The 55,783-nt window shown below is 65.1% G+C and carries 55 protein-coding genes and 2 tRNA genes (2 of these 57 running past the window's edge); 25 read left to right on the top strand and 32 right to left on the bottom strand.

From position 1 onward, the window contains the following. A protein-coding gene (locus QX010_RS12460) for an ABC transporter permease (protein WP_315802617.1) crosses the window boundary here: on the top strand, positions 1–510 show its 3' portion. It extends 405 nt beyond the left edge of the window; 510 of the gene's 915 nt are visible here — the last part of the coding sequence; its start codon lies beyond the left edge, outside the window; the stop codon is at positions 508–510. Between the two features lie 171 nt (positions 511–681). Beyond that, complete coding sequence (locus QX010_RS12455; protein ID WP_316179765.1) at positions 682–1,494, top strand: ABC transporter permease; 813 nt, start codon at positions 682–684, stop codon at positions 1,492–1,494. Positions 1,495–1,519: 25 nt separating this feature from the next. Here QX010_RS12455 and QX010_RS12450 read toward each other — a convergent pair whose 3' ends face one another. The 5 genes from QX010_RS12450 to QX010_RS12430 form a co-directional block, all read right to left on the bottom strand. Beyond that, positions 1,520–2,509, bottom strand: a complete 990-nt coding sequence (locus tag QX010_RS12450; protein WP_316179763.1) for a signal peptidase — start codon at positions 2,507–2,509, stop codon at positions 1,520–1,522. 7 nt (positions 2,510–2,516) lie between these two features. After that, a complete protein-coding gene (locus QX010_RS12445) occupies positions 2,517–3,368 on the bottom strand; it encodes a carbohydrate ABC transporter permease (RefSeq protein WP_315802620.1) in 852 nt (283 codons plus the stop codon). Further along, positions 3,365–4,240 (bottom strand): sugar ABC transporter permease, encoded by an 876-nt coding sequence (locus QX010_RS12440; RefSeq protein WP_316179762.1) that lies wholly within the window; start codon positions 4,238–4,240, stop codon positions 3,365–3,367. The genes QX010_RS12445 and QX010_RS12440 overlap by 4 nt, the downstream gene beginning before the upstream one ends. 113 nt (positions 4,241–4,353) lie before the next feature. Then, the gene (locus tag QX010_RS12435; protein WP_315802622.1) at positions 4,354–5,733 is read right to left on the bottom strand and encodes an ABC transporter substrate-binding protein; all 1,380 of its coding nucleotides are present in this window, start codon (positions 5,731–5,733) and stop codon (positions 4,354–4,356) included. A gap of 142 nt (positions 5,734–5,875) precedes the next feature. Beyond that, entirely contained in the window at positions 5,876–7,825 is a 1,950-nt protein-coding gene (locus QX010_RS12430; protein WP_316179839.1) for an AsmA family protein, read from the bottom strand. Positions 7,826–8,135: 310 nt separating this feature from the next. Between QX010_RS12430 and QX010_RS12425 the strand changes: the two genes are divergently transcribed. Together QX010_RS12425 and QX010_RS12420 are read left to right on the top strand one after the other, a co-directional pair. Then, complete coding sequence (locus QX010_RS12425) at positions 8,136–8,864, top strand: CoA transferase subunit A (protein ID WP_315802623.1); 729 nt, start codon at positions 8,136–8,138, stop codon at positions 8,862–8,864. Beyond that, the gene (locus QX010_RS12420) at positions 8,864–9,514 is read left to right on the top strand and encodes a 3-oxoacid CoA-transferase subunit B (protein ID WP_315717539.1); all 651 of its coding nucleotides are present in this window, start codon (positions 8,864–8,866) and stop codon (positions 9,512–9,514) included. The genes QX010_RS12425 and QX010_RS12420 overlap by 1 nt, the downstream gene beginning before the upstream one ends. A gap of 8 nt (positions 9,515–9,522) precedes the next feature. On the opposite strand, the gene QX010_RS12415 is transcribed toward QX010_RS12420, so the two are convergent. From QX010_RS12415 to QX010_RS12400, 4 genes are all read right to left on the bottom strand, one after another. After that, complete coding sequence (locus QX010_RS12415; RefSeq protein WP_316179759.1) at positions 9,523–11,244, bottom strand: hypothetical protein; 1,722 nt, start codon at positions 11,242–11,244, stop codon at positions 9,523–9,525. Between the two features lie 178 nt (positions 11,245–11,422). Continuing rightward, positions 11,423–12,304 (bottom strand): formylglycine-generating enzyme family protein, encoded by an 882-nt coding sequence (locus QX010_RS12410; protein WP_315802626.1) that lies wholly within the window; start codon positions 12,302–12,304, stop codon positions 11,423–11,425. Between the two features lie 52 nt (positions 12,305–12,356). Continuing rightward, a complete protein-coding gene (gene nirK, locus QX010_RS12405) occupies positions 12,357–13,451 on the bottom strand; it encodes a copper-containing nitrite reductase (RefSeq protein WP_315802627.1) in 1,095 nt (364 codons plus the stop codon). A 343-nt stretch (positions 13,452–13,794) separates the two neighbouring features. Beyond that, the gene (locus QX010_RS12400; protein WP_316179757.1) at positions 13,795–14,004 is read right to left on the bottom strand and encodes a hypothetical protein; all 210 of its coding nucleotides are present in this window, start codon (positions 14,002–14,004) and stop codon (positions 13,795–13,797) included. A gap of 210 nt (positions 14,005–14,214) precedes the next feature. Between QX010_RS12400 and hemN the strand changes: the two genes are divergently transcribed. Both hemN and QX010_RS12390 read left to right on the top strand, forming a co-directional pair. Further along, the gene (hemN, locus tag QX010_RS12395; RefSeq protein WP_315802862.1) at positions 14,215–15,567 is read left to right on the top strand and encodes an oxygen-independent coproporphyrinogen III oxidase; all 1,353 of its coding nucleotides are present in this window, start codon (positions 14,215–14,217) and stop codon (positions 15,565–15,567) included. Between the two features lie 78 nt (positions 15,568–15,645). Further along, a complete protein-coding gene (locus QX010_RS12390) occupies positions 15,646–15,849 on the top strand; it encodes a DUF1858 domain-containing protein (RefSeq protein ID WP_409997929.1) in 204 nt (67 codons plus the stop codon). On the opposite strand, the gene QX010_RS12385 is transcribed toward QX010_RS12390, so the two are convergent. Continuing rightward, positions 15,850–16,569: a Crp/Fnr family transcriptional regulator gene (locus tag QX010_RS12385; protein ID WP_315802629.1), complete on the bottom strand. Its 720-nt coding sequence runs from the start codon at positions 16,567–16,569 to the stop codon at positions 15,850–15,852. It abuts the gene before it with no gap. Between the two features lie 165 nt (positions 16,570–16,734). Between QX010_RS12385 and QX010_RS12380 the strand changes: the two genes are divergently transcribed. Then, complete coding sequence (locus QX010_RS12380) at positions 16,735–17,946, top strand: NnrS family protein (protein WP_316179755.1); 1,212 nt, start codon at positions 16,735–16,737, stop codon at positions 17,944–17,946. Here the strand turns inward: QX010_RS12380 and QX010_RS12375 are convergent. After that, complete coding sequence (locus QX010_RS12375) at positions 17,931–21,260, bottom strand: PAS domain-containing sensor histidine kinase (RefSeq protein WP_316179754.1); 3,330 nt, start codon at positions 21,258–21,260, stop codon at positions 17,931–17,933. The two genes, QX010_RS12380 and QX010_RS12375, sit on opposite strands and share 16 nt — an antisense overlap. Positions 21,261–21,593: 333 nt before the next feature. Between QX010_RS12375 and QX010_RS12370 the strand changes: the two genes are divergently transcribed. From QX010_RS12370 to QX010_RS12350, 5 genes are all read left to right on the top strand, one after another. Further along, complete coding sequence (locus QX010_RS12370) at positions 21,594–21,974, top strand: phasin (protein ID WP_315802632.1); 381 nt, start codon at positions 21,594–21,596, stop codon at positions 21,972–21,974. 204 nt (positions 21,975–22,178) lie between these two features. Beyond that, a complete protein-coding gene (locus tag QX010_RS12365; RefSeq protein WP_315802633.1) occupies positions 22,179–22,613 on the top strand; it encodes a phasin in 435 nt (144 codons plus the stop codon). Between the two features lie 261 nt (positions 22,614–22,874). Then, positions 22,875–22,951, top strand: a tRNA-His gene (locus QX010_RS12360). Between the two features lie 299 nt (positions 22,952–23,250). Next, complete coding sequence (locus QX010_RS12355) at positions 23,251–23,604, top strand: hypothetical protein (RefSeq protein WP_316179752.1); 354 nt, start codon at positions 23,251–23,253, stop codon at positions 23,602–23,604. 275 nt (positions 23,605–23,879) lie between these two features. After that, positions 23,880–24,557, top strand: coding sequence for a ParA family protein (locus tag QX010_RS12350; RefSeq protein ID WP_231327589.1), 678 nt, complete (start codon positions 23,880–23,882; stop codon positions 24,555–24,557). A gap of 111 nt (positions 24,558–24,668) precedes the next feature. Here QX010_RS12350 and QX010_RS12345 read toward each other — a convergent pair whose 3' ends face one another. The 4 genes from QX010_RS12345 to trxB form a co-directional block, all read right to left on the bottom strand. Beyond that, positions 24,669–24,839 carry a hypothetical protein gene (locus QX010_RS12345; protein WP_315802635.1) on the bottom strand — a complete coding sequence of 57 codons (171 nt, stop codon included), beginning with the start codon at positions 24,837–24,839 and terminating at the stop codon, positions 24,669–24,671. Between the two features lie 169 nt (positions 24,840–25,008). Further along, entirely contained in the window at positions 25,009–25,932 is a 924-nt protein-coding gene (gene dapA / locus QX010_RS12340; protein ID WP_316179749.1) for a 4-hydroxy-tetrahydrodipicolinate synthase, read from the bottom strand. A 446-nt stretch (positions 25,933–26,378) separates the two neighbouring features. Beyond that, positions 26,379–27,302, bottom strand: coding sequence for a LysR family transcriptional regulator (locus QX010_RS12335; protein WP_315717522.1), 924 nt, complete (start codon positions 27,300–27,302; stop codon positions 26,379–26,381). 7 nt (positions 27,303–27,309) lie between these two features. Beyond that, positions 27,310–28,275 carry a thioredoxin-disulfide reductase gene (gene trxB, locus QX010_RS12330; protein ID WP_316179748.1) on the bottom strand — a complete coding sequence of 322 codons (966 nt, stop codon included), beginning with the start codon at positions 28,273–28,275 and terminating at the stop codon, positions 27,310–27,312. Positions 28,276–28,563: 288 nt separating this feature from the next. Here trxB and QX010_RS12325 point away from each other — a divergent pair, with 288 nt between their 5' ends. Then, positions 28,564–29,043: an Lrp/AsnC family transcriptional regulator gene (locus tag QX010_RS12325; RefSeq protein WP_015664493.1), complete on the top strand. Its 480-nt coding sequence runs from the start codon at positions 28,564–28,566 to the stop codon at positions 29,041–29,043. Between the two features lie 126 nt (positions 29,044–29,169). Here QX010_RS12325 and QX010_RS12320 read toward each other — a convergent pair whose 3' ends face one another. From QX010_RS12320 to QX010_RS12300, 5 genes are all read right to left on the bottom strand, one after another. Next, positions 29,170–29,574 carry a DoxX family protein gene (locus tag QX010_RS12320; RefSeq protein WP_315802638.1) on the bottom strand — a complete coding sequence of 135 codons (405 nt, stop codon included), beginning with the start codon at positions 29,572–29,574 and terminating at the stop codon, positions 29,170–29,172. Positions 29,575–29,822: 248 nt separating this feature from the next. Beyond that, the gene (gene greA / locus QX010_RS12315; RefSeq protein ID WP_315717519.1) at positions 29,823–30,299 is read right to left on the bottom strand and encodes a transcription elongation factor GreA; all 477 of its coding nucleotides are present in this window, start codon (positions 30,297–30,299) and stop codon (positions 29,823–29,825) included. Positions 30,300–30,509: 210 nt separating this feature from the next. Continuing rightward, the gene (carB, locus tag QX010_RS12310) at positions 30,510–33,974 is read right to left on the bottom strand and encodes a carbamoyl-phosphate synthase large subunit (RefSeq protein WP_315802639.1); all 3,465 of its coding nucleotides are present in this window, start codon (positions 33,972–33,974) and stop codon (positions 30,510–30,512) included. A gap of 234 nt (positions 33,975–34,208) precedes the next feature. Continuing rightward, positions 34,209–34,285 (bottom strand) — tRNA-OTHER (locus tag QX010_RS12305). A gap of 107 nt (positions 34,286–34,392) precedes the next feature. After that, entirely contained in the window at positions 34,393–35,097 is a 705-nt protein-coding gene (locus QX010_RS12300; protein WP_315802640.1) for a class I SAM-dependent methyltransferase, read from the bottom strand. A 108-nt stretch (positions 35,098–35,205) separates the two neighbouring features. On the opposite strand from QX010_RS12300, the gene QX010_RS12295 reads away from it, so the two are divergent. Further along, entirely contained in the window at positions 35,206–35,733 is a 528-nt protein-coding gene (locus QX010_RS12295; protein ID WP_315802641.1) for a DNA starvation/stationary phase protection protein, read from the top strand. A 72-nt stretch (positions 35,734–35,805) separates the two neighbouring features. On the opposite strand, the gene QX010_RS12290 is transcribed toward QX010_RS12295, so the two are convergent. From QX010_RS12290 to QX010_RS12275, 4 genes are all read right to left on the bottom strand, one after another. Beyond that, positions 35,806–36,597 (bottom strand): sulfite exporter TauE/SafE family protein, encoded by a 792-nt coding sequence (locus QX010_RS12290; protein ID WP_315802864.1) that lies wholly within the window; start codon positions 36,595–36,597, stop codon positions 35,806–35,808. Positions 36,598–36,704: 107 nt separating this feature from the next. Next, entirely contained in the window at positions 36,705–37,598 is an 894-nt protein-coding gene (locus QX010_RS12285) for an MBL fold metallo-hydrolase (protein WP_316179745.1), read from the bottom strand. 11 nt (positions 37,599–37,609) lie between these two features. Next, a complete protein-coding gene (locus tag QX010_RS12280) occupies positions 37,610–38,077 on the bottom strand; it encodes a DUF6691 family protein (protein WP_316179743.1) in 468 nt (155 codons plus the stop codon). 6 nt (positions 38,078–38,083) lie between these two features. After that, positions 38,084–38,632 (bottom strand): YeeE/YedE family protein, encoded by a 549-nt coding sequence (locus tag QX010_RS12275; RefSeq protein WP_316179742.1) that lies wholly within the window; start codon positions 38,630–38,632, stop codon positions 38,084–38,086. Here QX010_RS12275 and QX010_RS12270 point away from each other — a divergent pair. Continuing rightward, on the top strand, positions 38,595–38,921 hold the full coding sequence (locus QX010_RS12270) for a metalloregulator ArsR/SmtB family transcription factor (RefSeq protein ID WP_315802866.1): 327 nt from the start codon (positions 38,595–38,597) through the stop codon (positions 38,919–38,921). The two genes, QX010_RS12275 and QX010_RS12270, sit on opposite strands and share 38 nt — an antisense overlap. On the opposite strand, the gene QX010_RS12265 is transcribed toward QX010_RS12270, so the two are convergent. The 3 genes from QX010_RS12265 to carA all read right to left on the bottom strand — a co-directional run bounded on the left by QX010_RS12265 (position 38,922) and on the right by carA (position 41,363). Next, the gene (locus QX010_RS12265; RefSeq protein WP_316179740.1) at positions 38,922–39,464 is read right to left on the bottom strand and encodes a cupin domain-containing protein; all 543 of its coding nucleotides are present in this window, start codon (positions 39,462–39,464) and stop codon (positions 38,922–38,924) included. A gap of 63 nt (positions 39,465–39,527) precedes the next feature. Beyond that, the gene (locus QX010_RS12260) at positions 39,528–40,019 is read right to left on the bottom strand and encodes a PaaI family thioesterase (RefSeq protein WP_316179739.1); all 492 of its coding nucleotides are present in this window, start codon (positions 40,017–40,019) and stop codon (positions 39,528–39,530) included. 147 nt (positions 40,020–40,166) lie between these two features. Continuing rightward, positions 40,167–41,363, bottom strand: a complete 1,197-nt coding sequence (carA, locus tag QX010_RS12255; RefSeq protein WP_316179737.1) for a glutamine-hydrolyzing carbamoyl-phosphate synthase small subunit — start codon at positions 41,361–41,363, stop codon at positions 40,167–40,169. 191 nt (positions 41,364–41,554) lie between these two features. On the opposite strand from carA, the gene QX010_RS12250 reads away from it, so the two are divergent. From QX010_RS12250 to QX010_RS12235, 4 genes are all read left to right on the top strand, one after another. Beyond that, the gene (locus tag QX010_RS12250; protein ID WP_315717508.1) at positions 41,555–42,010 is read left to right on the top strand and encodes a GatB/YqeY domain-containing protein; all 456 of its coding nucleotides are present in this window, start codon (positions 41,555–41,557) and stop codon (positions 42,008–42,010) included. A 313-nt stretch (positions 42,011–42,323) separates the two neighbouring features. Then, positions 42,324–43,931, top strand: coding sequence for an acyl-CoA synthetase (locus QX010_RS12245; RefSeq protein WP_316179735.1), 1,608 nt, complete (start codon positions 42,324–42,326; stop codon positions 43,929–43,931). 355 nt (positions 43,932–44,286) lie between these two features. After that, positions 44,287–45,063, top strand: a complete 777-nt coding sequence (locus tag QX010_RS12240; RefSeq protein WP_316179733.1) for a DUF2189 domain-containing protein — start codon at positions 44,287–44,289, stop codon at positions 45,061–45,063. A gap of 112 nt (positions 45,064–45,175) precedes the next feature. Further along, entirely contained in the window at positions 45,176–45,598 is a 423-nt protein-coding gene (locus tag QX010_RS12235) for a hypothetical protein (RefSeq protein ID WP_315802649.1), read from the top strand. A 13-nt stretch (positions 45,599–45,611) separates the two neighbouring features. Here QX010_RS12235 and QX010_RS12230 read toward each other — a convergent pair whose 3' ends face one another. Then, on the bottom strand, positions 45,612–46,151 hold the full coding sequence (locus tag QX010_RS12230) for an SRPBCC family protein (RefSeq protein WP_315802650.1): 540 nt from the start codon (positions 46,149–46,151) through the stop codon (positions 45,612–45,614). Further along, positions 46,144–46,458, bottom strand: a complete 315-nt coding sequence (locus tag QX010_RS12225; RefSeq protein ID WP_316179731.1) for a metalloregulator ArsR/SmtB family transcription factor — start codon at positions 46,456–46,458, stop codon at positions 46,144–46,146. The genes QX010_RS12230 and QX010_RS12225 overlap by 8 nt, the downstream gene beginning before the upstream one ends. Positions 46,459–46,600: 142 nt before the next feature. On the opposite strand from QX010_RS12225, the gene QX010_RS12220 reads away from it, so the two are divergent. After that, positions 46,601–47,221: a LysE family translocator gene (locus QX010_RS12220; protein ID WP_316179730.1), complete on the top strand. Its 621-nt coding sequence runs from the start codon at positions 46,601–46,603 to the stop codon at positions 47,219–47,221. A 76-nt stretch (positions 47,222–47,297) separates the two neighbouring features. Here the strand turns inward: QX010_RS12220 and QX010_RS12215 are convergent, their stop codons facing one another. Together QX010_RS12215 and QX010_RS12210 are read right to left on the bottom strand one after the other, a co-directional pair. After that, complete coding sequence (locus tag QX010_RS12215) at positions 47,298–48,134, bottom strand: PhzF family phenazine biosynthesis protein (RefSeq protein ID WP_316179728.1); 837 nt, start codon at positions 48,132–48,134, stop codon at positions 47,298–47,300. 25 nt (positions 48,135–48,159) lie between these two features. Then, on the bottom strand, positions 48,160–48,363 hold the full coding sequence (locus QX010_RS12210) for a hypothetical protein (RefSeq protein WP_315802654.1): 204 nt from the start codon (positions 48,361–48,363) through the stop codon (positions 48,160–48,162). Positions 48,364–48,389: 26 nt separating this feature from the next. Between QX010_RS12210 and QX010_RS12205 the strand changes: the two genes are divergently transcribed. After that, on the top strand, positions 48,390–49,799 hold the full coding sequence (locus QX010_RS12205) for a PLP-dependent aminotransferase family protein (RefSeq protein ID WP_316179726.1): 1,410 nt from the start codon (positions 48,390–48,392) through the stop codon (positions 49,797–49,799). A gap of 4 nt (positions 49,800–49,803) precedes the next feature. On the opposite strand, the gene QX010_RS12200 is transcribed toward QX010_RS12205, so the two are convergent. Further along, positions 49,804–50,607 carry an N-formylglutamate amidohydrolase gene (locus QX010_RS12200; protein ID WP_316179724.1) on the bottom strand — a complete coding sequence of 268 codons (804 nt, stop codon included), beginning with the start codon at positions 50,605–50,607 and terminating at the stop codon, positions 49,804–49,806. Positions 50,608–50,857: 250 nt separating this feature from the next. Here QX010_RS12200 and QX010_RS12195 point away from each other — a divergent pair, with 250 nt between their 5' ends. The 4 genes from QX010_RS12195 to rpoD form a co-directional block, all read left to right on the top strand. Continuing rightward, on the top strand, positions 50,858–51,682 hold the full coding sequence (locus tag QX010_RS12195; protein WP_316179722.1) for a transglutaminase family protein: 825 nt from the start codon (positions 50,858–50,860) through the stop codon (positions 51,680–51,682). A gap of 37 nt (positions 51,683–51,719) precedes the next feature. Beyond that, complete coding sequence (locus QX010_RS12190; RefSeq protein ID WP_315802658.1) at positions 51,720–52,130, top strand: gamma-glutamylcyclotransferase family protein; 411 nt, start codon at positions 51,720–51,722, stop codon at positions 52,128–52,130. A 167-nt stretch (positions 52,131–52,297) separates the two neighbouring features. Further along, positions 52,298–54,304, top strand: coding sequence for a DNA primase (dnaG, locus tag QX010_RS12185; protein ID WP_316179721.1), 2,007 nt, complete (start codon positions 52,298–52,300; stop codon positions 54,302–54,304). Between the two features lie 428 nt (positions 54,305–54,732). After that, positions 54,733–55,783: the 5' end (the start) of an RNA polymerase sigma factor RpoD gene (gene rpoD, locus QX010_RS12180; protein WP_315802660.1), read on the top strand. It continues 1,058 nt past the right edge of the window; 1,051 of the gene's 2,109 nt are visible here — the first part of the coding sequence; it begins with the start codon at positions 54,733–54,735; its stop codon lies off the right edge, out of view.

Raw genomic sequence — 55,783 nt, 5'->3', positions numbered from 1 at the left:
ATCCGCATCTATGCCTGGGTCAACATCCTCCAGCATGACGGGCTGTTGAACCAGGTGCTGCTCGCGCTGCATCTGGTCTCGGCGCCGGTGGTGTGGTTGTCGACCGACAGCGCCATGTATGTCGGTATCGTCTATTCCTATCTGCCGTTCATGATCCTGCCGCTGTTTGCGACGCTGACGAAGCTGGAGCCGGCGCTGGAGGAGGCCGCTGCCGATCTCGGCGCCTCGCCGCGCGAGACCTTCTGGCTGGTGACGTTTCCACTGTCGCTGCCGGGAGTCGGCGCCGGCGCGCTGCTGTGCTTCATCCCGATCGTCGGCGAGTTTGTCATTCCCGACCTTCTCGCCGGTTCGAAATCGTTGATGATCGGCCAGACGCTCTGGCTCGAGTTCTTTACCAACAAGGATTGGCCGGTGGCCTCCAGCATCGCCGTGGTGCTGCTCGCCGTCCTGTTGCTCCCGCTCCTGCTCTACGACCGGCTGCAACGCCGGCAGCTGGAGGAGAGCCGGTGATGGCTGGAGTGCAGCGAGGCACGCTCTCTCGCTCCCCTCCCCCTTGCGGGGAGGGGTTGGGGGTAGGGGTCCGCATCGGCAGTCTTTGCTGGGGACCCCCCTCCCTGACCCTCCCCCACAAGGGGGGAGGGAACGGAGAAAGCTTCGCCCGGATCGACGGAGGAGGCGCTCATGCCTAAAGCCTCCCGCCTTTCTCGCTTCAATGTCGCCTCGCTGACGCTCGGGCTGGCGTTCCTGTATCTGCCCATTCTGATCCTGGTGATCTACTCGTTCAACGCCTCGCGGCTGGTGACGGTGTGGGGCGGCTGGTCGCTGCGCTGGTATCACGAGTTCTTCAACGACCGTGCCATGATCGATGCGGCCTGGATGAGCCTGCGTGTCGGCGCCACCGCGGCGACGGCGGCGACGGTGCTGGGGACGCTGGCCGCGGTGGCGCTGTCGCGCGGCCAGGGCTTTCGCGGCCGCATGCTGTTCTCCGGCATGCTGTATGCGCCGCTGGTGATGCCCGAGGTGATCACCGGCCTGTCGCTGCTGCTGCTGTTCGTGGCGCTGGAGGCCGAGCGCGGCTTCTGGACGGTGACGATCGCCCACACGACCCTCACGATGTGCTTCGTCGCTGTCGTCGTGCAGTCGCGTCTGGTGTCGCTCGACCGCAGCCTGGAGGAGGCCGCGATGGATCTCGGCTGCGATCCGCTGCGCGCGTTCGTGATGGTCACCTTGCCGCTGATCGCCCCTGCGGTGATCGCTGGCTGGATGCTCGCCTTCACGCTGTCGCTCGACGATCTCGTGATCGCGAGCTTCACCACCGGACCGGGCTCGGCGACGTTGCCGATCCGGATCTATTCGGAAGTACGGCTCGGGGTGAAGCCGGAGATCAACGCGATCTGTACCCTGGTGATCGGGCTGATTGCCGTGGTGATCGTCGTGGCGTCGTTAGCTTCAAAGCTGTCGAGTGACCGCGGCGAGAGCGCTGCGCCATTATAGACGGAGAATGCTGTGACAGCGTCGCTCAGGCGCCGAACAGCTCCAACCCGGCGGCCACAACCGCGCGGTGGATCGCTGCGCGATCGATCGACGGCGCATCGACACAGCAGGCCGGATCGGCATTTCGTCCAAGCTCGGTACTCTCAGGCAGGAACACATAGTGACCGGCGTCGTCGGCGACGATATCCAGCGCGCTGCCACTGAGCCGCTCATGCAGCCAGCGCGCGGCCGGCAGCAGGGCATCGGCACCGCCGACCATGATGCGCGTCGGCAGGCAGATCGCGGCCACGCTCGCCTCTGAAAAGCCCTGCACCGAGCGCCCCGGCGCCAGCAGCAGCGCCGCCTTGATGCGGGGATCGCGATAGGAGGCCGACATCCGCGCCCAGGAATCGCGGAAGATCTGGCTCTTCTCCATCAGCCGCGGCAGATGATCGACGAGATCGGGAAACTCGCGCGGTCCGCGGCCGAGATTGGCGCCGGGCTCGAACGGCGAGCGGAGCATGATGGCGCCGAGCAGGGCCGTCGCCGTGACGCCACCGAGCGAATAGCCGACGGCGTAGTTGCGGGCGAGGTTGATGCGGCCTTCGAAATCGGGATGAGCGACGATGTGGTCGATCAGCAAGGACACGTCGCGCGGGCGTTCCCATGAGCAGAGGAATCCCTCTGCGCGGTAGGGCTCGGCGTTGCTGTTGCCATGATGATTGACGGCGACCGCGACAAAGCCGCGGGCCGCCAGCTCGCGCGCCAGCCATTCGAACTGCAGGCCGTTGCAGCCGGTGCCATGCGAGTACACGACGAGAGGACAGGCGTCTACGCTTGCAGCGAGCGGCGAATTCAAGGCCGCTGGTCCCGCATTGAACCAGCCCTGCGGCCACGGTGCGAGCGGGAGCGCCGTCTCCTTGGCGTCGTCGGCGACCGGGTACCAGGCGAACCAGTCGATCGGTCGCGGCCCGTCGCCATCCCAGTTCGCCCGCGATGCGTCGGCGAACCGTCCCTGACGAAATCCGACCCTCATCGCTCCGTCACGACTTCACGGCGCCCGCGGTCAGCCCGCCCACCATATAGCGCTTGAAGGCATAGTAGACTGCGGCGGGCGGCAACGCGTAGATGAAGCCGGTGGTCATCAGCAGCTCCCACGGCGAATCGTCGGCGGCCAGGAAGTTGCCGAGCGCCACGGGCAGCGTGATATCCTTGTCGTTCGATAGCAGCAGGAACGCGTAGAGGTACTCGTTCCAGGCCAGCAGCACGGCGTAGGTGCCGATCGCGACCAGCGAGGGCATCATCAACGGCACATAGACGAGGCGGAAGATCTGCAGCGGGCTGGCGCCATCCATCACGGCGGCCTCGTCCAGCTCGACCGGCAGCTTGTCGGAGGCCTGTTTCAGCACCCAGATCGCATAGGGCGAGGCGATCGTCACCATCGCCAGGATCAGCGACCAGTCGTTGTTGAGGAGGCCGTATTTGCCCATGGTGCGATACATCGGCACCGCGAGGAACGCGGCCGGGATGAAATAGGTGAACAGCGCAAGGTTCATCACCACGCGGCTGCCGGGCACGCGCAGGCGCGAAATGGCGTAAGCCGCGCAGGTCGCGATCACCAGGGTCAGCGCGCCGACGGCGGCGGCAATGAGGACGGAGTTGCCGAACTGGATCCAGAAGTCGCGCAGGAAATAATGCTGCTGGTGGAACACGATCGAGAAGTTGTGCAGCGTCGGATGATCCGGCCACAGCTTGCCCGAGAACGCGTCCTCCTTCGGCGAGATCGCGAACAGGAACATGTGGTAGATCGGAATCATCGTCCAGATGAAGACGGGAATGCCGATCAGCAGCAGCCGGGCCTCGGTGCCAACCTCGCGCAGGGTGGGGAGCTTCATCGCGACAACCGCTTCATCATGAAATAGACCAGGGGGAGCACTAGCGGCATCGCGCAGACGATCGAGGCCATGGCAAGGCTGAGCTGATCGAGCCGGAGATAGCGGATGCCGAGTGTCGACAACACGTGGGTGAGATCGGCGGGACCGCCGCCGGTCAGGAGATAGACGCTGTTGAAGTCGCCGAGCGTCCAGATCATCGAGAGCAGCGTGCAGGTGATGTAGAGCGTCTGCATCGACGGCCAAGTGATGAAGCGGAACTTCTGCCACCAGGTGGCGCCATCGACCTCGGCCGCCTCGAACAGGTCCTGCGAGATCGCGAGCCGACCCGTCATCAGGATCAGCGTCCAGAACGGCAGCGACTTCCAGATGTGCATGCCGATCGCCATCGACAGCGCAACGGTCGGATCGTTCAGCCAGTTCGGGCCGTCATCGCCGGTGAACTTGAAGATCAGCTGGTTCACCACGCCCCATTCGGGATTGAGCATGAAGCGCACCGACAGGATGGTCGGGATCGAAGGCACCGCCCAGGGCAGGATGAAGATGACCGACAGCCATTTGATCCAGCCGCGCTGCTGAATGAAGAAGCCGGACAGGAACAGCGCGACCACCATCTTCAGATTGATGCCGACCAGAAGGAAGATCAGCGTGTTGACGGCGGCGCGCGCGAAGATGGGATCGTTATACAGCGCGACATAGCTGGCCGGCTCCCGGGCGAGCCACAGGCCGTAGCCGACGGGATAGACGACGAAGGCGAGGAAGACGAGCAGATAGGGGGTAAGCATGACGATGCCCCACACCTGTGACGGTGTCAGCAGCACCGGGCGCGGTGCCTCCGCGATCGCGGAATCGGAAGCTGAGAGCGTGATCGCCATGGTCGTTTTTCCCGGGTCGTCTCTTCCCGCCTATAAGCCATCCCGGCCGCATGCGCTGCGGCCGGGATTTGGTGTCTTGTCAGGATCTCGCCAGTGCCTCGCGAGGCGAGAGACTAGCCGGCGACCTCCTTGAGCCGCGCGATCAGCTCGTCGACGGCCTTCTCGACCGGCACCTTCTCGCTGACAACGCGGTTCATCGCCTTCGCCCAGACGTTCTCATTGTTGAGGATCGTGAACTTGTAGTTCTTGGTGAAGTCGAACGGCGTGGTGCCGCCGGTGAACTGGGTGTACACGGCCTTGCGATGGCGGTCGGCCTGCCAGAACGGGCTCTTCTGGCCGGCGGTCGTCACCGGGAACCAGCGGCCCAGCGCGCCCTCGACGTAGGGACCGAGGTTCTCCTCCTGCATCAGGAACTTGATGAACTCCTTGGCCTGCGCCTTGTGCGGCGCATTGGCGAAGATCAGGCCGGTCTTGACGTCGGAGCGGTACTTGATCGGCGTGCCGTCGGGCTTGTTGGGGAAGGACGCGGTGATGATGTCCTCCTCATAGGCCTTCTTGCCGGCCGCGCGCTGCTCGGGTGTCAGCGCCGGGTTGGTGGAGTCCTCGAACCACTTGGCCGCGATCGAGATCGTGAAATTGTGGGTCATCACGATCGTCTTGTTGTGGAAGGCGACGTTGTTGTCCGGATCCTTCCACGTCGTGGACGAGGGCGGCGTGCAGCCCTTGATGTAGGTGTCGGTATAATCCTTCATCGCCTTGACGAGGCCGTCGCGCACCTTGGGGTCGTCGACCAAGAGCTTGCCATCGTCATCGACCAGCTTGACGTTGTAGGCGTCCATGAAGGTGTAGAACGACTGGAACGAGTCGGTGGATTCCACGCCCATCGGCTGGCCGACGCCGTAGATGCGCTGGCCGGTCGCCTTGCGGATCGCCGGCTGCACCTTGTCGCACCAGAACGTCCAATAGTCTTCCCACTTGGTCGGGATGTCGCTCTGCTTGAAGCCGGCCTTGCCCAGCATGTCGCCCCAGATCTGGACGTGCATGCTCTGCTGCTTCAGCGGGAAGCCGTAATAGGCCTTCTTCTTGGCGACGTTGTTGTAGAGGTAGGCGGTCTCGAGCGTGTTCGGAGCGAACGCCGACTTCATCGGCTCCAGGATGTCGGTGAGATCCTCGAGCTTGCCTTCGTAGGCCCACTTACCCTGCGCCTGAACGTCGTAGGTGTCCGCATAGGCTACGTCGGGCACGGTGCCGGAATCGAGCGCGGCGACCGTCTTCGGAATCATGTCCTGGATTGCGTATTGCGACAGCTCGACCTTGATGCCGGTCTTGGCCTCGAACTTCTTGACGACGTTGAGCAGCGCATCGTCCTCGGACTTGTAGAAGCCCTTGCTCCACCAGATCGTGATGGTGTCCTGAGCGATAGCTGGTGCTGCAGCGCAAAAAAGCCCGGCGGCTACTGCGATTGAAAGCGCACCCATTCCCCTGGATTTCACATGTCTCTCCCTGATCCGCCGATCTTGCTCGATCGGTTGTGGCGGGACACTAGCCCAGGGACCCGACGTGATCCAGAAGTAATATATCAGACATAGGTCGTGGCGGCGGCCGCGTCTCGGCACGCGAAGCAAGCCGAGTTGGTCAGTTCTGCTTGGTGGGAGTGCCGCCCGTCGGCGCGTCAGCCTGCGGCGCATTGTCCGGCTGGGCCGGGCGCAATCCGCCGCCAGTGAATCGTTCCAGCACCGAGCGCACCGCATCCCTCGTCTTGCGGTCCTTGACTGCATCGAGCAGAGGGGCGGCGGCCGGGGCGCGGCGGATCAGGCTTTCCGGATCGGGAAAGATCAGTGGATCTTCCCAGGGGCCCTGGACGACGAAAGGCAGTTCGAAGCCGTTGCTGCCATTGCCTGACGACAGCAGGCTCGCGACGCCCTTGAAATCGTATTCCCGTGTCGGCACCGAGGCCGTACCGGTCATCGTGATGCGCGCGGTCGGGCTCTCGACGCGGATGTCCTCCGCGGTCGCGATGCCCTCGGAGAATTTGACCGCGATCGTCAGCGAATCGTAAGGCGTCGAACCGGAACGGAAATTGCCGCCCCGCGACAGCGGGCTGCGCTCGAGGCGCTTCAGGAGCTGCTCGACGTTGAAGCCGGAGATCGCGCCATCGCGGCCCTGCAAATTGGCGCTGCCGTCGAGCGACTGGGCGAGCCCGAACGGGCTCGAGCCCGAAGCCGTCAGCGAGACGTTGAGATTGCCGCGTCCCGACAGCGACGACACGCCGAACATCTCGTTGGCGCAGGCCTGCAGATCGACATCGTTGAATTGCAGCTCAGCCTTCACGTCGGCCACGGTGTCGGCCCGGGCGATTCCGAACGAGCCGCGCACGATGCCGCCATACATCTGAGCCTCGCCGACCGAGAGGGCGAGCACGCCGTTGCGCAGGTTGGCGCCGAAGGCCGTGCGTCCGATTTTCGAGGAGCCGACCGTGACTTTTGCGGCCGATAGCCGCATGTCGAGGTCGGTGGTGGACAAGGCCTTGAGGTCGAACAGTTGCCGGTTCCAGTCGCGCGCACCATTGGCCAGCAGCCGGACTGTCGAGATGTAGGGGGTGAAGTCGAGCGCGTCGGCCGCCAGCGTCGCCTGCAGCGTCTGCCGGCCGTTATTGGCGTAGGTCATCACGCCTTCGGCGGTGTTGCCGTCGAGCTCGACGTTGACATTGGTGAGGGCGACCGAGGCGCCGACCACGTTGGCGCGGGCACGCAAGGCGAAGCGCCCGAAGCCGCCGCCGCCGAGCGGCGTCTGCCCCGTCCAGCGCAGCGCATCGCGGAGCGACGGGCTGTCCACGGTCAACGTGCCTTCCATCAGCGCGCTGGTGCGGTTCGCGACCGTGCCATCGAAGGCGACCTTCAGTGGCGGGCTGGCGAGACGCATCTTCAAGCCCGACCGGTCCCCCGACAGCGCAGCCAGGAAGTCGCTGACGCTGATGGAGCCCTCGATGCGCTGGCCGCGCCAATCGAACTGCCCGGTCGCCGCGAACGAGCGCGAGATCGACGGCCAGGCGAGCGACAGATCAATATCGTCGAGCCGCTCGGAAGCATGGTGGTCGGTGTCCTCGTAGACCAGGATGCCGTCCTGGATGCGGATCTCGGAGAACGACATCTGGCTGTCGGGCCCCGGACGCATCGTGCGCGCGATGGTCTCGATGAAGGGAGTCCAGTTGCTGTTGCCGTCGGCCTCGCGGGTGACGTTGATCTGCGGCCGCAGCATCATGACATCGGCGATTTCGAACCGCTGCAACAGCAGCGGCAGCAATTGCAGATTGGCGGTCAGCACGTCGACGCGCAGGGCCGGATCCTCGGTGCCGCTGCCCTTCAGGCCGACATCGTGGAACGAGACGTAGCTGCCCGGAAACAAGGAGACGTCGATATGTCCGTTGACGACGAGCTCGAGCCCGGTCACGGCGCGGATCTGGTGCTCCACCGCCTGCCGCAGTGCCTCGCGATTGACCAGCCAGGAGCTCGCCAGCAGGGCCACGAACGCGATGCCCAGCAGCACCGCGATCGGTGTGCCGAGGCGCCTCATTCCTTGGGCCATGGTCACGGACATGTCCTGGGATCGTCGGATCGCTGGTTGCGCGGGATGGGCAGGGTGCGCCGAAAACCCCTGCCAACATCAACAACTTGATGCGCTTTCTTGACGCTTTCAAGGCCACGCCGCCGGTGTGGCCGGATTGCGGCGGATCCCTGATATTCCTGACTCCGGATCGCCCCGGAGGCGCAGGCTGGCGCCACAGCTAAAGCAGGATGTGCGCGTTGGGAAGGCATCATTGACGCATTGCGAAGATTTCGCCTAATAATCCGGTCGATATCCGCGCGGTCGCCGCTCTGCATCAGGTCATTTCCGTATGAACAAGGTCTATCCGGACGCCAAATCCGCCCTTGCTGGCCTCCTCAAGGACGGCATGACCATCATGTCGGGTGGGTTCGGTCTTTGTGGCATCGCAGAAACCCTGTCCGACGCCATTCGCGAGTCCGGGGTGAAGGACCTCACCGTCATCTCCAACAATGCCGGGGTGGACGGCATCGGCCTCAGCCGGCTGCTGGAGACACGGCAGATCAAGAAGATGATCTCGTCCTATGTCGGCGAGAATAAGCTGTTTGCCCAGCAATATCTGGCCGGCGAGCTGGAGCTCGAATTCTGCCCGCAGGGCACCCTGGCCGAGCGCATCCGCGCCGGTGGCGCCGGCATCCCGGCCTTCTTCACCAAGACCGGCGTCGGCACGCTGGTCGCGGAGGGCAAGGAGGTGCGGGAGTTCGACGGCGAGAAATATCTGATGGAGCGCGGCCTGTTCGCCGATCTGGCGATCGTGCACGCCTGGAAGGGCGACACCGCCGGCAACCTCGTCTACCGCAAGACCGCGCGCAACTTCAATCCGATGATGGCCACTGCGGCCAGGGTGACAGTCGCGGAGGTCGAGCATCTGCTGCCGGCCGGCCAGATAGATCCCGACCACATTCATACGCCCGGCATCTTCGTCAAGCGCATTATCCAGGTCGGAACCGAACTGAAGCGCATCGAGCAACGCACCGTGCGCAAACGTGAAGCCGCCGCTGCAGCCGGGGAGGAAGTCTGATGGCCTGGACGCGAGAGCAGATGGCGGCGCGCGCCGCCAAGGAGCTGCGGGACGGCTACTACGTCAATCTCGGCATCGGCATTCCGACGCTGGTCTCCAACTTCATTCCGCCGGGCGTCGACGTCGCGCTGCAGAGCGAGAACGGCATGCTCGGCATGGGTCCGTTCCCCTATGAGGGCGAGGAGGATCCCGACCTCATCAATGCCGGCAAGCAGACCGTCACCGAGCTGCCGATCACCAGCTATTTCTCGTCAGCTGAATCCTTCGCCATGGTCCGCGGCGGACACATCGACCTGTCGATCCTCGGCGCCATGCAGGTCGCCCAGAACGGAGATCTCGCCAACTGGATGATCCCCGGCAAGATGGTGAAGGGCATGGGCGGCGCGATGGATCTCGTCGCCGGCGTCAAGCGCGTGGTCGTGGTCATGGAGCACAGCGCCAAGGACGGCCCGAAGCTGCTCAAGCAGTGCACCTTGCCGCTGACCGGCGAGCGCGTGGTCGACATGGTGGTGACCGATCTGGCGGTGTTCACGATCGACAAGCACGGCAATGACGGCATGGCCCTGATCGAGCTCGCCGATGGCGTGACGCTCGACGAGGTCAAGGCCAAGACCGAAGCCGAGTTCCGGGTCGCGCTCAAGAATGCCTGAGGGCGCGACTACCAGCGCCGACACAGCATCTCCGCGACCTTGACGGCGAGCCGGCACGCAGCATGCCGTGGCGGGCTCGCAGCAGCGGGCGGCGCGGTCTCCGCCAGCCCCTGGATGATGAGGCACGGCACACTGCGGCTGAGGCAGATCAGCCCCATCGCATAGGCCACGTTGTCCGTCGCAAGCGCACCTGGAAACGCTGCTGATATCTCGGCATCCGTGCCGTCGCCATCGCACGTCACTGTCATTCCTTCGAAGAACACGCCGATGTCATCCAGCATGCCATCCGTGGCCTCGTGCGCGAGGCGGCAAAGCTCGGGGTCGGCCGGAATGATCATTCCGCTGTCATCGACCGAGGGCGGCTCGGCAATGCTGAGCGCGTCGCGCAGCTTGATCTGAATCCGGAATGGCGCGACCGAGGTGGCAATGACGAGGTCACCGGGGCCGGCCCCGACGAATCGCGGGCCGCGGGAGACGTGCGGGAGATTCGGTCCCAGTGCCTCGGCCCGTCCCGGCATGATCAGCCACTGCGCCCCATGCTCTTCGATCGCCACTGCGGCCGCGCTCGCCACCTCGGCCATCGATCGCCCGAGGCATACGACCGCATGGAAGCAGGAATGCCTGATGATGGCGCGCGCCGCGTTGCGCTGTTCAATCAGTGTGCCCGGGCCCATGGCCTGGACCAGGGCTTCGATATCCTCCGGCGTTTCGACCACGAAACCGATCGTGTTGGCTTTGGCATGGAGAAATCGCAGCGCGTCGAGCATCGCGTTGATGCTGGCCTTCTCCCGACCATCGAGCTGCTGCCACAGCGCTTCGAGCACATCCAGGGAGGCCTCGATGCCGGCGCCGATCACGCCCTGGCCGAGCGGGCGGCCGGGTGTCTCGCAACGGTAGAGCTCCTCCAAGGCCTGCTGGACGGTTCTGCGGTCTTTGACGGCGTAGGCTCCTTGCAGGATGCGCGCGAGAACCTGGGCGCGCTTGCCAAGTTCGAGCGGAACGGCAAGCCAGGCAAAGTCAGCCAGCTCGGCGGCCTGCTCGCTGGCGGCACGCTGAAATTCGCCGACGACCTGACCGTAGTGCCAGCTCAATTGCCACGGGGTCACCTGCCTCCCGCGATACCTGCCGCGCTCGATGCGTTCGAGCGATTGTGCCTGCAACTCGTTGCGCAGGTCGGGATCCATTCCCGATGCGCGGGAATCCAGCAGCCGATAGGCGCGTGTTGCGATCGCCGGTCCGAACCATTCGTGCTCGGGGTCGCCGACCGAGAGACCGCTGGGCATGCGGATGTGGACCGTCCTGCGAAACTGGTCGAGCTCGCGTTTTGCCACCTGGGCCGCGGTCACCGAAACCTGCTGTACCTCGAACAAGCCGTCGACGACACTGGCCCAGTCCCAGAAGTCGTCGCCATAGAACGGAATGCGATATTGGCGGCTCGCGACGATCCGTGCGCAAACCTGTTCGATGGCGGGAGCCACACGATCCAGAATATCCTTGCGCGCCAGCGCGCCGTCCGTGAGACATTGGTGCACGAGACGCGCCGCGCCCGCATTCACCACATGCCAGTCCTTGGCGGCGAACTTAGGCGATGTCCGCAGATATTCGAGCGCGTCGATGAGGCAGCGTCCAGCCAGTGCGCGAGGCGAATCGTCGTCGAACCAGCTGGTGTTGCCAATTCCGTAACCATGCAGGTCGGACGTGAAGAAGACCGGCGGATGTCGAGAATTCACACTCGCCTCCTGGTCCGCTCATCGCGTCTCTCAACGGAAATTGTCTAACGTTTGTAGCTTACATCTCGCAACCGAAAGTTGATTTTGTATGACTGTCATTTGTGCCAGTGTCAGGGCACCGCCGATCCGGCACCGGCGTCGGCTGCTGTCGAGCGTGCTTGAGGCTGAGCATGCCGCGTCATGCGCGAATGGCGCCGAGGAGCCGGCTGAGGCGCTGCGTCAGGCTGCGGCTCCATGAAGGCTGTTCGCGGACCAGGCGGAAGCCGAGATTGGCAGGTGGCGTGCCGGAGGCGCACCCGCCGGCGCGCGCGTCGCGGATGAAGTCGGTCACGTAGGCTCGATGCGCGCCTTCGGCCAGCCGCACGCCGCAATTGCTAACGGTCTTGGTGACGCGACCTGCACTATCCTGCATCTTGCGTGTGAAGCAGGTCGAGGTCCATTCCCAGACATTGCCCGCCAAGTCAGCAACGCCGTGCTCATTGATGCCGAAGCCGCCGAAGCCGCGCGTCTCGGAGTCCTCTTGCAGGGCGGCTTCCCGTTCGTAGCGGGCAATCCAGCGCCGCGAGGGATCGGCGTCGTCGATCGAGACGCCATCGTCCTTGAAGCGGCTGCCCGCCGCATAGGCCCACTCGGTATCGGTCGGCAGACGATAGCTGTGGCCGGTCCGGCGTGAGAGCCATTCAGCGTAGGCCACCGCGTCATGCCAACTCACCTGCACGGCCGGGCGATCGATGGCGATGGGAACGTTGCGATCGAGCGCGCGGCACGCATGCGCTTGGACGCAGGCGTGGTAGTCTGCGGCACTGACCTGGTTCGTCATGATCGTCAGCGGATGATCAAAGCGGACCGTCGTGATGGGAGCTTCGGCCTGCCGCCCGCTGCGGAGATGGTCACCGGAGTCGCGGTAGGCGATCGCACCGGGTGCGATCTCGGTGAGGGCAGGGCCGTCGAGGCCGGCAGCGCGGTTTGGCAGATCTGCAAGGATCGGTGCCATTGCGGTCGGGCCAGCCAATCCGACGACGCAGGCGATGGTGAGCTTGATCTTGAAAGCGAGCAGCATGGCAGCACACTCAGGAGAGTGGGGGCCGGATACGCCGGCCCCCCTGGGCCGATCAGTTCGTCGTGCCGGTCGGAATGTCCGCCGGGGCTTTGACCTGCGTCATCAGGTCGTCATTCCACTTGCCTTCGACCTTGAAATGGGCGGTCGCGCCGAGATTGGCCGCCTCGATCAGGTTGTGGGTGACGTAGGCGTAGATGCCGGGCTGCAGGAATTTGTAGAGCGCGGCGCCCGCCGAGCCGCCGCGGATGAACCAGGTCTCGAGCCCGGTCTCCGGCGCGTTCGAAAATTTTCCGGTCTCCCAGACATAGTCGCCGTGGCCGCCGATCAGATGCGGACGACTATCGCGATTCGCCTGCGAGTGCACGATCAGAACGTTCTCGCCGACATTGGCCGTGAGCGCATTCTTTCCGGTGAGCGCGCCGGCCTTGCCGTTGAACACCACATGGGTCGGCGTGAGCTTGCGCATGACCTCCTCGGTGTCGCTATAGGCTTCGCCGGGCGAGTCGTAGGACTTGAAGTTTCCCTTGTCGTCGCGCGGGACGTAGAGGTCCTGCTCGCCGATGTAGTAGATGCGATCATAGCGCAGCGCGTGTCCGCGGCCGTCATTGAGACCGTCGCGCGGCAGCACCATCACGGCGCCGTTCATGCCGGAGACGACATGCCAGGGGATCATCGGTCCGCCCGGGGCGCAGTGGTAGACGAACACGCCGGTCCGCGTCGCCTTCCAGCGTAGCACGACCTGCTCGCCCGGATTGACCAGGGTCAGCGCGCCGCCGCCCAGCGCTCCGGTCGCGGAGTGGAAGTCGATATTATGCGGCATGCTGTTGGTCGCGGGATTGACCAGGGTCACCTCGACATAGTCGCCCTCATGGACCACCATCAGCGGGCCTGGCATCGAGCCGTTGAACGTCATGGCCTGGAAGGTGGTGCCCTTCTCGTCGATCACCATCTTCTTCTCCTGGACCACGAGCTTGAACTCCATGATCTTGGGTCCCTGCTTGGTCGCCTGCTCGTGCGCATGCACGAACGGCGGAGCCACCAGATCGACCTTCTGGCGCGGCAGCTTGAGGTCCTCGGCAACAGCGGGAGCCGCAATCATCATCGCGGCGATGGCTGCACTGAACATGGCGGTGCGGCGGGTCAACATGGATCGCTCCTTCATTGGATCTGTTGTAGTGCCGCAATCAGCATGCTCCCGTTGGAACTCGGCTTGTTTGTGCTGCAACAAGCAACTTCGCAATTGCGGAATCAGACGGCGGATTTCGAGCGAGATTGGCGCGACTGTACCCGCGCAGAGCGCTAATGAGTTGCATCGGCGCGCAGTTTCTTGGGAGGCCGGATAGGGTGCGGAGCAAAGCGGGCAGGCTTTCTCGCGCGACTACGCGATAAGACGCGATCTATCCGTTTGTCCACACGGCACGAGAATCGCCGGCGCCATGATGCGCTGCTTCAGAGCAGGACTCTGGACCGACGATGTGCTTCCGAACTCATCAGCTCAGCCAGCGCACCGCCAACAACACGACGAAGGCGACTGCCGCCGCGATACAAAACACCGTGGTCATGAACATGGCGATGTTGCCGAGCAGGCCCGTTGGCCCCGACTCGTCACGGAACGATTCGAAGCCGTCGGACTGGGGGATATGGCCGCGGATGCCGGCGAGGAGAGCAAATGAACGGATCAGCAGTTGCAGAGCTTCCATTGCGGCTTCCTCGAATCGTCAACAAATCAATGATGACGTGAAATGAGCCGGCCACTTTGAGGAAGCGCAAAGTCCGCGGTGATCACCGGCGTTCTACTGCGTCAACAGGTATCTGCCGGCCGCGCCTTGAGAAAGCTCAAGGCCGTCCCTCTTGCCTTGTGTCAAGAATCTTCGAACCCCAGGTCGATACGCTCAGGTGACAGGCAGGACATGAGACCAGATCTTGCAGCATGCTACGGACAGGAGCGCCTCCCGCGCTATACCAGCTATCCTACGGCGCCTCATTTCTCCGCCGCGGTCGGCCCGTCCACCTACGCAGAATGGCTGCGCGCGATACCAGCGAGCGCGACGGCATCGTTATACCTGCATGTGCCCTTCTGTCGCTCGATGTGCTGGTATTGCGGCTGCAACACCATGGTCGCCAAACGCGACGAGCCGATTGCGGTCTACGAATCGGCCCTGCGTTGCGAGGTCGACATGGTGGCGCGCCAGATCGGCCGGCGGCTGCAGGTCGGGCACATTCATTTCGGCGGCGGCACGCCCACCATCATGGCGCCGGAGTCCTTTGTTGATCTCGTCGGATCGCTGCGCCATTCCTTTTTCGTGCTGCCGTCGGCGGAGATCGCCATCGAGATAGATCCGCGCACGCTGACGCCGGAGATGATCGCGGCGCTGGGGGTGAGCGGGGTCAATCGGGCCAGCCTGGGCGTGCAGAGCTTCGATCCGCGGGTGCAGCAGGCCATCAACCGGGTGCAGAGCTTCGAGCAGACCGCGGCGGCGACGAACGGATTGCGTCAGGCCGGCGTTGCCGGCATCAACTTCGACCTGATCTACGGACTGCCGCATCAGAGCGTTGAGTCGTGTCTCGACACCGTCCGGCGCGCCATCGACCTGCGCCCCGACCGGCTCTCCGTGTTCGGCTACGCTCATGTGCCATCGTTCAAGACGCACCAGCGCAAGATTCAGGACTCGGCGTTGCCGGACAGCCTGGAACGCTACGATCAGGCCTGCGCGATCGCTGACGCGCTGAAGGACGCAGGCTACGTGCAGATCGGGCTCGATCATTTCGCCTTGCCCACGGATCCCATGACCATCGCGTTCCGCGAAGGCCGCCTGCATCGCAATTTCCAGGGCTATACGACCGATGCAAATGATCTGCTGCTCGGCTTCGGGGCCTCGGCGATCGGGCAGCTGCCGCAAGGTTATGTCCAGAACGCGCCGCAGGTCCGGGCCTATGAGCAGAAGATCGCCTCCGGCAGCCTCGCGACCGTGAAAGGCTATGGACTGACCGATGACGACCGCCTGCGGGCCGACATCATCGAGCGCATCATGTGCGACTACGGCGTGGACCTCGATGTCATCTGCACCCGCCATGGCACGGACACCGACGACATGCTGAGATCGGCGCCGCGGCTGCAATCGTTGATCTCCGACGGTGTGGTCGAGCTCAACGGCGGTGCGCTCGCGGTGACCGAGCATTCCCGGTTCCTGGTGCGCAGTGTCGCCGCGGCGTTCGATGCGCATCTCGACGCGTCGAAGCAGCTGCACAGCCGGGCGGTCTGACCGTCGAGGTGCCGCGGTGCTTGTGCCGCGACAAAGACCGCCAACGGCATGCCCGCTACCATTCGCGCTGGACTTGGAATGGAGGCGCGCATGCCAATCTCCTTCGATGAACTGGTCGACGATGTCATGCGGCGAAGCCCGGAGACCATCGGCGTCTTTCTTGCTTTCCAGATGCGTTGCGTCGGTTGCCCGATCGCCTGCTTTCACAACGTCGCGGATGCCTGCCACGAGCATGGCGTCGATCCCGACGCGTTCCTCTCGGCGCTGTGTGCCTGCGCGTGATCAGCTACGCGATGCGGCCGCATCGCCGGCGCCCTGCTGCGCCAGCAGGACGATCTTGTGCGGCTCGCGCAGGACGATCTTCTGACGCCCGCTTTCGACCAGGCCGAGCTGCTCCCAGCCGGAGAGGATGCGGCTCACCGTGTGCAGCGTCGTCCCGGTCATCTGCGCAATGTCCTGCCGGCTGATCGGGAAATCGATCTGCACGCCATGATCGAGCTTGCGGCCGGCCTGGTTGGCGAGCCGGAGCAGCGCATGCGCGATGCGCTGCTCCACCTGCTGGGTCGACATCTCGATCACGCGCGCATGGGTTTCCTGCAGCCGCTGGCCGACCGTCTGCAGCGTGTTCGCCGCCAGCGACGGAAACCTCGCGACCAGTCTCGGCCATGCGGCGGACGGCCAGGCCAGCACGATGCTGTCGTCGACGGCGGTCGCAGTCGCCGGATAGTGCTGCAGGCCGATGGCCGGGGCGACGCCGAACGTATCCCCGGGCACGACGTAGCGCACCACGATCTGGTCGCCGGTCGGCGTCGTCTTGCTGGCGCGGACATGGCCGTGCAGCAGCAGGAAGAACGAGATCGCATCGGCGCCCTGCTCGAACACCGCGCCGTTGCGTGGAACGCGAATCGAACGGGCTTCGCGCAGCACATCCGTCAGATCCTCCGCGGACAGCCCCGCAAACAGCGGCAGATGCGCGACCAGCGAGCGGTCGATGGAAGCCATGATATTCTCCGGGCCGACGGCGGATTTTGCCCGCTCAATAGCACGTTTTTGCGATCCGTCGGAAGTTTGTGCTGGCGCAAGCCATATCGGACGACGCGCAACTACATGTTAAGCACACAGCGCCATATCGGCGCGGTTCCCGTCGCCCATCGAGCGAGCATGCACATGGCCATTCCACGCAACTATCAGGGCTGGACCGTCCTCGCCAACGGGTTCAGGCCGTTCTTTCTGCTCGGCGCGCTCCAGGCTGTGCTGGCGATCCTGATCTGGCTCCCGGCCTTTTACGGCGAGCTGAAGCTGAGCTCGGGCTTTGCCCCCCGAGACTGGCACGTGCACGAGATGCTCTACGGCTACCTGCCGGCCATCGTCACCGGCTTCCTGTTCACGGCGATCCCGAACTGGACCGGACGGCTGCCGATCCGGGGCGTGCCGCTGCTCACCCTCGTGCTGGTCTGGATGGCCGGACGACTGGCGGTGACGATGTCTGCGCTCGGTCCGTGGTGGGCCGCGATGCTGATCGATGCGAGCTTCCTGGTGCTCGTCGTGCTGGCCGCCGCCCGCGAGATCGTCGCCGGGCGGAATTGGCGGAATCTGCCGGTGGTCGCGATCGTCACGGTGCTGTGCGCCGGCAACATCGCGTTCCATGTCGAGGCTCATCTGCGCGGTTCGGCCGACTGCGCGATCCGCATCGGCGTTGCCGTGATCGTGCTGCTGCTCGCACTGATCGGCGGCCGCATCACGCCGAGCTTCACCCGCAACTGGCTGGTCAAGCACAATCCCGGCCGGCTGCCGGTGCCGTTCGGCCGCTTCGACCTTGCCGTCGTCCTGTTCAGCGCGCTGAGCCTGCTCGGCTGGATCCTGGCTCCCGAAAGTGCGGCAACGGCGCTCGCGCTCGCTGCGGCCGGCGCGCTGCACGGGGCGAGGCTCGCGCGCTGGGCCGGTGATCGCACCTTGCGCGAGCGTTTGCTGGTGATCCTGCATGTCGGCTATTTGTTCGTGCCGCTCGGCTTCCTGCTCACGGCCGCCGCCAGCCTCGGATGGATTCTGCCGAGCGCGGGGCTGCACGCCTGGATGGTCGGGGCCGCCGGCATCACGACGCTCGCCGTCATGACGCGGGCCACGCTCGGCCACACCGGCGAGGCGCTGACGGCCGCGCCCGCGACCCAGGCGATCTATCTGGCGATCATCGTCGCAGCGGTCACGCGGGTCTGCGCCGTGTTGGCGCCGACGCATGCCGAGGCGCTGCTGCACGTCGCGGCGTTGGCCTGGATCATTGCCTTCGCCGGCTTCGTGGTGGCGTTCGGTCCGCTCCTGCTCGGCCTCAAGCGTCGTTCACTGGCGGTGCGACGGGCGGGATCGGCTCAGCCGGTGCTCTGATTGCGCGCCACGGCGCGCGAGAACACCACCTCGATCAGCGTGCCGGATTTCGGCGCCGCCTTGATGTGAAACTGCGCCCGGTTGGCCTCGACCAGCGCCTTGGTGAGCGACAGGCTGAGACCGGCGCCGTCGGAGCCTTGCTCGGCCGCCGAGGGCGCACGGAACGGTTCGAGCGCGGCGGCCACCTCCTGATCGTTCAGGCCATGACCGGTGTCGCGCACGCGCAGCGCGACCTCGCCGAAATCGGTCAGCGCGGTCGAGACGATGACCTGGCCGCCGGGATTGGCCAGCGAGATCGAGGCCGAGATCAGGTTCATCGCGATCTGGCGCAGCGCCCTGACGTCGGCGATCACCGGCGGCAGCAGTTGCGACAGCGAGGTGCGGATGATGATGCGTGCGCGGTTGGCCTGCGGCTGCATCGCTGCGACGCAGCCCTCCACCAGCTCGTTCAAATTTTGGCTGGTGAAAGCGAGCTCGAGCTTACCGGTCTCGATGCGCGACAGCTCCAGGAGATCGTCGATCAGGGACACGACGCGCTCGCCCGAGGCGCGGATGTCCTTCATGTATTCGGCGTAGCGGGTGTTGCCGATCGTGCCGAAACGTTCGCCGATCATGACCTCGGCAAAGCCGATGATCGCGTTCAGCGGCGCGCGCACCTCGTGGCTGATCCGGGCGAGCATGTCGGCCTTGGCGTTGGCGGCCCGATCGGCGACGCGACGGGCCTGCAGCAATTCGCTTTCGCCGCGGCGGAGCTGCGACAGATCGCGAAACACGGCGAAGAAATTCGGACCGTCGGTCCTGGTCCGGCCAATTGCCATCGACAACGGAATGACGCCGCCCTGAGCGATCTTCCCGAGCACCTCGTGGCCCTTGTCGAGCCCGCTCGACGCGCCGGACTGCTGCGCGCTGTCGAGATAATCGAGCACGAGGCGTGCGCTCTCCGGTGCGAACAGCTCGATCAGGTTGCGGCGGACCAGCGCCGCGCCATCGTAACCGAACAGCGCCTCGGCGCTGCGGTTGCAGGCGTGGATGTTGCCGCCGGCGTCGAACATCAGGATGCCCTCGGCGGTGACGTCGAGGATCGCCGCCAGATCTTCGGCTTCGGCGTGGCCCGCAGCCGGAGGCGGGGCGACGACCAGCGCGGCGGGGGCCGGGGCCGGCATCGGTGCCACGTCGGTCGTCGGAATCGCAGCCGCAGGGCCGGGCAACGGAGCGAAGATCAGGGCATGCGCGCTATCGCCGTCCCAGGTGATCGTGAACAGGCGGGCTTCCGCCTTCACCTCCTCGCTGGAGGAGCCGTCGGCGGCCGAGATCGTGACGGGAGTGCCGGCCTCGGACTTGTTGGGTGCAGATGACACGCCCGGCTCGACATAGAGCGCATCGAGCCCGCCGGCCTGCTCCAAGGCCGCAAGGTCGGCGTAGCCCATCTGCTTGAAGAAGGCCGGGTTACCGTAGAGCAGGCGGTCGAGCCGGTAGATCAGCATGCCCGTGGGCAGCAGGTCGAGCAGGATGCGGTCGCGCTGGCTGTCGCCCTGGGCCGGCGGCTCCTCGGGTGTGAGCCATTCGGTGTGCAGCTCCGCGCCTTGATCGGGCGCCGTCTCCGTCGCCGACGGAGCCTGCTGCGGCGGCGGGACGAGCGGATCGCTCATTCGCGATCCCGGCTCGGGTACCACGCCCTGGACGTCCGCGGGCGCGTTGCGGATCTCACCTTCGAGGCGGGCCGACAGCTGGCGCGCGAGCTCATGAAACGCACTGTTCTCCACCGGCGTGAGCACAGGATGCTTGGACTCGCCCGGAGCGCGGAACGGGACCACGTTCCCGGTCGTTTCGAGCCCGATGCCCTCGATGTGGTGTACGTCCGGCGCAATGGAAGCCTCACGCGATGACGCAGTGACGTTGTCCTGCTGCGGCGGCACATCTGCGGCCCGCACATGGTCGGATTGGGCAAGCTCGGTTTCGTCGGCGTCCGGAACATCGGTCGCGGCTGCATCGGTCGATGCGGGGCGACGCAGTGCGGCCAGCCGGTCCAGGGCGTCGAGGTCGCGACAGACACCGAAGCCGCGATAGCCGGCATGGGTCCTGTCCTCCGCCAGGACGGGCAGTCCCGACAATTCGACCGCAAGCCGCTCGCCCTCGGCGGGCCAGCTGACGACGAGCCCGCTCCAGGTCTCTTTCGTTTCGATCGCGGCACCGACCCGCCCGTCGGGATCGAGGCCTAGCGATGCAGCGAGCTCATGCCAGGGACGGCCGAGCTCGGCGGCGCCGTGCCGCCCGATCAGGTGGGTGAATTCATCGGAGCCGATCGAGAACCGTCCCTCGGCATCCATCTGCCAGGAAAATCGGAGCGGATGGCGACGGCCGACTGAAGGCTCCGCCGCGCCGGATTCGGCAGGATGCGCGTGATCTTCCGTTTGCGGCGCCGGCGCCTTGAACAGATCAGCTTCGGCCGGATCGTCGATCAGCAGGAACTCGGCCGGCGCGTCGTTCGACAGCGCGGGGGATTCGTCGTCGGTTTGGCGTTCAGTCATTGCATCCATCGGAAGAGGAGGCGAAGTCACGACCGCGGGCCCAGCGGCAACATCCACGGGGGCTGATGATGCCGGGGCGGCATCTGCGGTTGGCTCAGGTATTGGCGCCGAGCCCGGCGCCTCGATCTCGTCGGCAGGGGCCGGCATCGGGACGGCCACCAGCCCGACCTGATTGCCGCTGCCGATGCGGTAGAGCGCTGCGCGCTCCGTGCCGAACGTCACCTCGGCCATGCCATCGGCCAGCGCCGCCCTGCGTATCTCGACGAAATCCGGCTCGGTCAGGTCGCGCATGCCGAACAGGCGCCGTCCGGCTGAACTAATGCCGGCGAACTGGCCGTCCTGGGTGAATGCGATCAGCGCACGCTCGCTCGTCTCCGCCAGCCGCTTCAGGCGATCCGCCAGTGGGAAGCTACGTCCACCCCCGTCAGTGCTGGTGATCAGCACCGCGCGCGTGCCATCGGGCAGGTCGATCCTGGCGCAGCCGCAGGTCGCGAGCGTGCCGAGCGGCGCGCCGAAACCACGTAGACGTTCCAGCCGCAAAGCGCCGGTCTCGGGCAGCCGCCGTCCCAATTGAGCGACCTGGCGGCGATGCGCGTCGGCGGGGCCGAACGTTTTCGCGATCAGCGCCGCTGCGCTTGTCGCACCGAGGGCGCGCGCACCGGCCGCATTGGCCCACAGCACACGGCCGCCATCGGCCGACCATAGCCAGGCCGGCAGACTGCCGGCGGCGTGGACGGCCAGCCGGGGGTCGCTGAGGGCCTGCAATTCGAGATCGGCGTGGGTCATGGGCGACGACGGCGAACGGCTCTTGTGATTGTTGATCGGCCGTGGACGACCGGCGGCCGGAACTGGAAGCGTTAAGAATTCGTTACTATCGCGCGTTTTGAGGGCCGAGGTCCACGGCGGGGCCGCACTCCTGTCCTGCTAAAGCTTGGATAACCTTAATGTGTTCCTCGTGAGCCCCCCGGGCTCGGAATCGCGGCGAAACCGGCATGGACCGTTGCAATCTCGGCTCTCGATAGCACGATGATACCCTGGACTGGTTCGGGGCCGCTCGGCAGCGGGAAAGCTGCTGAGAGACGAGGGCGCAGCCAATCGGGACTTCAGAAGGAGGAAAGCATGACCGACGATGGACGACGATTCGAGATTCCGAAAGACGTGCGGGCAATGGCGGAGGCGGGCTTCGACCAGGCACGTCAGACGTTTGAGAAGTTTCTGGCCGGAGCGGAGGCGACGGCCGGCTCGCTCGAACAGCGCGGTGCGACAGTGCGGGCCGGGGCCAAGGACATCGGCTCCAAGGTCTTGTCCTACGCGGAAAAGAACGTCCAGTCGTCGCTCGACTACGCCCAATCGCTGGTCCACGCCAAGGACCTGCCCGAGGTGCTGCGGCTGCACAGCGAATTCGTTCAGGGCCAGATGCGATCGCTCGCCGAACAGGCAAGCGAAGTCGGTCAGGCCATCGGCAAGGCAGCGATCGACGCAACCAAGCCCAAGGCCTGATCAGACATGCCTCGATCCCCCTTTTTCTGGAAGCGGGCGCGGCAACAGTTCCTGATAGTGGAATTTCCGTTGCGTTGCACAAAAGCGCCACGATATAGCTCTACGCGAGGTTGTTACCTCCCAGGGGCGGTTCCTCTGCGTGATCCGAAGTGACTTCCCGATTGCCGGGCCGGTCCAGTCTCAATGTTTCGAAGGATGCATGCCATGACCAATGCCACCGATCCTTTCTCCGCGTCGATCATTCCGTTCGAGGTTCCCGAACAGGTACGCGCGCTCGCCGAAAAAGGCGTGTCGCAGGCCCGCGAGAACTACGCCAAGTTCAAGGACGCTGCGGAAACCCACAATTCGGCCATCGAGGCCTTCTTCGCCAACGCCAGCAAGGGCGCCGGCGTCTACTCGTCGAAGGTCATGGAATTCACGAAGGCCAATACCACCGCGTCGCTCGACTTCGCCCAGGAGCTGTTCGGTGTGAAGTCGCCGTCGGAGGCGATGGAGCTGTGGACCGGTTTCGCGCGCAAGCAGTTCGAGACCTTCACCGCCCAGGCCAAGGAGCTCGGCGAGCTCGGCCAGAAGGTTGCGGCCGAGACGGTCGAGCCGATCAAGGAAAGCGCCACCAAGCTGTTCAAGACGGCGGCCTGAGGCAGCCTCAAGTCTCGCCAGGTGCGCGATGCGGCCGCGCGCCGGCATGGACGGCGGTAGATCCAGAACCCGGGCGCGTTGCGGCCGGGTTCGATACTTTCTGGGCTCCCCGCTTGAACGGGGGCTCGCTCGGGCCGAAACGGCGTCAAAAAACGCAGTCATGGCAGGGGACTTTATCCGTTCTCGGCCTTGCCAAATTCGCCCGTTGCACCTAGTTTCCGGCCCGTTCGGACGCCCCTCGCGGGCAGTCCCATGGCGGATGCAGTTGTAGCTCAGTTGGTTAGAGCGCCTGTCTGTGGAACAGGAGGTCGGTGGTTCGAGCCCACCCAACTGTACCATGGCCGGGACCATCGCTGGGCCGTTCGCAAGCTCACCTCTATCCGTGCTCCGCGTCCCATTGATCGTGCGCCGTGATTGGTCGCCCGTCGCGACCTCTCGCGCATGGCTGTGGCCGGGGCGTGGCCGCAGAGCTTTGCCCGCGGAAGCCTGAGCCCGGTCTCCGTATTTCGACGGATATATCGCCGGGCGTGCGCTCGCTTGCGGTTTGCCGCGCCGGATCGGTAGCACGGCGTGGCACTGTTGCTTGCGAATCCGGTCTCCTTCAATCACACTTTGCGGCAACGAGGGGGAGGGGACGATGAGAGGGATTGATCTCGATCCACGCATCTCTGCCGTACTGATCGTAATGGCCGCGCTGTTAGTCCCCGTAACCGCACGGGCCTATACCGCCGAGCAGGAGCAGGCATGCACAGGCGATGCGTTCCGGCTTTGTAGTTCCGACATTCCCGACGTCGATCGTGTCACCGCCTGCATGATTCGCCGCAAGGCCGAGCTGTCGCCGTCATGCCGCGCCCAATTCGGGCCGCCAGAGCGCCAGGCAGCGTCATCTGGCCGCGCGGAACGGCCGATGAGCATTCGTCCTGTCACCAGGAAGCCGGTCACTGCGCGCGCTGGCAAATCGAAGAAGTCGACGCGACCAGACGCGACCTGAGCGATGCCGATTGCCGCCTTTGGCGGCACTGCGGCATGACCGCAGTCTTCGGACGCACACCTCGATGCGCAGCCTCAACATGTAAATGCGATGGGGCATGACCGGATGTTGTCGAACATCGCCGCCTGATCTGCTGTTTTGCCTGCTTTGGTGTGACTCAAAAACCAATGGGTTTCGGCAATCAGGAGTTACGTCTTATCAATCGCTAAATTTATCTTCCGCGAATCAGTCCGCTGATTCATTTTCGCTGCCGGGGTCAATCTGGAGGCCAAGGTATGAACGTTATTGTTTTCGCATCGCGTAAGGGCGGTTCAGGCAAGAGCACCCTGGCCGCCCATCTCGCTGCGCAGATCAAGTCGAGCAAGTCTTGTCTGCTCATCGATGCCGACCCTCAGGGGTCGCTCACGCTTTGGCACAAGCTGCGCGGCACCAACGAGCCGCCGATCAAGACGGCCGTGAACTCGGTGAGCGCGATCGTGTCCGCCGCCCGCCGCGACGGCGTCGAGTGGGTGCTGATCGATACGCCGCCGACCATCTCGGCCGTCGTCGAGGATGCGATCAAGAATGCGACCATGGTGATCATCCCGGCCCGCCCCGGCGTGTTCGACGTCAACGCGGTGCAGGAGACGATCCAGACCTGCCGCGCCGCGCGCAAGCCCTATGCGGTCGTTCTCAATGGCGCGCCAGCGCGCCGCGACGATGCCGAAAGTCCGATCGTCACCATCGCCCGCGAGGCGCTGGCGAAGTTCAAGGCCCCGGTGTGGGGCGGCCAGATCACCAACCGCGCCGATCTGCTGATGGCGCTGGGCCAGGGTGAAGGCGTGCGCGAATATTATGCGGAGGGCCGTGCTGCGGCCGAGATCGCACGCCTCTGGGCTGCGATCGAGCGTTCGGTGCGGGCTATTCGCGGTACTGTGTCGGCCAACGGCGCCATGCACAAGCAGGCGGCCTGATCGCGGCATCAGATGGGGCATCGACGCGCGGTCCTCCGCGCGTTTTTTGCGTCGGGTCACAAGCTCTCGCGTGAGTGCCGAATTCGCGCCGCGCGAGAGGGCGCGGCGAGGTCAGGCAACCATCAGGAAATAGAAGGCGATTGCCGGCGTCAGGGTCAGGATCACGGACCAGATCCCGACCGCCCAGAGAATGTCTTCGACGCTGAAACCCTGATGCTCAGGGTATGGATGATCCTGCAAAGCCACGACGTCCTCGCGCTCTTTGACGTTTTCAACATCCATAGCGGAACATCTTTAAACACGAGGTTGCGGACTGCGCCGCTTTTGATCGCGTTTGTTAGCTCGGATTAACCACGGAGATTCTGCTCCGGCTCCGCAGCGGTGGCGCGGCTCTGCCTGGCCTTTCCGATCGGGAAGGCCAGGCAGAGCCGGCGAACAGGTCGGGGCGTGCTCAGGCAACGCGGTTCTGCGTGGTCGTCGGCTGGCGCCGCTCGATCTGCTGATCCAGCCGTGCGGCCAGCTCAGCGCCAACCTCCACCATTGGCAGCCGTACTTCGGGGCTCGCAATGACGCCGGTGCGCGCCAGCCAGTACTTGGCCGGTACGGGGCTCGGCTCGGTGAACAGCAGTCGCGTGAGATGCTCGACCAGCGCCCAGCACGCTGCTGCCGCGTCGTGACGGCCGGCCTTCACGTGCTGCAGGATTGCGGCAAACGTCTCGGTCTCCAGATGTGCCGAGAGCAGGATGGCGCCGTCGGCACCGGCCTGCAGCGCATCGAAGCTCTGGGCGTCTTCGCCCGTCAGGATATGAAACCCTGCGCGCCGACGCGTGATCAGGTCGCGCGTCTGCGTGCGGTTGGCGCAGCAATCCTTGAGGCCAGCGATAGCGGGATGCTCGGCGAGCTGCAGCAATGTCTCGTTGTCGAGGCCAACCGCCGAGCGATAGGGAATGTTGTAGAGCACGATCGGATGGGCGGTGCGGTCGGCCAACGCGGTGAAATGCGCCAGCAGGCCGCGCTGCGACGGACGCACGTAAGGCGGACTCGAGATCAGATAGAAGTCGATCGGCCATGACGCGGTTCGGTCGAGCGCTTCGATCACCTCGGCCGTCGCCACGCCGCCGACACCGAGACAGATCGGCAGCGGCCGGCCGATGGTGTCGAGCTCGTCCCGGACCACGCTGATCAGACGGGCGCGCTCGTCCCATGACAGCGCCAGTCCTTCGCCTGACGTGGCACCGAGCACTAGTCCATCGATCGGCTTGGCGGCGTAGTGCCGAACCAGATTGCGTAAGGATGGTTCGTCGAGCGCGCCATCGCGGAACGGCGTGATCAGGGGCAGCCAGAGGCCTCGCAGTCGGGTCGTAACGTTGGTCATGGTCCATCTCCTTGGGTGGCAGGAGCCGGAGACGGGACACGCAAAAAAGCCCCGTCCTCGCGGCGGGGCTGGTGATGCGGCGGTGAATTCGAGAGATTCTAGCGCGCGCGTCCACATGTCCCCGGGAGGGGAGCTTTTTTCGACAACAACTTGGCGTGCGAAGACGTGGACATGCGATCTAGATGCGCGGTGCAGGCGATGCTGTCAACGCCGCATCGGGCACGACACGGAAACATTCGGCAAAAAAATAGCCGGGCCCAAATGAGCCCGGCTGGAGGTATTGGCCAAAGAGGCCGACACAATCACCTTCCAAGAGGGATTTCTGAGCGCTCGCGCCACTGGAGGAGGGGGACAATGCGCAACGCCAACGCTCAGCACATGCTCACTATGGGCTCTCGCATGGCGTCGCAGCAACCATGCAAGCCGCATGTCAGACATGCACAATGTCACGCCGGCCAGCGCTGCGCTTTGCTCACGACGAAGTCACGGAACACTTGAACGCGTGCGACCGTCTTCAATTCCTCGGGATAGACGAAGTAGGTGTCGAGCTGGATCGAATCCGACTCTCCGAACAATTGCACGAGACGGCTGTTTTCCTCGACGAGGTAGTCCGGCAGCGCGGCGATGCCGAGCCCTTGCTGGCAGGCGCGGACCAGGCCGAGAATGTTGTTGACCCTGAAATAGGCCTCGCGCGGACCGGATCCGTTGCGGCCGGCATCGACCAGCCAGCTGCGGTTCTGCAGATGCGGGGCGACCTGGCCGTCGGCCAGCATGATAATGCGGTGATCATCGAGCTCGTCGAGGGTGCGCGGCGTACCGAAGCGCTTGACGTATTCCGGCGAGCAATAGGCGTGGAAGCTGATCGCGAACAGCTTGCGCTGGATCAGATCGGGCTGTGTCGGCTTGCGGGTGCGGATCGCCACGTCGGCCTCGCGCATCGACAGATCGAGCTCCTCGTCAGTGACGATCAGCGAGATCCGGATCTCCGGATAGAGCGCGGTGAATTCGCCGAGTCGCGGGATCAGCCAGTTGATGCCGACGCCCGGCGTGGTCGTGATCTTCAGGTCGCCACTCGGGCGCTCGCGGCTGTCGGTCAGCTTGGCGCGCGCCGCCTGCAGCTGCATGAAGACGTCATGCGCGGTTCGGAACAGGAGATCGCCTTGCTCCGTGAGGATCAGCCCGCGGGCGTGACGGTGAAACAGCGAGACTGCGAGTTCCTGCTCGAGCGCGCTGACCTGGCGCGACACCGCCGATTGCGACAGCCCGAGCTGCTCCCCGGCATGCGTGAAGCTGCCTGCTTCCGCCGCTGCGTGAAACACCTTCAGCTTGTCCCAATCCATATCCGTAAATCCATCCCTTGATCGTGGCATCGTCAGTTCATTCCGCCGCGGCGCGTTCGCTCGCGGTGTGGGCGAGGAAGCGTTCGGCTTCGAGGGCAGCCATGCAGCCCATGCCGGCGGCGGTGATCGCCTGCCGATAGGTTTCGTCGGCGACGTCGCCGGCGGCAAACACGCCGGGAACGGAGGTCGCGGTCGAGCCCGGCACCACCTCGACGTAACCGGACGGTTTCAATTTGAGCTGACCGGCGACCAGCTCCGTGGCCGGCGCATGGCCGATCGCGACGAACACGCCGTCGGCGGGCAGCTCGGTGAGCGCGCCGGTCTTGACGTTCTTCAGCCTGACATGCGTGACCTTGGATGGCGAGCTCGCGCCGCAGATCTCATCCAGGGCGCTGTCCCAGACGACCTTGATCTTGGGATGCTTGAACAGCCGCTCCTGCAGGATGCGCTCGGCGCGGAAATGGTCGCGCCGGTGCACGACGGTGACGGCCGACGCGAAATTGGTCAGGAACAGCGCTTCCTCGACCGCGGTGTTGCCGCCGCCGACGACGATGACCTCCTTGCCGCGATAGAAGAAGCCGTCGCAGGTCGCGCAGGCCGAGACGCCGAAGCCCTTGAACGTCTCCTCCGACGGCAGCCCGAGCCAGCGCGCCTGGGCGCCGGTCGCCAGAATGACGGTCTCGGCGAGGTAGACGTCACCGGAGTCGCAGGTCAGGCGGAACGGACGCTGACCCAGCTCGAGCTTGGTCACGAGGTCGGTCTTGATCTGGGCGCCGACATGCGTCGCCTGCTTCTCCATCTGCTCCATCAGCCAGGGACCCTGGATGACGTCGGCAAAGCCCGGATAGTTCTCGACGTCCGTGGTGATGGTGAGCTGCCCGCCGGGCTGGATGCCCTGGATCAGCACCGGCTCCAGCATAGCTCGTGCCGCGTAGATCGCCGCCGTATAGCCGGCAGGGCCGGAACCGATGATGACGACTTTGGCATGGATCGGAGCTTGCATGTGACCGAAGACTCGCTGGAAGAGGGAGAATTGACGACGCAGCGAGCGGAATGCGCAAAAGAAACGCCCCGAAGCCCCATCGAAAATGTCAAATCCAAGTCTAAGCCATCTGGCAAGCTATGCAAGAATTGCAACGCATCTCGGCGAATTTTCCCTTCACGACCCGGTCAACGGGGGAAATCTAAAGTAATAAAATTGCGCAAATTGACCAGCCTGCGCTAAGAGAGTTGCCCATCGTCCCCCGGCGCCCCTGCGCCTCCTCCTATCCCGCCAGAGCCCACAATCCCCGTGTCCAAGAATCTTGATGAGATCGATCTCAAAATCCTGAGCGAAATCCAGGCCGATGGCAGGATCACCAATGTCGAGCTCGCCAAGCGGGTCGGCATCTCGCCGCCGCCTTGCCTGCGCCGGGTCAGGACCCTGGAGGAGGAAGGCTACATCACCGGCTACCGGGGCCTGCTCGACCCGCGCAAGCTCGGCTTCGATGTGACCGTGTTCGCCTCGGTCCACCTATCCAGCCAGGCGGACGCCGACCTGAAGGCGTTCGAAGAGTTCGTGCGGTCCGAGCCGCTGGTGCGGGAATGCTGGATGCTGTCCGGTGAGGTGGACTTCATCCTGAAATGCGTGGCACCGGACATGGCAACGTTCCAGGAGTTCGTGACGCATCTGACGGCGGCGCCCCATGTGCGCAACGTCAGGACCTCGCTGGTGCTGCATAACTCCAAATACGAGGCGGCCGTGCCGCTCGAGGTCAAGGGACGGAGCTAGGCCTCGAGGGTCATTCCGGGCCAGCCCCGCAGGGGCTGAACCCGGAATCTCGAGATGGCGTCGATAAGCTCTGGATTTCGGGTTCGATGCTGTCGCATCGCCCCGGAATGACAGTGGAGCGAGTGATCAGCTCTTCTTCCGCAGCAGCGCGTCCAGGCTGATCGGGCCGCCGCCGGCCGTCGCCAGATACAGGCAGGAGAAGCAGAACGCGATCGCCGCGGTGCCGTTGTTCAGGAGCGGCAGCCATACCGGCTCACCTGTCTTGAACATGTGGCCCATGAAGTAGGCGAAGGCCATCTCGCCAGCCAGGATGAATGCGACGGGCCGCGTGAGCAGACCGACCATCAGCAACGCGCCGAGCACCAGCTCGATCATGCCGGCCGTGTAGATCAGCGGCGGAATGTTGGCGAAGTACGGGATGACAGGAAACTTGAAGATCTTGGCCACGCCGTATTGAAACAACAGCAGGCCGGTGATGAAGCGAAACAGGCTGAGTGCAGCCGGTTGCCATTTCGAGAGCATCTGCTCCATGTGTGATCGTCCCCCAACAGAAAACCATGATGCGACGATGGCCGGTTCGGTCGTTGCCGCCCCGGCTCGTCGGCCGCAGATTTAGCTGATTACCGCAACTGCGTCACCGGCATGCGTCGTGACATGCGATGAATTGGGCGTGTACTGCCGAAGTGGCGGCCTTCCGCTGCCCTGCAACCACCGGAAACGACGAAGGGCCGCGCCTTGGCGCAGCCCTTCGATTCGCTCCGGCGGGACGTTGCCCTGTCTCAGCGCCACTCGACCTTGGCGATCTCGTAGGACTTGGCGCCGCCGGGCGCCATGACCTCGACGGTGGTGCCCATCTTCTTGCCGATCAGTGCGCGCGCCAGCGGCGAGGTGATCGAGATCTTGCCCTTCTTGGCGTCCGCCTCGACCTCGCCGACGATCTGCCAGACCGTCTTCTTCTCGGTGTCCTCGTCGATCAGGGTCACCGTCGCGCCGAACTTGATCGTGTCGCCGGAGAGCTTGGTCACATCGATGATGTCGGCGCGCGCGAGCTTGTCCTCGAGCTCGGCGATGCGGCCCTCGTTGTGAGACTGCTCTTCCTTTGCGGCGTGATATTCCGCGTTCTCGGACAGGTCGCCATGCGAACGCGCTTCCGCGATATGTTCGATGATGCGCGGACGGTCCACCGATTGGCGCTGCTTGAGCTCGTTCTCCAACGCGGCGTAGCCCATCGAAGTCATGGGAACCTTTTCCACCATCTCTTCTCGTCCTTCAGTCGTGCGGGCGGGGGCGCGCACGATCAGCATCTTCAGAATAGGCCTTTGCGGCTCAAAGCAAAGCCTGAAGGCCCGGCAAGACCGTCCCGTCAAAGGCCGGTACAACATCGAACGGGGCGGCGAGTTCCTGCTGAAAGCTTCTATTGCCGATTATTGCCAACCGCTTAGCGGGCGTTCGCCCGCGCGCTGCGATTAGTTTTCGGAAAAGTAACTCTGCAGGGTGCGGACCTCAAGGTCTCCCCCGAGATAGGCACGGATGCCTTGCGCGGCCGCCACGGCACCCGAAAGAGTGGTGTAATACGGCACTTTATGCAAGAGGGCAGCGCGCCGCAGCGAGCGGCTGTCAGCCAGCGCTTGCGGGCCTTCGGTGGTGTTGAAGACCAGCTGGATGTCGCCATTGGTGATGGCGTCCACGATGTGCGGCCGTCCCTCCAGCACCTTGTTGATCTTCTCGGTCGGCACGCCCTGGTCGGTCAGGAAACGCTGGGTGCCGGACGTCGCCACCACCTTGAAGCCGAGTTCGTGGAGCATCCGCACCACCTCCGTGATGCGCGCCTTGTCGCTCTCGCGCACCGACACGAACACCGTGCCTTTGCGCGGCACGCGTGTACCGCCCCCGAGCTGGCTCTTGGCGAACGCCACGGCGAACGAGCGGTCGATGCCCATCACCTCGCCGGTGGAGCGCATCTCCGGGCCCAGCACGGTGTCGACGCCGGGGAAGCGGGCGAAAGGGAAGACCGATTCCTTGACGCCGACATGCTTCAGCGCGCGCTTTGTCAGCCCGAAATCGGCGAGCTTCTCGCCCGCCATGATCCGGGCCGCGATCTTGGCGACCGGCGTGCCGACCACCTTGGCGACGAAGGGCACCGTGCGCGAGGCGCGCGGGTTGACCTCGAGCACGTAGATCGTGCCGTCCTTGATCGCATATTGCACGTTCATCAGGCCGACGACGTCGAGCCCGAGCGCCAGCTCGCGGGTCTGCCGCTCCAGCTCGGCGATGGTCGCCTCGTCGAGCGAATGCGGCGGCAGCGAGCAGGCGGAGTCGCCGGAATGGATACCGGCCTCCTCGATGTGCTCCATGATGCCGACGATGAAGGTGTCCTTGCCGTCGGACAGGCAGTCCACATCGATCTCGGTGGCGTCGGACAGGTAGCGGTCGAACAGCAGCGGGTTCTTGCCCAGCACCGTGTTGATCTGGCCGGTCTTGTCGTTGGGATAGCGCGCCTTGACGTCGGCCGGCACCAGCTCCGGCAGGGTGCCGAGCAGGTAGTCGCTGAGCTGGTTGTCCTCGCGGATGATCTGCATCGCGCGGCCGCCGAGCACATAGGACGGACGCACCACCAGCGGCAGGCCGAGATCGGCCGCCACCAGGCGCGCCTGCTCGACCGAGTAGGCGATGCCGTTCTTCGGCTGCTTCAGATGCAGCTTGTCGAGGATGCGCTTGAAGCGGTCGCGGTCCTCGGCCAGGTCGATGGCCTCAGGCGAGGTGCCGAGGATCGGTACCTCGGCGGCTTCGAGCGCGCGCGCGAGCTTCAGCGGCGTCTGGCCGCCGAACTGCACGATGACGCCATGCACGGTGCCGTTCTTGCGCTCGGTGGCGATGATCTCGAGCACGTCCTCGGCCGTCAGCGGCTCGAAATAGAGACGGTCGGCGGTGTCGTAGTCGGTCGAGACCGTCTCCGGATTGCAGTTGACCATGATGGTCTCGTAGCCGGCATCGGCCAGCGCGAAACAGGCATGGCAGCAGCAATAGTCGAACTCGATGCCCTGGCCGATCCGGTTCGGGCCGCCGCCGAGAATGATGACCTTCTTCTTGTCCGACGGCGCGCTCTCGTCGCCGAGTCGGCCTGCAAACGGCGTCTCATAGCTCGAATACATGTAGGCGGTCGGCGAAGCGAACTCCGCCGCGCAAGTGTCGATTCGCTTGAACGCTGGACGGACGCCGAGCGCCTGCCGCTTGGCGGCGACCTCGGCTTCGGTGGTGTTGGCGAGCACCGCGAGCCGCGCGTCGGAGAAGCCCATCGCCTTCAGCGTGCGCATGCCGCTCGCGTTCGGCGGCAGGCCGTGGCGGCGGACCTTGTCCTCCATCTCGACGATTCCACGCATCTGCGCCAGGAACCAGGGATCGATCTTGCAGGAGTTGAAGATGTCCTCGTCCGACCAGCCGAGGCGCATCGCCTGGGCGACCTGGAGCAGGCGGTTCGGGGTCGGCGTGCCCAGGGCGGCGCGGATCGCATTCTTGTCGTCGCCGCGGCCGAGCCCCTCGATGTCGATCTCGTCGAGGCCGGTGAGACCGGTCTCGAGACCGCGCAGCGCCTTCTGCAGGCTCTCCTGGAAGGTGCGGCCGATCGCCATGACTTCGCCGACCGACTTCATCGAGGTGGTCAGCGTGGTCGACGCGCCCGGGAATTTCTCGAAGGCGAACCGCGGAATCTTGGTGACGACGTAGTCGATGGTCGGCTCGAACGAGGCCGGCGTCGCGCCGCCGGTGATGTCGTTGGCGATCTCGTCGAGCGTGTAGCCAACGGCGAGCTTGGCCGCGACCTTGGCGATCGGGAAGCCGGTGGCCTTCGAGGCCAAGGCCGAGGAGCGCGACACGCGCGGGTTCATCTCGATCACGACCATGCGGCCGTCGGCCGGGTTGACGCCGAACTGCACATTGGAGCCGCCGGTCTCGACGCCGATCTCGCGCAGCACCGCCAGCGAGGCGTCGCGCATGATCTGATATTCCTTGTCGGTCAAGGTCAGCGCCGGCGCGACCGTGATGGAGTCGCCGGTGTGCACGCCCATCGGATCGAGATTCTCGATCGAGCAGACGATGATGCAGTTGTCCTTCTTGTCGCGGACGACCTCCATCTCGTACTCCTTCCACCCGAGCACCGATTCCTCGATCAGCACTTCGTTGGTGGGGGAGGCATCGAGACCACGCTCGATGATGTCGAGATACTCTTCCTTGTTGTAGGCGATGCCGCCACCGGTGCCGCCCATGGTGAAGGAGGGACGGATGATCGCGGGCAGGCCGATCTCGGACAGCGCCATCAGCGCCTGTCCCAGCGCATGCTCCTGATAGCGCTTGCGGCGCTCGTTCTCGCCGAGCGTCCATTGCCGGTCGAGCTCGTCACGCGCGGCGCCCGACAGCGTCTCGCGCTCGGCCAGATATTTGTCGCGATATTGTTTCTTCAGCGCCGACGCATTGGCGAGCCGCGACTTCGGCGTCTGCAGCCCGATCTTCTCCATCGCGTTGCGGAAGAGCTGGCGGTCCTCGGCCTTGTCGATCGCGTCAGCCGTGGCGCCGATCATCTCGACGTCGAACTTCTCCAGCGTCCCCTGCCGGCGCAGCGACAGCGCGCAGTTCAGCGCGGTCTGCCCGCCCATGGTCGGCAGCAGCGCGAAACCGCCGGGGATGATGTGGCGTTCCTTCTCGATGATCTTGGCGACGATCTCCGGCGTGATCGGCTCGATATAGGTCGCATCGGCCAATTCCGGATCGGTCATGATCGTGGCCGGATTGGAATTGACGAGGACGACGCGATAGCCCTCCTCCTTCAGCGCCTTCACCGCCTGCGTACCGGAATAGTCGAATTCGCAGGCCTGGCCGATCACGATCGGACCGGCGCCAATGATCAGGATGGTCGAGATGTCGGTTCGTTTCGGCATTCAAGCTCACGGGCAAGAAACGGCAGAGAATTGGGCACAAAAAAAGGGCGCGCGTGCTGCGCGTCCCCGAAGGCCAAGGGCCAAGGCGCGACCAGTGCTCGCGCGCGAGCGGTCTTTAGACCAGTTTCCTCTGAGCGAAAAGGGTTTTGGCCCGAAATCAACGGTCAAATTGGCCGGAGCTGGCGGAAGGGCGGCGGATGGCTCGCAGAGCCGAAGCCGCGCAGCGGCGAAGGCTGGAGGCCCGGCCTGGACTTGAACCAGGTTCAAGAGCGTTGCACCGCTCTTCGCGTCGTAGCTTCCGCCACCGGGCCGGGAATGATCTTACCTCTCACGGCCGCGTGAGCCAGCCCGTGTTTCAGTTAACCCTAATCCGGTTGCTCGATGTTGGGCCAGCGCGCGGGCTGGTCGGCTCGGCCGGTCACGCGGTTCCCGTCACCGGCTGCGCCACGAAGGTCATGCGCCAGGGATTGTGGCCGATATTCTTCGGCGCCCGCACCGCGCTGAGGCCGGCCTTCTTCAGTCTCGCCAGGATCTCGGCCTCGCTGTAGCGCTGCAGGCCGACCTTCGTCCGCAGCTGCCGGTAATCGGACAGGGCAGTGGCGACCAGCCCGACCATGGCATCCTTGAGGAAGCCGTCCCGTGCGGCGAACATCAGCAGCGCGAGCACGTCGCGGCCCATGCCAACGTCCGGGCGCAGGACGTCGCCGAGGACGAACTTTCCGGACGGCTTCAGCAGCCGCCTGATCACGGCCAGGGCTGCGTCGAATTCCGCCTCGCTCATGTACTGTGCCACGGAGTTCATGACGACGAGGTCGATCGAGCCTTCCTGCATGTTGCGCAGCTCGTCCAGCGAGCGCACGCGGATCTTGGTGTTGGGGGCGAAACGCGCGATCAGCCGGCCGCGCACGCCCGGCGCCGGCTCGGCCAGGATCAGCGTCATGCAGGCGTCGGCGACCTTGGCGGCCGATAAGGCTTCTCCGCAGGAATAGTCGAGAACGACCGCGTCGGGCGAGGGGATATAGCCGACGATGTCGCGCGCAATCGCCTGGAAGTGCAGGTCGCGATGCAGCTTGCTCGCATAGATCGTGTGCGTGGAATCGTAATAGTCGATCCAGTCGTCCATGGCGGGTTCCGGCAAACACAGTTCCTTGATGGGAACTTGGGGGGTCAGCGAGCGTTAACGGGTCCGATCACCCGTGTCCATCGCTGCTTCTAACAGGAAGGCTGACCCGTGAGTAAAGCAAAGACCGACAAGACCGCCCCCGAGCTCGATACCCCGACCGATCTGTCGCCGGACGCCGTGAACAAGATTTCGACGGCGTTGAACACGCTGCTTGCCGATGCGTTCGCGCTTTACCTTAAGACCAAGAATTTCCACTGGCACGTCAGCGGCCGGCACTTCCATGACTATCACCTGATGCTCGACGAGCAGTCGGACGCGATCTTCGCCACAACGGACCAGCTCGCCGAGCGAGTTCGCAAGCTCGGCGGTACCACGGTCAAGTCGATTGGCCAGATCAGCAAGCTGCAGACCATCAAGGACAACAACGAGGAGTATGTGCCGCCGCGCGAGATGTTGCGGGAGTTGATGGAGGACAACAAGCACATGGCGGCCGCGATGCGCAAGGCGCACGAGCTGTGCGACGACAATGACGATCCGGCCACCGCGGGATTGCTGGAGACCTTCATCGACGAGACAGAGCGCCGCACCTGGTTCTTGTTCGAAGCCAGCCGCCAGGAAGGCAGCAACGCGGCATAAGCGGGCCCGCGTCGAGTTGAGGTCCGGGCGCGCTGCGAGCACGTGGTGCGCCCGTCCAGTCTCGATGCCGCGCTATGTGGAGTGGCCGAGTGCCGACCAGCTCCGGTAGATCATGTAAGCCGCCACCACAAACACCACACTGGCAAACACCTTGTTCAGGGTGCCGCGCGTGCCGGACAGGCGAGCGGCCAGCTTGGCACCGACCAGGCCACCGGCGATGCCGGCGACAAGAAAGGTCGCCGCCAGTGCCCAGTCGACCAGCCCCGACAGCGCGTAGTTCGCCGCGGTCGTCAGTCCGAACGCCGTGACGGACACGAGCGAGGAGCCGATCGCGTAGAGGATCGGCATGCCTGTCGCAAACATCAGAGCCGGAACGATCAGGAAGCCGCCGCCGATGCCGAAGAAGCCGGACAGCGTTCCCGTGCCGAAGCCGAATGCCACTAGCGGCAAAAGATTGTCGCGCGAAAGCTTGACGTCCAGCTGGCTGTTCGTGCCGCGCTTGCGCAGCATCAAGAGTCCGATCACGATCATGACCAGGGCGAACAGCAGCAGCAGCTTCTGACCGTCGACCATCTTGCCGAGCGTCGAGCCAGCGAAGGCGCCGACCACGCCCGTTGCAGCAAACACCAGCGCACAAGGCCATTTGACGTTGCCGGAGCGGGCATGATTGGCGAGATTGGCCGCCGCGTTGATCGCCACGGCGACCGCGCTCGTGCCGATCGCGACGTGGGGATTGCCGACGCCTACCAGATACACCATGAGCGGCACGGCCAGCACCGATCCGCCCCCGCCGATCAGGCCGAGCGTGAATCCGACGAAAGAGCCGGACAGCGAGCCGAGCGCGAGCTCGGCAGCGGACAAGATCATCCTGCGATGCTCCAGAGTGGCGTGCCGCGCCGGTGCCCGGCCGCTGCCAAATGGGAAAGCCGAGCCGCGACGTCTGCCGCGTGCTCGGTGGGGCGAGGGGTGTCTTAGAGTGCGTTGAGCGGCACTTTCAGGAAGCGCCGGCCGTCCTGATCGGGCGTCGGCAGCCGTCCCGCCTTCATGTTCACCTGCAGGGAGGGGATGATCAGTCTGGGCATGTCCAAGGTGCGGTCGCGCGCCTCGCGGGCGGCAACGAACTGATCCTCGGTGATGCCGTCGCGGACGTGGATGTTGTTCGCGCGCTGCTCGGCCACCGTCGTTTCCCAGCGGATGTCGCGGCCGTTTGGACCGTAGTCGTGGCACATGAACAGCCGCGTCGCGTCAGGCAGGTCCAGCACGCGGCGGATCGAGCGATACAGCGTGCGCGCATCGCCGCCAGGAAAGTCGGCCCGTGCCGAGCCGCCATCCGGCATGAACAGCGTGTCGCCGACGAAGGCGGCGTCTCCGATCACATGGGTCATGCAGGCCGGCGTGTGACCCGGCGTATGCATGGCGAAGGCGGTCATTGCGCCGATCCGGTAGCTGTCGCCATCATGGAACAGGCGGTCGAACTGGCTGCCGTCGCGCTGAAACTCGGTGCCTTCGTTGAAGATCTTGCCGAAGGTCTCCTGCACCATCCTGATGTTGGCGCCGATGCCGATCCTGCCGCCCAGCCGGGACTGGATGTAGGGCGCAGCCGACAGATGGTCGGCATGGACATGAGTCTCGATCAGCCAGTCCAGTTGCCAGCCGCGATCCTCGATCCGGCGGATGATCTTGTCGGCCGAATGCGGCGCGATGCGCCCCGAGGCATAGTCGATGTCCATGACTGAATCGATCACGGCGCAGGCCCGCGAGCCTGGGTCCTTGACCACGTAGCTGACGGTGTTGGTGGCGGGGTCGAAGAACGGTGTGACCTCGGGTTTCACCGACAGGTCGACCGGATGTGGCATGCCGGGCATTCAATCCTTCCTCATTCTGAAGTGACCGCGGCGAGCGAGGGCCGGCGGCGCGAGAGCATGCGGGCTGCGGCCATTCCGATCATCATGGCCGTGACGAACAGGACGACGGCAGGCGAGCCGTAGCCGAGCGCCACGAAGGCCGGGCCCGGGCAGATGCCGGCGAGGCCCCAGCCGATGCCGAAGATCGCAGGGCCGGTTGCGATCCGCCAATCCAGCATCTGCGAGGATGGCAGGTGAAATTGGTCACCGAGGACGGGACGCCGGCGCCGGAAAACCAATCGGAAGCCGGCGAAGGTGACCCCGACCGCTCCAGCCATCACCAGGATCAGGCTCGGATCCCAGCCGCCGGAGCGGATCGCGGCGAAATCGAGGAAGTCGAGCACCTTCTCCGGATTGGACATGCCCGAGAGCAGCAGCCCGAGGCCGAAGACGAGGCCGACGATGAACTGGATGAAGATGAACTGGATGAAGATGATCATGGCGCCTCACAGCACGTGGCGAACGAGGAAGGTGGTCGCGACCGCGGTGGCCATGAACACCAGCGTGGCGACGATCGAGCGCGGCGACAGGCTGGCGATGCCGCAGACGCCATGACCCGAGGTGCAGCCGTTGCCCCAGACCGCCCCGAAGCCGACCAGCAGCCCGGCTGCAACCATATCGATCGGACCGACCTCCAGCTTCAGCGGCGGCAGGCTCCCGCTGACGATGCGGACTGCAAGGGCGGCCGCGACCAGGCCGCCTATGAAGGCGAGCCGGCCAGCGAGGGCGCTGTCCCAGGGCGGCAACAGCCGCGCGGCAATGCCGCTGACGCCGGCGATGCGGCCGGTCAGGCCCATCAGCATGACGGCTGCAGCGCCGATGAGGGCGCCGCCTGCGAGCGCCGTAACCGCTGTATACTCCGTGATCATATCGTCCTTGATTCCCTCGTCAGGGGCATGTTGCAATCGGCTATCATGTGCATTATTGCATATATACGAAAATGAAGAAGTAACAATGATGACAACACAGGCCAGGCGCAAAACCCGTGAGGCCATGGTGGCGGCGCTCGACGTCAAGGCGGAGGAGGCGGCGGGCCTGCTCGCTGCCATGGCGAATTCGAAGCGCCTCATGGTGCTCTGCAACCTCATCGACGGCGAGCGCGCGGTCGGCGATCTCGCCGAGCAGGTCGGGTTGCGACAGGCGGCGCTGTCGCAGCATCTCGCCAAGATGCGCGCGCTGGATCTCGTCGCCACCCGGCGCGATGGCCAGACGATCTACTATCGGCTGGCGAGCCGCGAGGTCCGCGAGATCCTGCAGACACTGTATCGGCTGTATTGCGCCTGATCAGCGCGCCTGGTGCCACAGGCGCGTGAGTGGGCCATCCGCACCGAGGACGGGATCGGTCGCGGGCAGCGGCACCGCCGGAATCGTTTTCGATGCGCGGGCGTAGTTCTCCGGCGTCGGCCGCGTGATCTGCATCTTTGGTCCGGGCGGATAGGCGCCGACGATGCAGAAATCGCTGCTGGCGGAGATGCATTGATGTCCGGTGCCCGCCGGCAGGATGGCGACGTCGCCTGGCCGAAGCTCCAGTTCCCGACCGCGGTCGCCGCCGAAGCGGACCCGCGCCGTTCCGCTGGCGACGCCCAGCGCCTCATGCACGGTCGCATGATAGTGCAGATAGTCGTAGACTCCGTTGCGCCACATGTCGCCCCAGCCATTGGCGGCGAACATGCGCTCGATGTCGGCCGCCGGATCGGTGCTATCCAGATCGATGACGGCCTCGTAGACCAGGAACGGCAGCGGATTGTTGGGCACGAGGCCGTCGTCCGTGAATACGATGCCGAGCGGTTCGCTTGTCTTGACGCGTGGCGAGGGGGCGGCAGGCATGGCGACCTCGGAAAAAGATGAACCTCACCCCCATCAACCGGCCTGCGTGGCCGCCGTTCCAGTTCACGCCTTGGGCAGTTCGAACACCAGGCAAGTCGTAGTGGCGTGCGCCAGCAGGCGCCCTTGCGAATCGGCGATGCGTGCCTCGGCCGTCGCGGCGCGGCGTCCGAACGACAGCGTCCTGCCCTCCGTTCTCACGATGCCGGTGGCCTCGGTCATGGCCTTGATGAAAGAGACCTTGAATTCAAGCGTGGTGTAACCGCTGCCCTGCGGGCACATCGTGTGGACGGCGAGCCCCATCGCGGAATCCAGCAGGATCGCGGCGTAGCCGCCGTGCACCGAGCCGATCGGATTGTAGTGCCGCAAGGCCGGAACGCTGTGCATGACGACCTGGCCGGGCTCGGCGCTGCAGTCAAACGGCGCGACGGTCTGCATGATCGGCGGCTGCGGCAAAGTCCCGGCAAAGATGCCGCGCACGAAATCGAGCCCGGGCATCGACGCCAGCACCGCCAGCGGCACCACGCCGAATTCACCGCGCAAATCCGTCTCGCTCATGTTGTCGACCTCCAAGGTATGACATCTATCATATAAATGCTGTGCGAAAAGATCGAGGGCAATACCGACGCAGGCGATCACATGATTGCGGACAGAAAAATGCCCGGGACCAGCCCGGGCATTTCGAATTGTCTGGAGTCACCGGCCTCAGGCTGCGCTGCGCTTCTTCTCGCGCATCAGCTCGGCAAAGCGTTGAAACAGATAGTGCGAGTCGCGCGGGCCGGGCGAAGCTTCCGGGTGATACTGCACCGAGAACACCGGCTTGCCCTCGAGCTGGATGCCGCAATTCGAGCCGTCGAACAGCGAGATGTGGGTCTGCGTCGCGCCCGATGGGAGCGTATCCTGGTCGACAGCGAAGCCATGGTTCATCGAGGTGATCTCGACCTTGCCGGTGGTCTCGTCCTTGACCGGATGATTGGCGCCGTGATGGCCCTGATGCATCTTCTTGGTCTTGGCGCCGACCGCAAGTCCGAGCATTTGATGGCCGAGGCAGATGCCGAAGGTTGGCGTGCCCGACGAAATCACCTGCTGAATGACCGGCACGGCATATTTGCCGGTCGCCGCGGGATCGCCCGGTCCGTTCGACAGGAACACGCCGTCCGGCTTCATCGCCAGGATGTCCTCGGCCGGCGTCGTCGCCGGCACCACCGTCACCTTGCAGCCGACGCCGGCGAGCAGGCGCAGGATGTTGCGCTTGATGCCGTAGTCGATCGCGACGACGTTGAACTCCGGCTTGGTCTGCTGGCCGAAGCCCTCGTTCCACACCCAGGGGGTCTCGTCCCAGGTGAAGCGCTGGGCGGAAGTCACCATCGGCACGAGGTCCATGCCCTCCAGGCCCGGCCACTCCCGCGCTTCCTTCTTCAGGGCGTCGAGGTCGAAATGGCCGTCCCTGGCATGCGCGATCACGGCGTTCGGCATGCCCTTGGAGCGGATCAGCGCGGTCAGCGCCCTTGTGTCGATGCCGGACAGCCCGATGATCCCGCGCGCGCGCAGCCACTGGTCGAGATGGCGCGTGGCGCGGTAGTTCGATGGGTCGGTGATCGCCGTGCGCAGGATCACCCCGCGCGCGCCCGGCGTCGCCGCCATGTTCACCGTCTCGATATCCTCGTCGTTGGTGCCGACATTGCCGATATGCGGGAAGGTGAAGGTGATGAGCTGGCCGGCATAGGACGGATCGGTCAGGATCTCCTCGTAGCCGGTCATTGCGGTGTTGAAGCAGACCTCGCCCACCGCGTGGCCCTCGGCGCCGAGGCCGTAGCCTTCCAGCACCGTTCCATCGGCGAGCACGAGGAGCGCGGTCGGTTTATGGTCCGGCCAGGCGGCGTCAGTATCGATGTGTGTCATGAGGCCTCTACATAGTGCCCCTGGCGAGCGGCGTCAAAGCGGGAAGCGAGCGATTCACACGCGATTTCGGTCAATTTGCACGGAGAATGGCCTGGTTTACGAGTGAACGGCCGGAACGTATGCGGAACCGAGTTGTCTCGCCGGGACGAACCGCCTAGACCAGCCGCAACGGAATTCGAGAGGGCAAGATCATGCTGCGCGACGACATCAACAATGCGGTCAAGGAGGCGATGAAGGCCAAGGACGAGCGCAAGCTGTCCACCCTGCGCATGGTCAACTCGACCTTGAAGAACGCCGACATCGCCGCGCGCGGCGAAGGCAAGCCGCCCTTGACCGACGCCGACGTGCTCGCGGTGCTGCAGAAGATGATCAAGCAGCGTCAGGAATCGGTCGAGCTGTATGAGAAGGGCGGCCGCGCCGAGCTCGCCGCCGGCGAGCGCGAGGAGATCGCGGTCATCTCGGCCTATCTGCCGAAGCAGATGAGCGACGACGAGGTGAAGACCGCCATCTCCGCTGCGGTCGCCGAGACTGGCGCCGCCGGCATGAAGGACATGGGCAAGGTGATCGCCGTGCTGAAGGCGAAGTATACCGGCCAGATGGATTTCGCCAAGGCGAGCGCGCTGGTGAAGGCGGCGCTGTCGGGCTAGCCACCGCCTATTTTTGCGCACGGCGCGAGCCGCACGGGCAGTGCGCTCCCTCTCCCCGTTCTTCACGGGGAGAGGGTTGGGGTGAGGGGCAGACGCACGGGAAGTGCTGGTGGTGAGACCTGTACCCCCCTGTACCCCCTCACCCGGATTGCATCTTGGATGCAATCCGACCTCTCCCCCGCATCCGCCTTCGCTCTTCGAGCTACGGCGGACAAGAGCGGGGTGACGTAAGGAGACCGTGCAAGCGCCCATGCAATCGCCAGCTCATGGGCGAAGCGCTTGAACTAACAACCGAGAGGGAAACGCCTCCTCCATGCTCAAGGAAACGTCCGACTACGAACAGCTCACGCGCGACTTCCGCTGGGACATTCCGGCGCAGTTCAACATCGCGGTCGCGACCTGCGATCGCCACGCCGACGGCTCCAGGCGACTGGCGCTGATCGTCGTCGAGGAGGACGGCGCCGCACGACGCGTCTCATTCGATGAGCTGCGGGAGCACTCCTGCCGCTTCGCCAACGTATTGAAGGCCGATGGTCTCGCGCAGGGCGACCGCGTCGCGGTGTTCCTGTCGCAGTCGCTGGAGCTGCCGATCGTCCATTTGGCGGCGTTTCGCGCCGGTCTCGTCTCGGTGCCGCTGTTCACGCTGTTCGGCGAGGACGCGCTGCAATTCCGGCTGCAGAACTCCGGCGCCAAGGTCGTCGTCACCGACACCACGGGCTTTGCGAAGCTTGCGCGCATTCGCGACCATCTGCCGGAGCTCAAGACGATCTATGTCACTGACGGCGACGGCCCCGGCGCCCGGCCATTCTGGCCGGCGCTGGAGCGCGCCTCGGATCAATTCCCGACCGTCGCCACGTCAAGCGACGACCCTGCCATCATCATCTACACCTCGGGAACGACCGGTAATCCCAAGGGCGCGCTGCACGCCCATCGCGTGCTGCTCGGACATCTGCCCAATGTCGAGATGGTGCACGGCTTCCTGCCGAAGCCGGGCGACGTCATGTGGACGCCGGCGGATTGGGCCTGGATCGGCGGCCTGTTCGACGCGCTGTTTCCGGCCTGGTATCACGCGGTGCCGGTGATCGGTTATCGCGCCAAGAAATTCGAGCCGCAGGCCGCAATGCAACTGATGGCGGACTACGCCGTCCGCAACGTGTTCCTGCCGCCGACGGCGCTGAAGCTGATGCGCCAGGCCAACGTCAAGCACGAGGGGGTCCGGCTGCGCAGCATCCTCACCGGCGGCGAGTCGCTCGGCGCCGAGCTGCTCGACTGGGTGCGCGCGACTTTCGGCATCGATGCGCACGAGATCTACGGCCAGACCGAGTGCAATCTCGTGGTCGGCAACAATGCAAAGCTGTTTCCGATCCGGCCGGGCTCGATGGGCAAGGCGACGCCCGGCTTCCAGGTTCTGATCGTCAACGACAAGGGCGAGGAGCTGCCGCGCGGCGAGAGGGGCATCATCGGCGTGCGCCAGCCCAATCCCTGCACCATGATAGAATATTGGCGCAATCCGGAGGCGACGCGGAAGAAGTTCGCGGGCGACGTGCTGCTGACCGGCGATCTCGGCACCCAGGATGACGACGGCTATTTCTGGTATGCGAGCCGCGAGGACGACGTCATCACGTCGGCCGGGTATCGCATCGGCCCGGCGGAAATCGAGGACACGCTGCTCAAGCATCCGGCGGTCGCGCTGGCGGCCGTCGTGGGCATTCCCGACCCGGTGCGCACCGAGGCCATCAAGGCGTGGATCGTGCTGCGGCCCGGCTTCGTTGCAAATGACACGCTATCGCGAGAGATCCAGGACTTCGTCAAGGTGAAGCTCGCCGCGCATGAATACCCCCGCCACGTTGAATTCACCGACACCCTGCCGATGACGGCGACCGGCAAGGTGCTGCGGCGGGAGTTGAGGGCGCGGGGGTAGGGGCGGCGGTCCGACCGCCTTTTCGTCGGTAGTCGCTGAGATGTAAAGCAAGGTGGCGCGGCACGCTCGGTGCACCTCGCCCCGCTTGCGGGGAAGGTCGGATTGCATCGTCAGATGCAATCCGGGTGAGGGGGGACAGGTCTCGCCACGGACACTTCCCGTGCGTTTGCCCCTTACCCCAACCCTCACCCCGTAAGAACGGGAGAGGGAGCATACCGTCCGTGCTGTGAGAGCTTCATCGTCGGACGAGATGTGAAGGTCACGCCCTTATCCTCTGCCTACAAGTTGAAATTGAAATCCCCGCCCTCCCGCTGTTAGCATCGGTGCAAAGAACAACAGTCTGGAGGGTACGCCGATGACCGCATCCGTCTCGGGACGATCCGATCCCGTGGTGCGCCGCATCACCACGGCCGATATTGCCGAGGCCTTGACGCAAGGCCTCCGCGATTTTCAGGCTCAGCCCATGTTCGGCCTTGCTTTCGGGCTGATCTACGTGCTCGGCGGCATCAGCATCGTGCTGTGCGTCACCGCCTTCGGCATGGTCTACTTGGCCTATCCGCTGGCCGCGGGGTTTGCGCTGATAGGCCCGTTCGTCGCGATCGGTCTCTATGAGGTCAGCCGCCGCCGTGAACTCGGCCAGCCGATGTCCTATGGCGGGATCTGGCGCACGATCACTTCGCGCGGCGAGATCGGCTGGATGGCGTTCGTGACGCTATTCTTCTTCATCATCTGGATGTACCAGGTGCGCCTCCTGATCGCGCTGCTGCTCGGGCTCAATGCTTCTTTCTCCAGCATCAGGGAGTTCATGACCGTGGTGCTGACGACCAACGAAGGTCTGCTCTTCCTCGCGATCGGCAATCTCGACGGCGCCGCCCTGTCGCTGGTGCTGTTCTCGCTCACGGTCGTGTCGTTTCCGCTGCTGCTGGAGCGCGACGTCGATTTCGTGACGGCGATGATCACCAGCGTGCGCGCGGTCGTGACCAGTCCCGGCCCGATGATCGGCTGGGCCGCCGTCATCACCGTGCTGCTGATCATCTCGGCATTGCCGTACTTCCTGGGACTGCTGGTCACCGTGCCGGTGCTGGGCCATGCGACCTGGCATCTGTACCGCCGGATCGTAGCTCCGGCGTAAGGCAAGGGCGAGCCGCGACGAAGGTTCGATGGAGCATGGACGCCCTCGAACGGGCTCGTTTCGAAACGCGGCTCGCCGGTGGTCCTTCCGGCGCCAATATCGGAGGAGAATGATGCCGGACAACATCGCGTTGTTTGCCACGATCGTCTTGTTGCTGCCAATGTTCTATCTGCTGCTGGCCGCGCCGGCCTTTCTGCTGGTGCGGCTCGACATCGTGCCGGTCACCCGGCTCCTGCGCGGCATGTTCGACTCCTACTTCGTGGCGCTTTCGATCGCTGGTGGCATCGGCGCGCTGGTCGTTCTGGCCGACGGTCGCCCCGTTCTGGGGCTGGGCATTGGCCTGATCGCGGCGTTCGCGCTGCTCTCGCGCCGCTGGTTTCTGCGGCAGATGGACGCGCGCATCCGCGACAGGGATTCCGGCGATGCGACGGCCGTGCGTCGGCTGCGCCGGTTACATTGGGGTGGCATGCTGAGCAATGCGGTCCAGGTCGGCGTTGTTCTCGCCAGCATCCCACAGATCGCTGCGGTATCGTAGCAGGCCTTGTCGTTCAAGGCACTGCAATCCCCATCGCCTTCAGGGCCGCCAGCATGCGCGTCGGCGGCGTCATCTTCACCGCGAGCGGCTTGCCGGTCTCGAGCACGCTCTTGAGGCTCGACAGGATGGCCGGCCAGCCCTGGCGCCCGCCGGACAGGATGTCGTCGGAGAGCGGCCGCTCATGCGCTTCGGTCATCGTGAGACGGACGGCGTCGCCAGCCGGTTCGATCTCGTAGGTCACGAGCGTGCGGCCCAGTGCGTCGACGAGGCCCGGCCAGTTGACATCCCACGTGACCGTCAGCCGGTACGGCGGCTCGCAGACGATCACCTGGCCGCTGATGTGCTCGGAGCCGTCGGGCGCGCGCACGATGAAGGCGCCGCCCGCCTTCAGCTCGGCTTCAATCGCGAAGCCGAAGAAATATTGCCGGCTGAACTCGGCCGAGGTCAGCGCCTGCCACACCTTCTCCGGCGTCGCCGCGATGTAGATCGTGTACACCGTCTCCGGCTTGAAGTGCGCAAGATCGACGGCGTGGGTCTCCTTCGGCTCAGTCATCCCGTTCCTCCAATCGCTTCTTCAATTCACCGAGCGCGACGAGCTTGGCGCGCTCGAATTTCCTGATCCAGCGGTCGCCGATCTGGTGGATCGGCACCGGATTGAGGAAGTGCAGCTTCTCGCGGCCGTGCCGGAGCGTCGTGACCAGATTGGCCGCTTCCAGAATCGCCAGGTGCTTGGTCACCGCCTGCCGCGTCATGGCGAGGCCGTCGCAGAGCTCGGTCAAGGTCTGGCCGTTCCGCGCATGAAGCCTGTCGAGCAGCGCCCGCCGCGACGCATCCGCCAGCGCCTTGAAGACGTCGTCCATTTGATGAAGAATAGGCAACCAAAAGGTTGCGTGTCAAGCGGAGCGCTGCAAGTTGTTCGACTTGGAATACGTCGAGATGTTGCAGCTTCCCTCTGCCGACATGCCGTGCATTAGTGACATCTCATCCACATCGAGGCGCCTCATGTCCCTGCAAGTCTATATCGCCTTCGTTGCCGCCTGCATCGGGCTTGCGCTGCTGCCCGGTCCCGTCGTGACGCTGCTGATCGCCAACGGTCTGCGTCACGGAACCCGTGCCGCGTTGATCAGTATCGCCGGCGTGCAGACCGGGCTTGCGATCGCGATCGGCATCGTCGCTGTCGGCCTGACATCGCTGATGGCGACCATGGGCTATTGGTTCGAATGGGTGCGGCTGATCGGCGCGGCCTATCTGGTGTGGCTCGGCATTCAGCTCATCCGCTCGCCGATCGAGGGGATCTCGGCGGGCGAGGAGCCGCCTCCGCCGCCGCGCGGCGGCTTCTTCCTGCAGGGCTTGCTGGTGCTGCTGTCGAACCCGAAGGTGATGGTGTTCTTCGGGGCGTTCCTGCCGCAGTTCATGGACATGGGCCGGGATCACGTGCCGCAGGTCGGATTGCTCGGCGTCACCTTCATGGTGATCGCGGGTCTCACCGACGCGATCTATGCGCTGCTCGCGGGCCGTGCGCGAAAACTGTTCTCGGCCAGGCGGACCCGGCTGGTGTCGCGCATCTCCGGCGGCTTCATGATCGGGGGCGGGGTCTGGCTGGCGCTGACGCGGGCGCGGTGAGCCCGCATTGAGTTTAGGGCCTGCTCTCACCCCGGAGGGCCCGGGGGGGGGGGGGAGGGAGGAGGGGCCGTCGGCGTTACAGGCTGATCGTCCCCTTCACCACCGGCGCGACGTCGCCGCCGATCCAGATCGTGTCGCCGTCCTGCGCGACATGGACGCGGCCGGCGCGGCCGAGCACGGTGCCCTGGGACGCAACATATTGCTTCGGAGCAATTCCGGCTCCGATCAGCCATTGCGCCAGGCTTGCATTGAGGCTGCCCGTCACCGGGTCCTCGCCGCCGCCCCACATGAAGCCGCGGACCTCGTAGTCGGCATCCGTGCCATCCTGCGCTCGATCCCATGGTGCGACCACGCCGATCGGCTGTTGCGGCAGCGCCGCCGGATTGAAGCGGATGTCGAGCAGCGCGCGGCGCGAGTCGAGGAGCACGCCGATCCAGCCCGGGCCGTTGTCGACCCACTGCACGGCGCGCATCGCGCTCGATTGGATGCCGAGCGCTGCTGCGATCCTGCTGGTCAGTTCGGCATCGACTTGGCCGGAGCGCCTGAGCGGCGGGGCTGCGAAGGCGAGCCGCTCTCCGTCGCGCCTGATGCGCACGAGGCCCGCGCCGCATTCCTGCACCACGTGTTCGCCCTTCGGCCGGCCGCCGAGCGCGAGCCATACGTGGCACGAGCCGAGCGTCGGATGGCCTGCAAAAGGCAGCTCGCGCTGCGGGGTGAAGATGCGCACGCGATAATCAGCGCCCGGATCCTGGGCACGCGACAGGAAGGTGGTCTCGGACAGGTTGGTCCAGTTGGCGATCGCCCGCATCGCCGCATCGTCGAGGCCGTCGGCCTCGGCGATCACGGCAAGCGGGTTGCCCTTGAAGGCCACCTTGGAGAACACGTCGACTTGATGGAACGGAAGCGTCGGCATTTCGGTGTCCTCCTCGACGTCGTTGTCAGTCGCGCCAGAACGGCTTGTTGGCCTCTTCCTGGACGATTGCCGGATCAAGGCCGCAGTCGCGCATCTGGTCGCGATCCAGCATTGCCAGTTCGGACCGCCAGAACAGGCGCTGCAGCCAGAGTTGCGGCACCCCGAGCAAATTGCTCTTTCCGTGGGCAACTTGCGGAGTTGCCCAACGCTGCGCCAGGGAATATGCCATGAGTCACCTATTGCTCTTCAATTGCGTTGTTCGAAGAGCAATCGCGCCATACATATCTCGGTGCAATCGAAACATTGCTCTCGGTACAATATAGCATGAATGCTTCGTATACGGCCCTGGTCGACGACATCGCCGAGGACATCGCCAACGGCAGGCTGAAGGCCGGTGACCGGCTGCCGCCGCAGCGCCAGTTCGCCTATGAGCGGGGAATTGCCGCATCCACGGCAGCCCGCGTCTATGCCGAATTATTGCGCAGGGGCCTGGTCGTGGGCGAGGTCGGGCGCGGCACCTTCGTCGCGGGTGAGGCGGTGCCGGTGCCACCCTCGCTGCGGCTGGAGCCGTTCGACGGCCGCATCGATCTCGAATTCAATTTTCCGACCCTGCCGGATCAGGCGGCCCTGATCGCGAAGTCGCTGGCCGCGTGGCAGCGGCCGGAGAAGCTGGCGCCGGTGCTGGCGCCGATCACGCAGCGTCGGCTGGCCGAGGCCGGGCGCACCGCCGCGGCCTTCTTCGCCAGCGAGCGCTGGCGCCCGCGTGCGGAAAATTTCGTCTTCGCCGGCAGCGGGCGGCAGTCGCTGGCTGCGGCGATCTCGGCGCTGGTGCCGGTCGGCGGCCGGCTCGGCGTCGAGGCCGTGACCTATCCGATGATCAAGGGCATCGCGGCGCGGCTCGGCGTGACCCTGGTGCCGCTCGCGATGGACGGCGAGGGCATCCGTCCGGAGGCGCTGACCAAGGCGCATCGCAGCAGCGCGCTCAACGCGATCTACATCCAGCCGGTGATGCAGAATCCGCTCGGCCTGACGATGAGCGAGGCGAGGCGCGAGGAGATCGTGCGTCTGGTGCGCAAGCACGAGCTGATGATCATCGAGGATCTGGTCTACGGCTTCCTCAGCGATCAGGTCTCGCTGGCGACGCAGGCCGAGGAGCGCGTCGTCGTGGTCGACAGCCTTGCCAAGCGGCTGGCGCCGGGCATCGCCGTTGGCTTCCTGTACGTCCCCTCGACCATGCGCGAAAAATTCGCCGCCACGGTGCGCACCGGGGCCTGGTCGGTGACGTCGCTGGCGCTGGCCGCCGGCATGGGGCTGCTCGCCGACGGCACGGCGGCCGAGATCACCAGGCGCAAGCGCGCCGATGCGCTGGTGCGCCAGGCGATCGTCGCCGAGTGCCTCGCCGGCCATCACATCGAGGCCGATCCGCGCTCCTACCATGTCTGGCTGCACCTGCCGGAGGGCTGGCGCGCCGAAGCCTTGACGGCCGCAGCAGCCCGTGCCGGCATCGCGATCACCCCGGCGAGCGCCTTTGCAGTGGCGCACGGTCATTCACCGAACGCGGTAAGGCTCGCGCTCGGCCTGCCAAGCCACGAGGATCTGCGCACAGCTCTGTGGCGGCTTGCCGGATTGCTGTCGCATCACGACGCCTCCGACATGACGGAGTAGCAGGCTACGCGAGGCCCTTGCTGCGCAGCTCGACCTCGATCTCGCCGAGAATGCGGATCAGCCGCTCGGCCCAGCGCTGCTGGCCCTCGGGCTCGGCGATTTCGTTCTGACGAATCTCGATGCCGGAATTGATCAGCCCGCGCGCCTCGCCATGCACGGGGATGGTGTAGTCGGTGCCGTCGCCGACCGCATAGGGCTGATTGTCGCCCACCACGAGATCGGGCTCGGCCCGCAGCGCCTTCAACAGCAGCGGCGGCAGCACACGGTCGTGCTGATACAGCGTGCCGATGTGCCAGGGCCGCCCGATGCCGGCATAGACGGGCGTGAAGCTGTGCAGCGAGACGAGAATGGTCGGCCGCCCCGCGGCCTTGCGCGCATCGAGCACCGCGGTGATGCGGTCGTGATAGGGATCGAAGATGGCGCGCCGCCGCAGCTCTGCGTCCTCATGCGTCAGGCCCTCATTGCCGGGGATCGTGGTGCGCTCGCTGATCATCGGAATCGCGTTCGGCGCCTTCGGCGAGCGGTTGCAGTCGATCACCAGCCGCGAATAGCGCTGCGCGATCAGATGCGCATCGAGCGCGCGCGACACGGCCTCCGCCACGCCGGCGATGCCGATGTCCCAGGCGATGTGCCGCTCCAGTTCGCTCTCGTCGAGGCCGAGATTACCGAGCGCCCGCGGCAGCAGGCGGCCGTAATGATCGCAGGTGAAGACCAGCGCGGAGGCGCCATCCTGGTTCTGCTCGTAGACCGGCGGAACTTCGTCGCCCTGAAGGAGTCTTTTCGTATCGGTCGCGCGCGGCTGATTCATGATCACGTTCGTTGCTCATTCAGGCGGCATGACGATCTGCAATTGAGCAGGGGCCAATCTGGATCGGATCGCCGAAAACCGCGATGATGATTCGATGACGATGCCGATCCCGCGAGGCGATCACAAGGCCTGATATGGCCGGACCCGATCGGTTCTGTGGGTGGCGTTCGCGTCAGGCCGTCAGCGCCGCCGAGCCGCGTGCTGAGACCATCGAACACGCCGAGAGCCGCGCGTGCGGAAGAGGGGACTGATGGAGATCAAGGTCGGGTTCGAGATCGCCTACGCCGCGCCCGCGGCGACGCCGATGGTGATCATGCTGTCGATCCATCCCTCGCGCCGCCAGGACATCGTTGGCGCCGAGACCATCGTCGCCGAGCCGGGCGTGCCGATCAGCTTCTACCGCGACAGCTTCGACAACATCTGCGGCCGCCTGGTGGCGCCGAGCGGCGGTGTCACCTTCCACGGCAGCGCCATCGTGCGTGATACGGGCTTGCCCGATCTCGTCGAGCCCGCCGCGCAGCAACTGCCGATCGACCAGCTGCCGGACGATCTGCTGCTGTATCTGATGCCGAGTCGCTATTGCGAGACCGACAAGCTGACCGACGTCGTCTGGTCGCTGTTCGGCAGCGTGCCGGCGGGCTGGGCGCGCGTGCAGGCGATCTGCGACTTCGTCCACGATCATGTCAGCTTCGGCTATGAGCATGCGCATCACATGAAGTCGGCACACGACGTCTATCAGCAGCGCACCGGCGTCTGCCGCGACTTCGCGCATCTGGCGCTGACCCTGTGCCGCTGCATGGGCATCCCGGCGCGCTATTGCACCGGCTACATGGGCGACATCGGCATTCCGCCGGAGCCCTATCCGATGGATTTCTCAGGCTGGTTTCAGGCCTATCTCTCGGGCGAATGGTACACGTTCGACGCCCGCCACAACGTGCCGCGCATCGGCCGCATCCTGATGGCCACGGGGCGCGATGCCGCCGACGTCGCACTGTCGACCTCGTTCGGCCGGATGACGCTAACCAAATTCCACGTCGTCAGCGACGAGATCGTGGCGGCCCGCGGCGTGGCGTGAAGCTGGCCTCGCCGCGCGAGGCCGGCTATGCAGGGCGATGACCTCCGACACGACATCCGATCTCCTGTTCGTCTACGGCACCTTGATGCGTGGCTTCGACCATCCGATGGCGCGGTTGCTGTCGGCCAACGCCGATTTCGTCGCCGAGGCCAGTTGCCGCGGCCGGCTGTACCGGATCCAGCATTATCCCGGCCTCGTGCTCTCGGATGACGCCGTGGATGCCGTCCATGGCGAGCTGTTCCGGCTGCGCCAGCCCGAGCCCATGCTGCGCGAGTTCGACATGTACGAGGCCTGTGGCGAGGGCTTCGCGCAGCCGACCGAGTACCTGCGTCAGCGCCTCAGCGTCACGCTGGCCGACGGCTCGGCCCGCGAGGCCTGGACCTATGTCTACAACTGGCCGGTCGACGAGGCCGCCCGCATCGCCTCGGGGCGCTTTCTGGCGCCTTGATCCCCTCTCTCCTCCCGTCATTCCGCGGCGCGCCCTGCGGTCGCCCCGGAATGACTTAAGAAGAGAGCAGGGCCTGTGAATAGCCCGGACAAGGGCGAGGAAGTTCACATTTCGTACACGGGTGCCTATATGCGTAAGTCCATCAACACAGGACCACCGCCTCACCCATGGCTCGCTTCACGCCGGAATTTCTCGATGAGCTGCGCGCCCGGCTTCCGGTCTCGGACGTCGTCGGCAAGCGCGTGAAGCTCAAGAAGGCGGGGCGGGAGTGGAAGGGGCTGTCGCCGTTCCAGCAGGAGAAGACGCCGTCCTTCTACGTCAACGACCAGAAGGGTTTTTATCACGACTTCTCCTCCGGCAAGCATGGCAACATCTTCGACTTCGTGATGGAGACTGAGGGCTGCTCGTTCCCTGAGGCGGTCGAGCGGCTGGCGGGGATCGCCGGCCTGGCCTTGCCCGCGGTGACGCCCGACGCGGCGCGCCAGGAGCGGCAGCGCAAGACGCTGTATGACGTGATGGAGCTGGCGGCGAAGTTCTTTTCTGACACGCTGGCGTCCCGTCATGGCGCGCGCGCCCGTGGCTATCTTGCCGATCGCGCGATCCTGCCGCAGACGCAGCTCCAATTCCGGCTTGGCTACGCGCCGCCGGATCGGTTCGGCTTGAAGGAATATCTTGGCGCCCAGGGCGTGCCGGTGGCCGACATGGTCGAGGCGGGATTGCTGGTCGGCGGCGACGACATTCCTGTGCCGTACGACCGCTTCCGCGACCGCGTGATGTTTCCGATCACCGATCTCCGTGGACGCGTCATCGCCTTCGGCGGCCGCGCGCTGCAGAAGGACGTGCCGGCGAAATACCTGAACTCGCCGGAGACGCCGCTCTTCCACAAGGGCGACAACCTCTACAACCTGCCGAGCGCTCGTCAGGCCGCGCATAACGGCGCGCCGATGATCGTGGTCGAGGGCTATGTCGACGTCATCGCGCTGGTGGCGGCCGGCTTTGCCGGCGCCGTGGCGCCGCTCGGCACCGCACTGACCGAGAGCCAGCTTTCGTTGATCTGGAAGATGGTGGACGAACCGATCCTCTGCTTCGACGGCGACCGCGCCGGCCAAAAGGCAGCCTATCGTGCCGCGGACCTTGCTTTGCCGCATCTCAAGCCCGGCAAGAGTCTCCGCTTCGCGCTGCTGCCGGAGGGACAGGATCCCGACGATCTCGTCCGCTCCGGCGGCCGCGGCGCGGTCGAGGAGGTGCTCAAGGTCGCAAAACCTCTCGCCGAGGTGATCTGGTCGCGCGAGATCGAGGGCGGCAGCTTCAACACCCCGGAGCGCCGCGCCGCGCTGGAGGCGCGGATCGGTCAGCTCACCGGCGGCATCGCCGACGAGGTGGTACGGCGCTACTACAAGCAGGATCTCAGCGACCGGCTGTACCGGGCGTTCGCGCCGGACGGTGGCCGGGGCTTTGGCCGCGGCTACGGTGCCGAATCAGGACGGCGGTTTGGCCCCCGCAGTCCCGGTTCCGGACAGCCGGGGCGGTTATCCACAGGGGGCGGCCGCCGCGGCGGCGCGCCATCCACAGGACCCGCGATGGCCCGCGGACCCTACCAGGCGGCGAGCCCCCAGCTCGCCATGAGCCCGATCATGCGCGGCCAGCGCTCGGCGATCTCGCGCCGGGAGGCGCTGATCCTGCAGTGCCTGATCAACCACCCCTGGATCCTGCACGACCACCTCGAGGAGGTCGCAGCCCTCGAACTGGCCCATCCCGAGGCGCACAAGCTCCGCGCCGCGATCATCGCGGCCTTCGCCCACGACCACCACCATTCGCCGGACCCGGACGAGCAGGCCGAGAAGATGCGGGCCGACTTGGAGAAGTCAGGCTTTTCCGAGCTTCTTCAACGGGTTGAGCGGGCAATCACGACCGCTGCGGTGTGGGCGGCGAAGCCCGGCGCGGCGCGCGATGACGTTCTTGCGACCTGGCACCAGCTCGTTGCCTTGCATCGGCAATGGCACTCCTTACTTAGGGAATTGAAGGATGCCGAGCTTGCCTTGGGCGAGGAGCCGAGCGAGCCGAACATGGGCTGGTTGAGGGACGTGAAGGCCAGGATGGCCGAGATGGACGGCACCGAAGCGCTGATCGAAGGCTTCGGGGAACTGTCCGGTCGCACCAACCGCAACGTGTAGACCGGATGCCCGGCGCCCTGTCGCGAACTGAGCACATTTCGACCCGGTCCGCTTGCGCGGTCTCGGGTCCGCGCGAAAAGACTCGCCAAATCCATGGTTTGGCTGCAAAAACAGGGTTAATCGAAGTTTAAGAGGTCCGGGGCATTTTCTGCAGCAGATGGGTTGGTTTCGCTGTCGGACACCGCGCCTGCATGTCGGGCGCCGGATTCGATTGCAAAACCGGTATCGCTTTTGCAAGAAACGCGCGCCGGTCCGAAAACGGGACGACACCAGCGTAGGGCGACACGAGCGAAAGACTTCATGGGGTGGCGACGTTGAATGTGCGCCGCCCTTTCCGCGTCGAGAACAGTTTGAGTAGAGCAGGCGGGCGCCGCGATGCCAAGGGCGAAGATGCCACGGGCGGAGCGGGCGCGTTTCGGGAGCAATGAATGGCCACGAAGGCAAAGACGCTGCAGGTGAAGGACAAGGAAAAGGACGACAAGGCCGCGGACGCTCCTGAGAAGGACGCCGCCGATGCGCCTTCGCCGTTGCTCGACCTGTCGGACGCCGCCGTCAAGAAGATGATCAAGCAGGCCAAGAAGCGCGGCTTCGTGACCTTTGATCAGCTCAACGAGGTCCTGCCTTCCGACACCACCTCGCCGGAACAGATCGAAGACATCATGTCGATGCTATCAGACATGGGCATCAACGTGACCGAGGCCGAGGAGGCCGACGAGTCCGACGAGAAGGACGACGGCGAGGACGAGACCGACAACGAGCTCGTCGAGATCACCCAGAAGGCCGTCACCGAGGTCAAGAAGTCGGAGCCCGGCGAGCGCACCGATGATCCCGTGCGCATGTATCTGCGCGAGATGGGCACCGTCGAGCTCTTGTCGCGCGAGGGCGAGATCGCGATCGCCAAGCGCATCGAGGCCGGCCGCGAGGCGATGATCGCAGGGCTCTGCGAGAGCCCGCTGACCTTCCAGGCCATCATCATCTGGCGCGACGAGCTCAACGAAGGCAAGATCTTCCTTCGCGACATCATCGATCTCGAAGCCACTTATGCCGGCCCGGAAGCCAAGGGCGGCATGAATCCGCAGATCGCCGCGCCCGTGAATGGCGAGGGCGCTCCGGCCGAGGGCGGCGACGTCCAGGCCGCGGTCGCGCCGCCGGCCGCCCCGCAGCAGCCGACCCCGTTCCGTGCCGCGCCGAACGGCGCGCCCGCCGAGGAGAAGGATCCCGGCGAGGCGGCAGCCGAAGCCGACATGGACGACGACGAGTTCGAGAACCAGATGTCGCTCGCCGCCATCGAGGCCGAGCTGAAGCCGAAGGTCGTGGAGACCTTCGACAAGATCGCGTCCGAGTACAAGAAGCTGCGCCGCCTGCAGGAGCAGGACATCGCCAACCAGCTCCAGAGCGAGTCGCTGTCGCCGTCGCAGGAGCGCAAGTACAAGAAGCTCAAGGACGAGATCATCGTCGAGGTGAAGTCGCTGCGCCTCA

The sequence above is a fragment of the Bradyrhizobium sp. SZCCHNRI1009 genome, assembly GCF_032487575.1.
GTDB lineage: Bacteria > Pseudomonadota > Alphaproteobacteria > Rhizobiales > Xanthobacteraceae > Bradyrhizobium.
The sequence above is the reverse complement of the archived record's forward strand: the minus strand, read 5'-3'. Positions and strand labels throughout refer to the sequence as shown.

What these genes read in the sequence shown, in the direction of transcription:
- QX010_RS12455 (WP_316179765.1), top strand. Translation starts at nt 682, where the DNA reads ATGCCTAAAGCCTCCCGCCTTTCTCGCTTCAATGTCGCCTCGCTGACG.
- QX010_RS12450 (WP_316179763.1), bottom strand. Translation starts at nt 2,509, where the DNA reads ATGAGGGTCGGATTTCGTCAGGGACGGTTCGCCGACGCATCGCGGGCG.
- QX010_RS12445 (WP_315802620.1), bottom strand. Translation starts at nt 3,368, where the DNA reads ATGAAGCTCCCCACCCTGCGCGAGGTTGGCACCGAGGCCCGGCTGCTG.
- QX010_RS12440 (WP_316179762.1), bottom strand. Translation starts at nt 4,240, where the DNA reads ATGGCGATCACGCTCTCAGCTTCCGATTCCGCGATCGCGGAGGCACCG.
- QX010_RS12430 (WP_316179839.1), bottom strand. Translation starts at nt 7,825, where the DNA reads ATGGCCCAAGGAATGAGGCGCCTCGGCACACCGATCGCGGTGCTGCTG.
- QX010_RS12425 (WP_315802623.1), top strand. Translation starts at nt 8,136, where the DNA reads ATGAACAAGGTCTATCCGGACGCCAAATCCGCCCTTGCTGGCCTCCTC.
- QX010_RS12420 (WP_315717539.1), top strand. Translation starts at nt 8,864, where the DNA reads ATGGCCTGGACGCGAGAGCAGATGGCGGCGCGCGCCGCCAAGGAGCTG.
- QX010_RS12410 (WP_315802626.1), bottom strand. Translation starts at nt 12,304, where the DNA reads ATGCTGCTCGCTTTCAAGATCAAGCTCACCATCGCCTGCGTCGTCGGA.
- nirK (WP_315802627.1), bottom strand. Translation starts at nt 13,451, where the DNA reads ATGTTGACCCGCCGCACCGCCATGTTCAGTGCAGCCATCGCCGCGATG.
- QX010_RS12400 (WP_316179757.1), bottom strand. Translation starts at nt 14,004, where the DNA reads ATGGAAGCTCTGCAACTGCTGATCCGTTCATTTGCTCTCCTCGCCGGC.
- hemN (WP_315802862.1), top strand. Translation starts at nt 14,215, where the DNA reads ATGAGACCAGATCTTGCAGCATGCTACGGACAGGAGCGCCTCCCGCGC.
- QX010_RS12390 (WP_409997929.1), top strand. Translation starts at nt 15,646, where the DNA reads ATGGAGGCGCGCATGCCAATCTCCTTCGATGAACTGGTCGACGATGTC.
- QX010_RS12385 (WP_315802629.1), bottom strand. Translation starts at nt 16,569, where the DNA reads ATGGCTTCCATCGACCGCTCGCTGGTCGCGCATCTGCCGCTGTTTGCG.
- QX010_RS12380 (WP_316179755.1), top strand. Translation starts at nt 16,735, where the DNA reads ATGGCCATTCCACGCAACTATCAGGGCTGGACCGTCCTCGCCAACGGG.
- QX010_RS12375 (WP_316179754.1), bottom strand. Translation starts at nt 21,260, where the DNA reads ATGACCCACGCCGATCTCGAATTGCAGGCCCTCAGCGACCCCCGGCTG.
- QX010_RS12370 (WP_315802632.1), top strand. Translation starts at nt 21,594, where the DNA reads ATGACCGACGATGGACGACGATTCGAGATTCCGAAAGACGTGCGGGCA.
- QX010_RS12365 (WP_315802633.1), top strand. Translation starts at nt 22,179, where the DNA reads ATGACCAATGCCACCGATCCTTTCTCCGCGTCGATCATTCCGTTCGAG.
- QX010_RS12355 (WP_316179752.1), top strand. Translation starts at nt 23,251, where the DNA reads ATGAGAGGGATTGATCTCGATCCACGCATCTCTGCCGTACTGATCGTA.
- QX010_RS12350 (WP_231327589.1), top strand. Translation starts at nt 23,880, where the DNA reads ATGAACGTTATTGTTTTCGCATCGCGTAAGGGCGGTTCAGGCAAGAGC.
- QX010_RS12345 (WP_315802635.1), bottom strand. Translation starts at nt 24,839, where the DNA reads ATGGATGTTGAAAACGTCAAAGAGCGCGAGGACGTCGTGGCTTTGCAG.
- dapA (WP_316179749.1), bottom strand. Translation starts at nt 25,932, where the DNA reads ATGACCAACGTTACGACCCGACTGCGAGGCCTCTGGCTGCCCCTGATC.
- QX010_RS12335 (WP_315717522.1), bottom strand. Translation starts at nt 27,302, where the DNA reads ATGCCACGATCAAGGGATGGATTTACGGATATGGATTGGGACAAGCTG.
- trxB (WP_316179748.1), bottom strand. Translation starts at nt 28,275, where the DNA reads ATGCAAGCTCCGATCCATGCCAAAGTCGTCATCATCGGTTCCGGCCCT.
- QX010_RS12320 (WP_315802638.1), bottom strand. Translation starts at nt 29,574, where the DNA reads ATGGAGCAGATGCTCTCGAAATGGCAACCGGCTGCACTCAGCCTGTTT.
- greA (WP_315717519.1), bottom strand. Translation starts at nt 30,299, where the DNA reads ATGGTGGAAAAGGTTCCCATGACTTCGATGGGCTACGCCGCGTTGGAG.
- carB (WP_315802639.1), bottom strand. Translation starts at nt 33,974, where the DNA reads ATGCCGAAACGAACCGACATCTCGACCATCCTGATCATTGGCGCCGGT.
- QX010_RS12300 (WP_315802640.1), bottom strand. Translation starts at nt 35,097, where the DNA reads ATGGACGACTGGATCGACTATTACGATTCCACGCACACGATCTATGCG.
- QX010_RS12285 (WP_316179745.1), bottom strand. Translation starts at nt 37,598, where the DNA reads ATGCCCGGCATGCCACATCCGGTCGACCTGTCGGTGAAACCCGAGGTC.
- QX010_RS12280 (WP_316179743.1), bottom strand. Translation starts at nt 38,077, where the DNA reads ATGATCATCTTCATCCAGTTCATCTTCATCCAGTTCATCGTCGGCCTC.
- QX010_RS12270 (WP_315802866.1), top strand. Translation starts at nt 38,595, where the DNA reads ATGACAACACAGGCCAGGCGCAAAACCCGTGAGGCCATGGTGGCGGCG.
- QX010_RS12275 (WP_316179742.1), bottom strand. Translation starts at nt 38,632, where the DNA reads ATGGCCTCACGGGTTTTGCGCCTGGCCTGTGTTGTCATCATTGTTACT.
- QX010_RS12265 (WP_316179740.1), bottom strand. Translation starts at nt 39,464, where the DNA reads ATGCCTGCCGCCCCCTCGCCACGCGTCAAGACAAGCGAACCGCTCGGC.
- QX010_RS12260 (WP_316179739.1), bottom strand. Translation starts at nt 40,019, where the DNA reads ATGAGCGAGACGGATTTGCGCGGTGAATTCGGCGTGGTGCCGCTGGCG.
- carA (WP_316179737.1), bottom strand. Translation starts at nt 41,363, where the DNA reads ATGACACACATCGATACTGACGCCGCCTGGCCGGACCATAAACCGACC.
- QX010_RS12250 (WP_315717508.1), top strand. Translation starts at nt 41,555, where the DNA reads ATGCTGCGCGACGACATCAACAATGCGGTCAAGGAGGCGATGAAGGCC.
- QX010_RS12245 (WP_316179735.1), top strand. Translation starts at nt 42,324, where the DNA reads ATGCTCAAGGAAACGTCCGACTACGAACAGCTCACGCGCGACTTCCGC.
- QX010_RS12240 (WP_316179733.1), top strand. Translation starts at nt 44,287, where the DNA reads ATGACCGCATCCGTCTCGGGACGATCCGATCCCGTGGTGCGCCGCATC.
- QX010_RS12235 (WP_315802649.1), top strand. Translation starts at nt 45,176, where the DNA reads ATGCCGGACAACATCGCGTTGTTTGCCACGATCGTCTTGTTGCTGCCA.
- QX010_RS12230 (WP_315802650.1), bottom strand. Translation starts at nt 46,151, where the DNA reads ATGACTGAGCCGAAGGAGACCCACGCCGTCGATCTTGCGCACTTCAAG.
- QX010_RS12225 (WP_316179731.1), bottom strand. Translation starts at nt 46,458, where the DNA reads ATGGACGACGTCTTCAAGGCGCTGGCGGATGCGTCGCGGCGGGCGCTG.
- QX010_RS12220 (WP_316179730.1), top strand. Translation starts at nt 46,601, where the DNA reads ATGTCCCTGCAAGTCTATATCGCCTTCGTTGCCGCCTGCATCGGGCTT.
- QX010_RS12215 (WP_316179728.1), bottom strand. Translation starts at nt 48,134, where the DNA reads ATGCCGACGCTTCCGTTCCATCAAGTCGACGTGTTCTCCAAGGTGGCC.
- QX010_RS12210 (WP_315802654.1), bottom strand. Translation starts at nt 48,363, where the DNA reads ATGGCATATTCCCTGGCGCAGCGTTGGGCAACTCCGCAAGTTGCCCAC.
- QX010_RS12200 (WP_316179724.1), bottom strand. Translation starts at nt 50,607, where the DNA reads ATGAATCAGCCGCGCGCGACCGATACGAAAAGACTCCTTCAGGGCGAC.
- QX010_RS12195 (WP_316179722.1), top strand. Translation starts at nt 50,858, where the DNA reads ATGGAGATCAAGGTCGGGTTCGAGATCGCCTACGCCGCGCCCGCGGCG.
- QX010_RS12190 (WP_315802658.1), top strand. Translation starts at nt 51,720, where the DNA reads ATGACCTCCGACACGACATCCGATCTCCTGTTCGTCTACGGCACCTTG.
- dnaG (WP_316179721.1), top strand. Translation starts at nt 52,298, where the DNA reads ATGGCTCGCTTCACGCCGGAATTTCTCGATGAGCTGCGCGCCCGGCTT.